Below are 55,537 nucleotides of genomic sequence, written 5' to 3'. Positions count from 1 at the left end.
ACTGCGATACTGGTTCGCCAGCGCGTTAAACTCGGCAAGCACACTTTGACGCGCGGCCGGATCGACGGGGTCTTTACTGACCGATTCCATGGCTTCAAATAAGCTATCCATGGTGACGGAGATATTGTTCGTGCTGTCGCCGAGCATGTCATCGATTTGGCTGACCTGCTGATAGCGGCTATTGAGGGTATAAAATTCGGTGGTCGCGCCACGCACCTGATTGGTCATAAAACCGTCGTAGGCGCGCTGTACATCGCCCACTTTTACGCCATAGCCGAAGAAGCCATAGCTTGTGGATTTCCCACCCGCCTCGCCGAGAATAATATTCTGGCGGCTGTAGCCTGTTGTTGTGGCATTTGACAAGTTATTACCCACCACATTTAACGCGTTCTGCGCGGCGTTAAGCCCGGACTGGGCCAGATTGATTAAATTCATTGGTATCGATCCTTACCAGAGGAGGAGGAGATAAGAAGCCCCCGATAAAAGTAGTGCTCTCTATATTTATCGGCCCTGCAAAATTTCGCTAAAGGCCGCAGCCTAAAATAATGAGGAAAAATCCGAGGAATATGCCTCTGTCGCTTCACTCACCTTATTTCTCACCTGCTGAATGATATTGATCAATTTTTTCGCATAGGCCGGATCCGTTGCATATCCCGCGGTCTGCAACGCTTTTGCCGCTATTTCCGGCGTTTCCGATTTCACAACATTTTTATAACGAGGATTACGACTAATTAACGACGTATAATCTTCCAGCGCTTCGGCATAAGAGGAATAAACTTTAAATTTATCCTTTATTTTTTGCGCCACGCCATTTTCATATTCGGTAGTGGTTATTTCGGTCGTTTCACCGTGCCACTCTGCGGTAGCTTTTACGCCAAATAAGTTATGGCTCGGTTTACCCTCCTCGGTGAGTATTTCCCGTTTCCCCCAGCCGGACTCCAGCGCCGCCTGGGCAATAATTAATTGATGGGGAATGCCGCTTAAACGCGCTACCGCCATTGCTGGCGCCATCATGCGGGAAATAAAACCGCCGCCGGGGATCGCGGGCACCTCGGGTAGCGCTGCCCGTTCATTGTTGGCCTGCGCCTGTTGCGGAACCTCGGTTTGCAGACGCAGCGGCACGCCAATAAAGCGTGCCGGGCTGATATTAAGGGGAACTTCACGAGTCGCGGTGGTCGTTTCCGCCACCGCATCGCTTTTGCCGCTCAGCTGTTTGACCATCAGATCGGCGAAGCCCATCTTGCCTTTGTCGGCAATATTCTGCGAAATCTGCTGGTCATACAGCGAGGTGAACATCTCTGACTGCTGAGTGTTAAACAGCCCATCCTTAAAGCTGGCCTGCCGCATGCTTTTCAGCATCATCTGCACGAACAGGCCCTCCATCTGTTTCGCGACAGCTTTGAGCGCCTGCGGCGAATCGTTGCGCGCCGCCAGCTTTAACTTATCGAGACTGTGGGCATCAAACGCCGCGTCTTGCGGCACGGATGGGCCAATCATCAGTTGATCTCCAGACGGGCATGCAGACAGCCTGCGCTTTTCATCGATTGCAGAATCGCCATCAAATCGTTCGGCGTTGCACCAAGGCCATTAAGGGCGCGGACGACATTGTTAAGATCGGTGCTGGTCTGCACACGTTGCAGGGAGCCGTTCTGTTCACGGACCGAGAGCTGCGTATTTTGCGTCACTACCGTCTGCCCGCCTGCCAGCGGCGCATTGGGCTGGTTAACCTGCTGGTTTTGCGCCACTTCCACCGTCAAATCCCCCTGCGCAACGGCGCAGGTATCGAGGGAGACATGGCCATTCATCACCACCGAACCGGTACGTGAGTTGATAATGATGCGCGCATCACCCGCGTCGACCCGCAGCGGCAGATCCTGCACCGCCGAGAGAAAGCGCACGCGCGCCGCGCTGTCGGCCGGGGCACGCAGGCTCACGGTACGGGCATCTTCCGCCACTGCTGCGCCGCCATAGCGACGGTTAATGGCATCGCTGATCTGCTGGGCAACGGTGAAGTCATCCTGGTTCAGCACCAGTTTCAGCGTGCTCTGCCCGGCAAAGTTAGAGGGCACCTCGCGCTCAACCGTTGCGCCGCCGCTGATGCGTGCGCCGTTCAACTGGTTGACCTGCACGCGGTTGCCGCCCGCCTGCGCGCCTGCGCCGGAAACCAGCAGGTTCCCCTGCGCCAGGGCGTAGATCTGGCTGTCCGCGCCTTTCAGCGGCGTCATCAGCAGCGTACCGCCGCGCAAACTTTTGGCGTTGCCCATGGAGGAGACCACGACGTCGATCTTCTCCCCTGCGCGGGCAAAGGGCGGCAGCTCCGCTGTCACCATTACTGCGGCAACGTTTTTCAGCTGCATATTGACCCCCGCAGGCACGGTAATACCGAGCTGCGAGAGCATATTGTTGAGGCTCTGGGTGGTAAATGGCGTCTGCATGGTCTGATCGCCGGTGCCATCCAGACCTACCACCAGGCCGTAGCCCATCAGGGAGTTGCCGCGAACGCCCTGAATCGAGGTGAGATCCCGGATCCGCTCAGCGCTGGCCTGGCCGGCAATGAGTGCCGACAGACAGCAGAAGAGCGCCAGGTAACGCGTAAAGGAAAACATTTTCATCATCAATCAAAAAGGAGAAAGGTTAAGGAACAGGCGTTGCAACCAGCCCATCTGCTGCGCTTCGTTGATATAGCCGTTACCGACATATTCAATGCGCGCATCTGCCACCTGGGTGGATACAACGGTGTTGCTGGCGCTGATGGTGCGCGGGTTCACGATGCCGGAGAAGCGGATGAACTCCGTTCCCTGATTAATGGCGATCTGTTTTTCCCCGACCACGGCCAGGTTGCCGTTTTCCAGCACCTGTTTCACCGTCACGGTGATGGTGCCGCTAAAGGTATTTTTCGCTGCCGCTCCGCCTTTACCGGCGAAGTCGTTGGTGCCGCTCAGTGAGGCATCGGCTTTGCCGCCGCCCACCAGCCCGGAGAGGAAGCCCGGTACGGTGCTCATGCCCACATCCGTCGAACCATCGCGCGAGGCGGTGGCGGAGGAGCTTTTGCTGGCGCTGACGTTCTCCTGTAGCGCAATGGTCAGCGTGTCACCGACATTGCGCGGACGGCGGTCCTCAAACATCGGTTGATAACCATAATTCATCGCCTGCCCTGACTGAAAAATTGCGCCGTTAACCGATGCGGCAGCAACCGGCGTAGGCGCGGCAGAGGTTTCCCCCCCTACCAGTGGTTTTTGTGGAATGTAGGCGCAGCCGGTTAACAGACTCATTAACAGGAGCGTTGAGGCCATACGGCCCAGCGTGGTTTCAGAGCAAGGGAGATTAGTCATCATATTCACTACAGGTAATGCAGCCGCGAGCGTGCCCGCGGCCAGGGTTCAAAGTTGTGACAATCGTTGCAGCATCTGGTCAGAGGCCGAGACCGCCTTACTGTTAATTTCATAGGCGCGCTGGGTCTGGATCATGTTGACCAGCTCTTCCGCCACGTTAACGTTGGAGGTTTCGACATAGCCCTGCTTCAGGGTGCCCGCGCCGTTGAGACCCGGCGTGGATTCATTCGGTGCACCCGACGATTGCGTTTCGCGATAGAGGTTTTCACCAATACTTTCAAGGCCGGAGTCGTTGATAAACGAACTCAGCGTCAGCTGTCCCACCTGCTGCGGCGCGGTCTGGCCAGGCACCGTGACGCTTACCGTACCGTCGTTGCCGATGGTCAGGCTCTGCGCATCCTGCGGGATGGTGATCGCCGGCTGAACCTGATAACCGCTGGAGGTCACCAGCTGGCCGTTCTGGTCAAACTGGAAAGAGCCATCGCGGGTATAGGCGGTGGTGCCGTCCGGCAGCAGCACCTGGAAGAAACCGCCGCCTTCAATGGCGACATCTTTGCTGTTGTTGGTCTGCGTCAGGCTGCCCTGGCTGTGAATACGCTCGGTCGCCACCGGACGCACACCGGTACCCAGCTGTAAACCGGACGGGATGGTGGTCTGCTCGGACGACTGCGCGCCCGGCTGGCGCAGGGTCTGATAGATCAGATCCTCAAACACCGCCCGCTGGCGTTTAAAGCCGTTGGTGCTGACGTTCGCCAGGTTGTTGGAAATCACATCCATATTGGTTTGCTGGGCTTCGAGGCCGGTTTTCGCAATCCATAAAGAGCGGATCATGCTGTATTTCTCCTTACCGCGGCCTAACTGGCGCTCAGTAACTGGTTGGCTTTCTGTTCGTTGTCATCGACGGTGGTGATGACTTTCATGTTCATGTCAAAGCCGCGTGAGGTGGCGATCATCTCCACCATCGATTTCACCGGGCTGACGTTGCTCCCCTCCAGCATGCCGGGCATCAGGCGCAGATCGGCATCGGCGGGCAGCACGGCGGCAGCGGCCGGATCGGCGACGTGAAACAGACCGTCGTCGCCATGTTTCAGCACGCCAGGCGTGGCATTGACCATCTTCAGGCGACCAACCTGCGCCAGCGCAGAAGGCTCATCGCCCGCGCCCAGCGCGGTAATGGTGCCGTCGGCGGCGAGCGTCAGTTCTGCCTGCGGCGGGACAGCAATCGGGCCGCCATCGCCAATCAGCGGCATGCCGTGCACGCGTAGCTGGCCGTCGGCGTCCACTTCGATGTTGCCATCTTTGGTGTAGCCTTCACTGCCGTCAGGCAGTTGCACCGCCAGCCAGCCGTTCTGCGGCATCGCCACGTCGAGGTTGCGCCCGGTGGCCTGCATCGCGCCCATGGTGTTGTCGCTCCATGGCGTTGACTCCGTCACCATGGTGCGGGTCTCCAGCGACGGGCCGTGCACCGGGATCGCGCGATACGCGGCGATCTGCGCCCGGAACCCGTTGGTCGATGCGTTCGCCAGGTTGTTTGAGGTCACCGCCTGGCGGTTAAGGGCCGCATTAGCGGCGCCCATTGCGGTATATATCGCGCGATCCATCAGCCATTAACCCAGGTTAACCAGCGTCTGCAGCAGCTCAGACTGGGTTTTGATGGTTTGCGAGTTGGACTGGTAGTTACGCTGGTAAACGATCATGTTCACCATCTCTTTACTCAGATCCACATTGGAGGCTTCCAGCATGTTGCCGCGCAGCGAACCGAGGTTGCCGGTGTCGGCAATACCGGTTACCGGCTGCCCGGATTCCGGCGTCTCGGTCCAGCAGTTGTTACCTGCCGACTCCAGACCGCCCGGGTTGGTGAAGTTGCTCAGTACCACCTGGCCCAGCAGCTGGCTTTCGCCGTTGCTGTAGGAGGCGATGATCTGGCCGTTATCACCGACGGTGTAGCCGTTCATCAATCCCGGCGGATAACCGGTGGTGCTCGGGCTGTCCATGGTATTTTCAGATGCCTGCTGGCTGAGGCCAGAGAGATCGAGATTGAAATTGAGCGCCGCGCCGCCCTGGTAAGCCGCGCCGTCGACGGTCAGTTCAGCCGGGTTGGTGGTCAGCTTGCCGGAGGTATCAAACGTCAGGTTCACGGAGCTGGTGGTGCCCGGTGATGTAGAGTCCACCGAGTAAGCCGTCCACTGGTTATCCGCGGTTTTCACGTAGTAGACGTTAATCGTGTGCTCGTTACCGAGGCTGTCGTAGGCGTTCACCTGCGTGGAGTAGGTATAGGAGTCGCCATCCGTCGGATCGAACGGGGTCACGGAGACAACGTCGTTACCGGAGTCGAGGTTACCGGAGATAGAACCCGCGTCAGAGGCGCGCGCCGGCATCTGCCCGGTCGGGATCTGGATCGCGCCTACCGGTGCGCCCTGCTGGATCGCCGGCGGCGTGCCGGTGGCCATATAACCGGTCAGGCGCATGCCCTGGTTGTTGACCACATAACCGCTTTCATCGGTCTGGAACTGACCATTGCGGCTGTAAAATACACGCCCCGCTTCAGTCACCATGCGGAAGAAGCCGTTGCCCTGGATACCCATATCCAGCGCACTGCTGCCCGCGCCGAGTACGCCATCGCTGAAGTTCTGGTTTACACCAGCAACCTGTACGCCCATCCCCACCTGGGAGCCGGCGAAGACATCGGCGAATGCCACGGAGCCGGATTTAAAACCGACTGTCTGCGAGTTGGCGATGTTGTTACCAACCACATCTAACGCCTGCGATGAGGCGTTTAATCCACTAAGACCTTGAGAGAAACTCATTTGCTAAACGTCCTGTGCGCGTAGCGCGCAACTCTGAATGAAAAATTATTCAATAAGGTAAACTTCGCTGAGCGACGCGGTGCCATCGACGCCCAGTTGCAGCACAGCGCCTGAACTGGTGAAGGAGACGCTCTGCACTTTCGCCGGCTTCAGCGCGGTAATCGCTGGCGCGCTGCCGTCGGCATTGGTGGCGGTAAACGACACCGTAAAGCTGGTGTCCGCCTGGGTACGCGGGTCGCTCGGCTGGAAATCTTCAAAATCATCCAGCGTGTACTCATGCACGCCCGCTTCCACATTCTTCAGCTTCGCGTTGTAGGCGTTACCGGCCGCATCGGTGAGCGTGACGGTGACTTCATCGGCGGCGCTGTCCAGCGACAGCCCCACTTTCTGGTTGCCATCGGTCGCGGTGGAGACCTTCGGATCGCCCTGAATCATGATGTCGCGGCCAACCCAGTCAGCGGAGTTCATCTGCTGCATGCTGGCCACCAGCGTGCCCATGCTGTTCATGGTGGTGTTGAGTTGTTCCACGCCCGCCGCCGTGTTGAACTGCGCCAGCTGAGCAGTCAGGTCGTTGTTATCCATCGGATCGGTCGGGTCCTGGTTCTGCATCTGCGCCACCAGCAGCGTCATAAAACTATCCAGCAGCTCATCCGCGGTGGAGCCGGTGCCGACACTCCCGGAACTGGAGCTCGTCGACGACGTGGAAGAAGTGGTGTTCGTCGTGGTTGACGTACTTTTTGTCGTCACGGCGCTTTGCGTCATGAGCGGTGAAACTGCCATCGTTTTCTCCTTACTGACCCAGCGTCAGCGTTTTCAGCATCAGACTCTTCGCCGAGTTCATCACTTCGACGTTGGCCTGGTAGCTGCGGGATGCCGAAATGGTGTTGACCATCTCACCCACTACATCGACGTTCGGCATATGCACATAGCCCTGCTCATCCGCCAGCGGATTAGCCGGTTCATACACCAGACGATCGGGCGCTTCGGATTCCGTCACGCCGCTGACTTTCACACCGCCAATCTCCTGACCGGCAGCGTTATCGACATTGAAAATAACCTGACGGGCGCGATAGGGTTTGCCATCCGGCCCGGCAACACTGTCGGCATTTGCCATATTACTGGCGCTGACGTTAAGTCGTTTTGACTGGGCGGTCATCGCCGACCCGGAAATATCGAAAATACTAAACAGCGACATGAAAATTATTAACCCTGGTTAATGACGCTCATTAAACCTTTAATTTGAGCGCCGAGGATGGTTAAGCTCGACTGATACTTAACATTGTTATCTGCAAAATTAACGCGCTCACGATCCATATCGACAGTATTACCATCCGCGCTTGGCTGATCCGGAATTCGGTAAAGTAACTGTTGATCGTTGGCTTTTGGCGCAACGCCGGGAATATGTTTCCCGGATGTTATAGCTAATGTTAATGGATGATTATTTCGCGTCTCCTGCGTCATCGCATTTTTCAACTCTTTTGAAAAATCAATGTCTCGCGCCTGGTAGCCCGGCGTGTCGGCATTCGCGATATTGGAGGCTAAAATATCCTGCCGCCGTGACATCAGGCTTAATGCCTGCTGCTGGAAACGCAATTCATTATCAAGTTTATCAAACATGAAATGACTCGCCTGCTTCGCTAATTGATTACGGAGCATAGTCTAAGAGACAACCTAATAAATCTATACCTTAAACATCTGACAGAAATAAGCGCATTTAAATACTTCATTACGCGCATCGATTTCTAAATAGTGTTTTTATACACACTCTGAAACAGCAAATCGGCAATATACAAACAGAACTGCGCGCATTTACGCGATAAACAAATTACCGTCCTGGATTACAATTAAAGTAATCGTAATATCCGCCTTCCTCTATTTATATATAAGGTTGTTCTAAATGCTGCACACGCTATTAAGGCCGCTCTGCCTGCTGCTGCTCTGCTGCGCCGTCACGCTTCCCGTCCGGGCAGCGAAAGCACCCGACGGCGGGCTTGCGTCGCGCATTGCCGGACTGCTGGCCGCTAATCATCACGCATCAGAGGAAAACGCGCCGCAGCTGCGCATTCGCATTCTTACCCCGGCCACAAAACTTGCCGCCCTGTGTGAAAAGCCTGATTTGCGTCTTTCCGGCCATCCGGTGCGTTTGACCGGTAACCGTAGCGTGATCGCTAAATGCGGCAGGAAACAGCACTTTATTCAGGTGAATGTGAGCGCCAGCGGGCGCTACTGGATCACCGCCCGCCTGCTTAAACCGGGGCAAACCATTGGCCCGCGTGATATTCAACCCCTTAGCGGCGAGCTGGATAAGCTGCCCGCCGGGCTGCTGTTAGATGCCAGTAAGATCGTGGGCCGCACGCCGACACGCACCCTGCACCCCGGTCAGCCACTGACGGAAAATCAGCTGCGTCAGCGCTGGCTGGTGGTGGCCAATCAGGAGGTGGAGGTTGTCGCTCCCGGTGATGGTTTTTTGATTCACGCCAAAGGCAAGGCGTTGAACAATGCGGCGCGAAATGAACGGGTACGGCTACAGACGCGCAGTGGCCGCATCGTGGCGGCAACCGCGGTTTCAGAAGGGACAGTAAGCATCAACATCGATAACTGATTTCAGTTTTATTTTGCCTGGGCCGATATCTTTATTACAGGCCACACATAAAAGATATCACCAGGACACTTATGAACATTGAACGCACCAGTCAAGCACGCGCAATCCAGGCGACCACCGCACAACAGCAGGGCGAGCCGCGCGCAAAGTATGACGATATGGGCACAGCGGCGGCATCTGACGATCGGGCAAACGGTACTCAGGTCAAGCTGAGCCAATTGATGCAGCACGTTAAAGCTGACAGTAGCCGTGATATCGATACCGCACGTGTTGCTGAAGTTAAGGCGAAGATGGAAGCGGGCGAGTTAACGCTGGACAGCGACAAGATTGCCAGCGCACTGGTCCGCGACATCTTTCAGTTCTCATAAACCTGACGAATAGTAGAGATGGAAAATTTATCCGTAATATTGAAAAAACTCACCGGCCTGCTGGAGGAGCTGGAGAGCACGCTGGTGGAAGAGAATGGGCAGCTAAGCCGGGCGCAGATCAACCCGATTTCGCTGCAAATTATCTCTGACAATAAAAGCCGCCTGCTTGCCGCCATCAACTTTTATGATGAGCAGCGCAAGCAGGAGGAGAACCAGCAGAGTATCGCGTCACCGTATAGCCATAAACCGCAGCTGGCGGCGCTGTGGAGGGGCATTACTTTAGTGGTGAAAAAATCGAGCGAGCTGAACCAGAAGAATTATCAACTGCTGGAGATGCATATGAAGAAGGTTAACGATGTTAAGCAGATCGTCAGCCGGGCGACCTCAACGACGCAACTCTATGGGCAGAGCGGCAATCACAGCAATGATGGTTCCGGCAATGTCTATCGCATCTCGGTATAGCGCATATCACCCTCACAACGGCTTTCAGGCGCTTGCCTCGCTACCTGCACCGGAAATAAACACCACGCGGTTTCATTTCCGGTGCTCTCAAGCCAGCATTTTCAACTGCACGCTTTTTACTCATTCTCTATTGCGAAAATTGCAACCCCTTTTTTACGTCACCCCGCGCCATTCAACGCTTCGCGCTGATTTACCAAGGCAGATGTTTCTAAATGTTTCTTAAAAATCACCCCCTGAAATGCCCCTCTGCGCAGGAAAAAACAAAAGCGCTGATTTTGATCCCTTTTTTCCGGTTAAAAAAACTGTACGGCTACGTGGTTGCAGTAGATTAATTGCCACACTTTCTCCATTGAAAAGGGTCGAAAAACTCCTTCTATAAATTTGACGAAACAAAACAAAAAAAGGCTGTTTACGCCCTGGCGTGAAATCGTGAAAATACATCCACGCACTGCATCATGACGTTTTACCGGTAATACGAAATGATGGCTCTGTGAAAATTCCCTCTCGAAAAGGCCCATTTTTCCAGTTGCCTTATGCCGGGAAGGTCGGTGACCAAACTCTATTACTGACTTTTATTACCAGTAGTGAGCTGTCATATGTGATGTATAACCACTCTTTTCGATAGCCACCTTCGGGTGGCTTTTTTTTGCTTATTTTTCATGTGATTAAATTTAAAGAAAGAAAAAAGGTTATTAACAATAGCGTTAACCCGGCATGGGCCCGGCTTAAAAAACGCTGCCAAACCGCTATTACCATAAATAAACGTAAGCGTAGCGCTTCGCTAAATTACCGCTTCGTTTTACCGCCCGGCTTATTTCCCCTGTGCATTATCCGTTAATGGATATGCTGCGAATTTACTCGCCATCGACCTCTTTATTAAGCGTTGTTCCCCCCTCCTCTTCCCGTTCATCGGTCCAGATACGGCTGTAGTCGGGCCAGGCCTGCGAATAACACGCAATATTTTTGATGCACACGGGGGTGGTCAGGCGATAACGCTGGGCACAGAGCGGCACCACAAAATAGTGGGTTTTGAGAAAGCGCATCAGCCGCCGGATGCGCGCGCCGTGACGCGCCGCCGGCCCGGCATTGATGCGATCGAGCAGTTGCACGCCGCGCAGCCACTGGGCATGCCCCCAGAACCAGGTCCACATCTCGCTATGGCGATAGCGCTCCTCCAGGCTAAAGGTTTCATGCTGGTCAAAGCGCAGAAAGCCGAGACAGAGATCCTCCTCTTCCCAGCGCTGGTTGGGCAGTAACCAGTGCGAAACGCTGATCGGGTTGGTGTTAACCGTACAGCCGCGGTAGCGCAGGCTTTTGATCAACTCGTCCACCAGCTTTTTCATCTCGGTAGATCGAAAGTAGGTGATATTGAGCGTGGCGGGCAGCAGCGCCTGGGCCACTGGCTCTGTTGGCGGCAGTAACCACTCCGGCAGCGGTGCCAGCGTCTCTTCCCGCTCCATCATCGCGCGGGCGAGCGACTGCGCAATCTGGCGGATCACCGCCTGCTGGGCGAGGCTCAGGCGACCGCGCCGTTGATTAAAGGTGACATAGTAAAACGCATCGCTACTTTCGCGGACGATCATCGGCTCGGGGGATAGATGTGAGCGAGGGGTATCGAGGCGTACCAGCGCTGGCGAGGGGGTGGCGGCCAGCGGCGTGTTGTAGACAATCTCGCTCGCCTGCGGCATTTCACCATGCCAGCCGGGCGCGCGGGTGAGGGTCATCTGCGCATCGGAATGTCTGCCAAGCTGAAAAGGCCCGAGGCCGACCACGCCATTTTCCGGGTGTGCCAGCGCATAGACCGGGCTTGCCAGCCGATAGAGCAGCATCGCGTCCGGTTGGCTGAGGTGCATGATCAACACATAATCCTGCACAATCACATCCGTTACGTGGGGTAAGCCAGGCCCGCCCGCGTAACGCTGAAGCGTGGTCTGCAACTGCACAGGATCTAACGCCTCGCCGTTGTGCCACACCAGCCCGCGACGCAGCATAAAGTGCCAGCTCAGCCCATCGTCACTGACCCGAATGGTGTGGGCGAGACAGGGAACCGGTTCGGCCTGCTCCGGCAGATGGCGCGTCAGCCCGGCATGCACCATTTGTAGAATATGCCGCCCGGCGCGATCGGTATGAATAGAGGGCACGGGTGCCTGTAGCGGGCGATAGAAAGAGATGTGATAGTGAAAGCCGTCGCGGGAGTAACAGGTTCCGTGATTTTCCGGCACGCTTTTCGCCTCTGCCGCAGGGGTATTACTGCCAAGCATATTTTCCAGCGCTGCCACGCTCATCTGGCACTGCAACACGCCGAGCGCGCCGCGCCCCGGTCTGGAGCGCCAGATGAGCCACCCCTCCTCCTGCATCTCTTGCAGCAGGGAGCGCGCATAGCGCGCCGTGCAGGCTAAGGTGTCGGCGATTTGCGCCAGGGATAACTCATGTCGGTGCGTACTGTATTTCGCCAGCAGCCGGTTATAACGGCGCAGCAGGCTACCCTTCTCAATAGCGGAGTAATAAACCATTGGTTATTCACCATGATAAACAGATGACGCAAGGGGATTCGATACGATGGAGAGTGCAGTAGTGAATATAGCATATTAGATAAATCTTATGATTCCGCCCGCCTTCGGCGGCGCGCTATGAGATTTTTCACTTTTTTTTCGCTGCCCGCGAAACCTTTTCCTCTGCGCCAGCGAACTGTAGATGAACGCACACTTAATGTTGACCTGGAGCGCATGATGACCCCGATGAAAAAACTCTTTTTGAGCCTCTCTGCCGCAGCCCTGCTGAATGTTGCCAGCGCCCAGGCGGCGCTGCCCACCGGTTCGCAGGCACCTGATTTCCAGTTACAGGGCGCGCTGGCGGGAAAACCGCTCACCTTCTCACTCAAGCAAGCGCTGCAAAAAGGGCCGGTGGTGCTCTACTTCTTCCCGGCGGCATTCAGTAAAGGGTGCACCATTGAAGCCCACGCCTTTGCCGAAGCGACGGACGATTTTAAAAAGCTCGGCGCGACGGTGATTGGCGTTACCGCCGGTAATACCGATCAGGTGGATGCCTTCTCGAAAGAGGAGTGCCGCGATAAATTTACCGTTGCCGCCGATCCGGGCGCAAAAGTGGCGGCGCAGTACGACACGCTGATGGAGATGAAGGGCAAAACCCTCTCCGATCGTACCTCTTACGTTATCGCGCCGGACGGCAAGATCCTGCTGAGCTACACTGACAGAAACCCGGAAACGCATATCCAGAAAACGATGGACGCGGTGAAACAGTATGCGAAATCCCATTCGTAACTAACCCTTTTTCCGGCAGAGAATCACTATGTTAACCGCCATGCTCGCCGCCTTTGCAGGCGGCATTATTCTCAACTTTATGCCCTGCGTGTTTCCGATTATCTCGCTGAAAGCGCTGGGCCTCCTGCGTCATACCGGGGATCTAGCGCAGACGCGCCGCGAAGGGCTGGGTTTTTTGCTCGGTACGGTGGCGACCATGCTGATCCTCGCCGGGATCCTGCTTGCGCTACGCGCTGGCGGCAGCGCCGTTGGCTGGGGCTTTCAGCTGCAATCACCGCTGGTTATCGCCGCGCTGGCGCTGATTGTGCTGGCGGCAGCGCTTAACCTGCTCGGCGTGTTTGAAGTGGGCCTCTCCGTGCAGCGGGCCGGAGAGATCCACGTCGAACGCGGGGCGTTTGTCCGCGCGGCGTTGACCGGCGCGCTCTCTATTATTGTTGCTACCCCCTGCGCCGCACCGTTTATGGCGGGGGCCATTGGCTATGCACTGGTGCAGCCCCCCACCGTCGCGCTGGCGATCTTCTTCGCCCTCGCGCTCGGTTTTGCCGCACCGTTTAGCCTGATTTCGCTCTTCCCCGCTCTCGGCAAATGGCTGCCGCGACCCGGCGCGTGGATGAACACCCTGAAACACGGGCTGGCCTTTCCGATGTTTGGTGCCTTCGGCTGGCTGGTGTGGGTGCTGGCGCAGCAGGCGGGCACCACGGCGCTGGCGGCGATCATTGCCGCCTCGGTGGTGGTGAGCTTCGCCGCCTGGCTCTATGGCATGGCGCAGCAGCGTCGCTTCGCCGGGCGCGGCCATAAAGGGTTGTTCGCCGCCACCGCACTGCTGATCATCGCCGCCCTTGCCCCGCTACCCTCGGTGGTGAACAACGGCGCGGCACTGGCCTCGTCGCAGGTAGCGGAGACCAGCTGGTCGCCACAAAAAGTGGCGGAGAATCGCGGCCACGGGAAAGCGATTTTCGTCAACTTTACCGCCTCCTGGTGCATCACCTGCCAGGTGAATGAGAAGACCTCGCTCTCAACCGAGGCGGTCAAAACGGCGCTGGCGAAGAGCGGCACCCTCTACATGGTGGCGGACTCGACGAAATTTAATGCCGATATTGATGACGCGCTCAACGAGCTGGGCCAGGGCAGCCTGCCGCTCTATGTCGTCTACCCGGCGGATGGCAGCGCGCCGACCATCCTGCCGCAGGTGTTAACACCCACAATTGTGGTCAATGCCCTGAACGCAGCGAGCGGCAAAAAAACCTAAGGCGGATGATGGAAAAAGCGGAGGCAGCGCGGGAAGAGTGGCCGCATCTGATGGCCAGGGCGCAGGCTGGCGACAGCCAGGCCTACACCCGGCTGCTTAAAGCGCTGGTGCCGGTTATCCGCACGCTTGTGCGTAAGCAGGTAGCCGACGACGAGCTGGTCGAGGATGTGATTCAGGATGTGCTGCTGACCCTGCACCGGGTTCGCCACACCTACGATCCCGCTGCGCCCTTTTTACCGTGGCTGATGGCAATCGCTCATGCCCGCACGGTGGATGCGCTGCGAAAACGCGGCCGCCATCAACAGCGGGAGGTGGCGGACGAGCTGCTGCCTGAGCCGGTCGCAGACGCTCACCCAACTCTGCATGAAAAGGAGCTGGCGGCGCTGCTCGCCCGGTTACCCGCACGCCAGCGCCAGGTGATTGAGCATTTTCACCTGCGCGAAATGAGCCTTGCTGAAACCGCGACGCGGCACAACCTGACGGTCTCCGCCGTCAAATCGCTGCTGCATCGCGCCCTGAATAATCTTCGTCGGTTAGGAGCCCTTCATGGCCGATCATGAGTGGTTAATTGAGAAACTTGGTCGTTCGGCAGAGCCGGTAAAACGGCCCTGGCGCAGCGGCTGGCGGGTGGCAAGCTGGCTTGCCGTGGCATTGCCATGCGGGGTGATAGTCAGCCTGCTGTTAAACAGAACACAGACCGACTGGTCGCACGCAGGCGCTGCGTGGGCGATGCTGCAACTGCTGCTCACCTTTGCCACCGGCACGCTGGCGATCCGCAACGCCTTTCTGCTCAGTATTGCCGGGCAGCGTCCGCTCGGCTGGGGCTGGTTTGCGCCGCTGGTTGGCGTCTGGCTGGCAACAACGTTTTTGAATCTCCATCTGCATCGCGTTCCGGCAAGCGGCATGGTTGAGGGGCCAAACTGCTACCTCTTTATGCTGGCGGTGAGCGTGCCGATGGCGGCAATCGTGGTCGGCTACCTGCGCCGCACCCGCACGCTCTTTCCCGCCCGCAGCCTTGGCGCGGCGGGTGCAGGGGTCGCCTGTATGGCGCTGACCCTGCTCTCGCTCTGCCACCCGACGCACATCAGCGCGGCGGATCTGCTGATGCATATCGCTGCGGTGAGCACCATTGTGCTGCTCACCGTAGTGCTCGGTTACCGCTGGGTTTCGCTGCCGTAGCGGTCACTTTTTCGGGAAGATCCACAGCTGATCGGCAGGCAGCACCACGCGGTAGTTTTGCGCCGTGCGCGACTGGGTGCCGTAGACGCGCACCACATAGTCATCAACCGGAGTGCGGAAGAGATACTCCCAGCGGTCACCAAGGTACATGCTGGTGAGCATCGGCAGATCCAGCGAGTTATCCTGCGGCGTCTCGGTTAGCCGCAGGCTCTCCACGCGGATTACCGCCGTCGCCTCCTGCCCTACGCTAACGCCCGGCCCGGCAACACCCCACAGCGCCCACTGCGCCCCTTCAATGCGCGCGCGGCCGTTGGAGACTTCCGTCACCTTGCCATGCAGGCGGTTGTTGCTGCCCATAAACTCGGCGGTAAAGAGTGTTGAAGGTTTGCTGTACATCTCCTGCGGCGTGCCCTGCTGCTCAATCACCCCATTGTTGAGCAGCAAAATGCGGTCGGAAATCGCCATCGCCTCATTCTGATCGTGAGTCACCATCAGCGCCGACAGCCCGAGTTTGACGATCAACTCGCGCAGGAAGACACGCGCCTCTTCGCGCAGCTTGGCATCGAGGTTAGAGAGCGGTTCATCGAGCAGGATCACCGGCGGGTTATAGACCAGCGCGCGGCCAATGGCGACGCGCTGCTGCTGGCCGCCCGACAGCTGGTGAGGGTGGCGCTGGCCGAGCGCGCCAAGCCCGAGCTGATCGAGCACACTCTGCACCCGCTGGCTAATCTCATGAGCGGCGATTTTGCGCAGCTTCAGCGGGTAGGCGACATTCTCAAACACGGTTTTGTGCGGCCACAGGGCGTAGGACTGGAACACTAGCCCGAGGTTACGCTCCTCCGCCGGCACTTCGCTGCGCGGTGTGCCATCGTAAACCACATTTTTGCCAATGGTGATGCGCCCCTGGGTGGGCTTCTCCAGCCCGGCGACGGCGCGCAGTAGCGTGGTTTTCCCGCTGCCGGAGGGGCCAAGCAGCGAGACCACTTCGCCACGTTTGAGATCCATCGACACGCCCTTTAACACCGGGTTGTCGCCGTAGGTCAGGTGTAAGTTCTCTACCGTTAGCTCAATCATGTAATTTCACTCCAAAACGCAGGGCCACACCAAGACCGATGACCACCAGCAAAATATTGATAAACGAGAGGGCCGCGACAATATCGATAGCGCCCGCCGCCCACAGCGACACCAGCATCGAGCCGATGGTTTCCGTGCCGGGCGAGAGCAGATACACCCCGGTGGAGTATTCGCGCTCAAAGATCAAAAACATCAGCAGCCAGGAGCCGATCAGGCCATAGCGCGACAGCGGCACCGTCACATGGCGGGTCACCTGACCCGGTGTTGCGCCAGTGCTGCGCGCCGCCTCTTCCAGCTCCGGGCCGACTTGCAGCAACGTCGAGGAGATAAGGCGCAGGCCATAAGCCATCCACACTACGGTGTAGGCCAGCCAGACGCTGAAGATGGTGTTGCGCAGCGAGCGCAGCCAGACAATCAGGTTGTCACGCAGCCACTCAGAGACCGGCAGCCCCGACAGCCAGCCGTTTTTCAGGGATTGATCGAGCCACATCGGTAAGAAGAGGAAGACCCACAAAAAAGCGAGACCGGCGAGCAGACCCGGCACCGCGCGCGGCACCAGCACGCTGTAGTCGAGGAAGCGGGTGACGTTATCCTGCTTGCGGTGCATCGCGATGCCGACAAACAGATAGCAGATCACCGCCAGCGCGCCGCCGAAGACGCCAATCGCCATCGAGTTGACGATCGCCCGCAGCAAGTTCGGCTGCTGCCAGATATTGCGGAAGGTCTCCAGCGAGACGTTATCCCACAGCGGCACGCCAACCCCCCAGTGGGAGATAAAGGCGCGCAGCACCACGCCCAGCAGCGGCACGCCGATAGTGACCGTCAGCCACGCCACTACCACCGCACCTGCCACCCAGCGCCATTTGCCCAGCGGCAGCGCGCGCGCCTGCGACGCTTTGCCTTTCATGGTGACAAAGCGGTTCGCGGTACGCATTAAGCGGCGTTGCAGCATCACCAGCGGAATGGTGATGCAGATCAGCACCACCGCCACGGCGGCCATCAGGTGATAAGAGGGCGTGCCGAGCTTGTTGGTCAACTTATAGAGATAGGTCGCCAGCACCATGTTGCCTTCAGGATCGCCGAGCACCAGCATCAGGCCGAACACCTCCAGCCCGAGAAAAAAGAGCAGTACGCAGGCATAAAGGATTGAGGGGCGCACCATCGGCAGGCTAACGGAGGTCATCACCTGTAAAGGCGAGGCTCCCACCGTGCGCGCGGCCTCCTCGACATCTGAACCAACGCTGCGCAGCGCCGACGAGATATAGAGATAGGCGTGCGGAACGTGCGTCAGCCCGGCGATCACCACAATGCTGAACATCGAGTAGATATTCCACGGCACAAACCCCAGCAGCTGTTGCGCCCACTGCGACAAGAAGCCCACCGGCCCGGCAGAGACGACATAGCCAAAGCCAAGCACCATCGGCGAGACGAAAATGGGCACCAGGATCAGCGGCTCAATAAAGCGCCGTCCCGGCAGATCGGTACGCACCATCAAGAAGGCGAGAATGCCGCCGAGCGGAATGGCAATAAACACCAGCCCAAAGGCGAGAATAAAGCCGGACTTTAAGGCGAGGTAAAAATCGGGGTCGGTGAAGATAAAGGCGAAGGATTCGAGGCTCAGCTCCTTACTGCGGGAGAAGAAAGGCGCTGAAAGAAAACTCTGTACGACGATAAATAATAACGGAACGTAGATCACCAGGGCGGTAATCAGGACCGTTACGCCGCGCGGTAACCCTTGCCATTTTCTGCGCACGATATTCATAGAAAATCCCTGTGGTCAGAAGATGAGAGTGAAAGGGTTGTGCGCGGACAGCGCCGCACACAACCGGCAACGCCTCTATTTCCCGGCGGCGGTGCGCCACTGTTTAATAAATTCGAGACGCTTTTTCGGCTCCAGATACTCAAGCAGCGACTCATCAACCGGGATCGGTTTCAGCGCATCGCCGAGCAGTTTGGTCATGCCGTCGATATCATTGTTGCCTTCGATATCGTTACGCAGGGAGGGGATATCCGCCTGGCTTGCGAGAATGCTCTGCCCTTTTTCCGACAGCACATAGTCAAACCACAACTTCGCCGCGTTGCTGTGCTCCGCTTCGGCACTGATAAAGGAGACGCGCGACAGCACCAGCACATAATCTTTCGGGTAGGAGACGCCTAAGGATTTATCCGCTTTCGCACGCGCTTCGGCATAGGAGCCGAGGATGTTGTAGCCGACCAGGTTTTCACCGGAGGAGACGCGCTCCATCATGGTGCCGGTGGAGGATTGCACCGTCAGGCCGCCTTTGGCGATATCCGCAAGATGGGTGAAATACTCTTTGTCGTGCTTGCTGTCTTCAACGGCGAGCATAAAGCCGAGCCCCGATTTTTCGATATCGTAGGTGGTCACTTTGCTCTTGAACTTATCGGTCTGGCTGGCAATCAGCTTCGCCAGTGCGGTGTGGGAATCCGGGACGTCGCCCTGTGGGATCAGGCGTTTGTTATAGATAAAGACCACTGGCTCGTAGGTGGTACCGTAGGCTTTGTTTTTCCAGACCGCCCATTTCGGCAGTTTGCTCTGTTCGGGGGAGGCGTACTCATCGGCGTACTCAGTCGCCAGCTTCAGCGCGGTGTCCATCGACGAACTCCAGACTACATCGCCGCTGCCGCCGCCGGAGGCCTGCTCGCTGAGATAACGGTTATACAGCTCGGTGCTGTTCATATCGTTATATTCAACTTTGATACCGGGATATTGCGCTTCAAACCCTTTGATCAGCGGGCCAGCGGCTTTGGTGTCGGTCGTTGAGTAGACCACCACTTTGCCCTCTTTGGTGCCGGCATCGACGATTTTCTGATAATCCGCCGGGTAGCCCGCAGGGACAGCTGCGAGAGCGGCAGAGGAAAACAGAGCCGCAACTACGCCCGCCAGTACGCTTTTTTTCATCTCCATGAACAAACCCCTATTTATCATTTTGTAAACACAAATTTAACATATAGCGCCTTAGCCACCCGATGCAACGCGGCAGGGCCTTTTTTGCGGGTTTTGTGACATTGAAGGGATTTAAGCCAATTACGCCGTTATTTTACCGAGAGTTAGCGGCATTTTATTCAGAACGGCGTTTTGCTCAGGATGAAAAATGGCGGGGAAAAGAGGTAAGAGTTGTTTACGCTTTTTAACAAATTAATCGCCAAGGATAAGGGGGCGATCGTTCGGGTAAAGCGCTATGCGCTGCGGATTTTGGGGATCATATTTCAGCGCTACGCCGTTTCCAGGCGCGTATCGCATAAAACCATCCATATCTAACGGCCTCTCAAGACTCGCCTGAACGTCAACGCCTTCCCGTGTTTTGAATGCGAAAGTGAGCTGATAAACCGGCATTTCGCCATCAATGAGATCGGTTTTGCGGCGATGGATGATATCCGCATTCACGCCAATACCTGTTTTGCGCACCGCAGACTCCATTCTGAACTGGCGAATGCCGGGCATTATCATCGTCCAGGCTAAGCGCAGCATGCCCACCGCAACCAAAAAGAAAAAAAGGTAGGCCAGGTAGATCCATTCAAACGACATATTCTTTTCTCAACTTTTATCTCGAGGGGCGTTAGCGTCTGTTAATCACCCAAAATGAGTGGTTTGTCATTATCGTCCATCGCAATGCGCTTTGGGTTCTTAGGATCATATTTCAGCGTCGCGCCGTTGCCAGGGGCATAACGCATAACGCCTTCGGCATCGAGTGAACGCCGCAAAGTCGACTCAACTTCGACACCTTCAAGGGTTTTGAATTTGAACGTCAGCCTGTAAACGGGAATGTTAGCGTCAAATAACCCTGTCCGGCTGCGCGCGATGATATCAGCATTAACGGCAATACCCGTTTTCCAGACTTTTGCTTCAACAAGCATCTGTCGTATGTACGAGCCAAAAGAGGCATAAATATCTTTAAGCACCCATACCAGAAACAGAAAGCTGAAAAGAAAGATCAGGTATATCCATTTAAATTCCATAAAAACCTTCCTTTTAGACAGAACCTATTAAAGTCGTGCAATTCTGGCAAAACGAATGGATGTTAAGCATAAACGTTCTCAGCCCTAATCCAATCAAATTCGTTTTCTCACTAATCGTGGTTTGATCACGCAATAAACCCACCAACAGTGTTGAACAGCTAAACCGGTTTAGTTAATGTTTAGCGGTACTCATTATCGGGAGAAAATCATGTCAGCTCGAGTCTGGTGTCTGGGTGACGCCGTGGTGGATCTATTGCCGCAGGGCGATGCCTGCCTGATGCAGTGCCCCGGCGGCGCGCCGGCCAACGTCGCGGTCGGCATTGCGCGCTTACAGGGGAATAGCGGTTTTATCGGTCGCGTTGGCGACGATCCCTTCGGCCACTTTATGCGCCAGACGCTGGCGAAAGAGCAGGTCGACACCGCTTTTATGCGTGCCGATGCGCAGCACCGCACCTCAACCGTGGTGGTGGCGCTCGATGAAGAGGGTGAGCGCTCATTTACTTTTATGGTACGCCCGAGCGCCGACCTGTTCCTGGCAGAAACGGATCTGCCGCCGTTTGCCCGCGGCGAATGGCTGCACTGCTGCTCGATTGCGCTGGCGGCTGAGCCTTCGCGCTCCACCACTTTCAGCGCCATGGAGCGGGTGCGCAGCGCGGGCGGGTTTGTCAGCTTCGACCCCAATATTCGCCACGATTTGTGGGCCGACAGCGCCCAGCTTCGCCACTGCATTGAGCGCGGGCTGGTGCTGGCAGATGTAGTGAAACTCTCGGAAGAGGAGTTGGCGTTTATCGCCGACGCGCCCGCTGAGGAGGTGAGCCTGCCTGAGCTGGCGGCGCGTTACGGCATCACCCTGCTGTTGGTCACCCAGGGCAAAGCCGGGGTGAAAGCCTGCCTGAACGGCAAGTGCTACCACTACCCGACGCTGCCGGTGATAAGCGTGGACACCACCGGTGCGGGCGACGCCTTTGTCGCCGGTCTGCTGTGGGGGCTGGCGCAGCACGGCCTGCCCGATAGCGAACCGCAGTTAGCCGCGCGGCTGGCGAGCGCGCAGATCTGTGGCGCGCTGGCAACCACCGCTAAAGGCGCAATGACCGCCCTGCCCTGGCGCCACCAGCTCGAGGAGCAACTCGCCTGACACCTGCGGGCTTACGTCTCGTTTTGCGAGCCGTCTCACATTCACTAAACCGGTTTAGCTAATTTCATTGCGTCCTGAAATTATGCGCGATTATGATTCGACACCTAAACCGGTTTAGCAAAAATAACTCTGTGATGATGGCTCTTCCTTAGGGATGCAAAATGATGAAAAAAAGCACGCTCGCCATAACCCTTGGTCTTATTCTCAGCGCGGGAGCGGCACAGGCCGCCGACCCGAGCATGAGCAGCATTGAAGCCCGTCTTGCCGCGCTGGAGCAGCGTTTACAGGCCGCCGAACAGCGCGCTAATGCCGCCGAAAGCCGCGCGCAGGCTGCGGAAAAACAGGCCCAGCAGTTAGCGGCCGCACAGCAAAAAACTGACACTACCACCACGCAGGTTGAGCAGCGCACCGCCAAACTGGAGCAGAAAGCCAGCGATGAAGGCGGCTTTGAGTTTCACGGCTATGCCCGCTCCGGCCTGCTGATGAGCGATTCGGCGAGCAAAACTCAGGGCGGCCCGACCGTCACGCCAGCCGGTGAGACCGGCGGTCATGTAGGTCGTCTGGGTAACGAACCGGATACCTATGTCGAGATGAACCTCGAACATAAACAGACCCTTACCAATGGCGCGACCACCCGCTTTAAAGTGATGCTCGCCGACGGCCAGCGCACCTATAACGACTGGACCGCCTCCAGCAGCGATCTCAACCTGCGCCAGGCCTTTACGGAGATCGGCCATCTGCCGAGCTTTAGCGGCGCGTTCAAAGACTCCACCGTCTGGGCGGGGAAACGCTTCGACCGCGATAACTTTGATATCCACTGGATCGACTCCGATGTGGTATTCCTCGCCGGGACCGGTGCCGGGGTATACGACATGAAGTGGAGCGACAAGGCGCGCAGCAACCTCTCCCTCTATGGCCGCACCTTTGGCGATATCGAAAACAGCGAGAACACCGCGCAGAACTACATCCTCTCCCTGAACAACTACTACGGCCCGGTGCAGCTGATGGTCAGCGGCATGCGCGCGAAGGATAATGACGACCGCCTCGATCTGGAAGGCAATAAAGTGAAGAGCGACGCGGCGGACAACGGTGTTCACGCCCTGCTCGGCCTGCATAACGACAGCTTCTACGGCCTGCGTGAAGGTTCAGCAAAAACTGCGCTGCTCTACGGTCACGGCCTCGGTGCGGAGGTGAAAGCCATCGGCTCCGACGGCGCGCTGCTGTCGCAGGCCGATACCTGGCGTCTGGCGAGCTACGGCATCACGCCGCTCGGCGGCGGCTGGCACATTGCCCCGGCGGTGCTGGCGCAGAGCAGTAAAGATCGTTACGTCAAAGGCGACAGCTACCAGTGGGCGACCGCCAACGTGCGCCTGATTCAGGGGCTGACGGAAAACTTTGAAATGCAGTATGAAGGGACGTATCAGTACATGGATCTGCGCCCGGAAGGGTACAACAGCCGCAATAACGTGAGCGGCAGCTTCTACAAACTGACCGTTGCGCCAACGCTGAAAGCGGGCGATGTCGGCGAGTTCCTGAAACGCCCGGAAATCCGCCTGTTTGCCACCTGGATGGACTGGGATCACCGGCTGGATAACTACGCCGGTGACGACGCCTTCGGCAGCGCTGGCTTCAAGGCCGGCGGCGAGTGGAACTTCGGCGTACAGATGGAAACCTGGTTCTGATAGCGCGGCCCCTGCGGGGGCCGTTTGCGTAGCTTGAAAGCCTAAAAACAAGACAGAGGTTGTTATGGATTTTGCACAAATTTCCCGCTCGCTGCTCCCCTTGCTCGGCGGCAAAGAGAATATCGCCAGCGCCGCGCACTGTGCGACGCGCCTGCGCCTGGTGCTGGTGGACGACGCGAAAGCAGACACCGCCGCGATTGGCAAAATCGACGGTGTGAAAGGCTGTTTTCGTAACGCCGGGCAGTTACAAGTCATCTTCGGCACCGGGGTGGTGAACAAAGTCTACGCCGCGTTTATTACCGAGGCGGGGATCAGCGAGTCGAGCAAATCGCAAGCGGCGGATATCGCTGCGCGCAAGCTGAACCCGTTCCAGCGCATCGCCCGTTTGCTGTCGAACATCTTCGTGCCGATCATTCCGGCAATTGTTGCGTCGGGTCTGCTGATGGGCCTGCTGGGGATGGTGAAAACCTACGGCTGGGTCAACCCGGATAACGCGCTCTATATCATGCTCGACATGTTCAGCTCGGCGGCGTTTATCATTCTGCCGATCCTGATTGGCTTTACCGCCGCGCGCGAGTTTGGCGGCAACCCCTATCTTGGCGCAACGCTTGGCGGCATCCTCACCCACCCGGCGCTGACCAACGCCTGGGGCGTGGCGGCGGGTTTCCACACCATGAACTTCTTCGGCATCGAAGTGGCGATGATTGGCTACCAGGGAACGGTCTTCCCGGTGCTGCTGGCGGTGTGGTTTATGAGCATACTGGAAAAACAGCTGCGCCGGGTGATCCCGGACGCGCTGGATCTGATCCTCACCCCGTTCCTGACGGTGATTATCTCCGGCTTTATCGCCATGCTGATTATCGGCCCGGCGGGTCGCGCGCTGGGCGACGGCATCTCGTTTGTGCTCAGCACGCTGATTGCCCACGCGGGCTGGCTGGCGGGGCTGCTGTTTGGCGGGCTCTACTCGGTGATTGTGATTACCGGCGTGCACCACAGCTTCCACGCTATTGAGGCCGGGCTGCTCGGTAACCCGTCAATTGGCGTTAACTTCCTGCTGCCGATCTGGGCGATGGCTAACTTTGCGCAGGGCGGTGCCTGCCTGGCGGTGTGGTTTAAAACCAAAGACGCCAAAATCAAAGCGATTACCCTGCCCTCGGCCTTCTCGGCGATGCTCGGCATTACCGAAGCGGCGATTTTCGGTATCAACCTGCGCTTTATGAAGCCGTTTATCGCCGGGTTGATTGGCGGTGCGGTCGGCGGCGCGTGGGTGGTGTCGATGCATGTCTATATGACGGCGGTGGGCCTCACCGGGCTGCCGGGTCTGGCGATCGTGCAGGCCAGCTCGCTGCTTAACTATATTATCGGTATGGCTATCGCCTTTAGCGTCGCCTTCATTCTCTCCTTCTTGCTGAAATACAAAACGGACGCGGAATAATGGCATCTGACTCTCTGCTGCCCGCCATTTTACAGGCGGTGATGAAAGGCCAGCCGAAAGCGCTGAGCGACCCCTTCTACCCGAGCTGGCACCTGGCGCCGGTCACCGGGCTGCTCAACGATCCCAATGGATTTATCCAGATGGGCGGGCGTTACCACCTGTTTTATCAGTGGAACGCGCTGGGCTGCCAGCACAACCATAAATGCTGGGGGCACTGGAGCTCAGCGGATTTACTCCACTGGCAGCATGAGCCGATTGCGCTGATGCCCGACGAAGAGTATGACCGCAGCGGCTGCTACTCCGGTAGCGCCGTGGATAACGATGGCGTGCTGACGCTCTGCTACACCGGTAACGTCAAGTTTGACGACGGCACGCGCACCGCCTGGCAGTGTCTGGCGGTGCAGAACCGCGACGGCGGCTTCGACAAGCTTGGCCCGGCGATCCCGCTGCCAAACGGCTACACCGGACACGTGCGCGACCCGAAAGTGTGGCGACACGGCGACTTCTGGTACATGGTGCTTGGCGCGCAGGATCTCACCTTGCAGGGCAAAGTGCTGCTGCTGCGTTCGGAAAACCTGTGGAACTGGCAGAACCTCGGTGAGATCGCCGGTAGCGGCCTTAACGGGCTGGGCGATGCGGGCTATATGTGGGAGTGCCCGGATCTCTTTGCGCTGGGCGACAGCACCTATCTTATCTGCTGCCCGCAGGGAATTACGCGCGACGAGAAACGCTGGCTCAACACCCACCCGAGCGCCTATCTCAGCGGCGAGCTGGATTACAACAACGCGCAGTTCCGCCACGGCGAGTTTCACGAGCTTGACGCCGGGTTTGAGTTCTACGCGCCGCAAACCACGCAGAGCGAAGATGGCCGCCGTTTACTGGTTGGCTGGATGGGCGTGCCGGACGGGGAAGAGATGCGCCAGCCCACCGTCGCCAACGGCTGGATCCACCAGATGACCTGCCTGCGCCAATTAACCTCGCGCAACGGTAAGCTTTATCAACAGCCGGTTGTTGAGCTTCAGGCGTTACGCGGCGAAGAGCAGATCTTCAACGGTCAGGCCGACGCGCTATCGGCGCTGGATGCCGCGTCGCTGGAGCTGATTGTCGAGAGCGCAGGCGATCTCACGCTGAATTTCGCCGACACGCTGATCCTTGAGTGGAGCCAGAGTGAACTACGCCTCGCGCGCAGAAGCCTTGAGAGCGGCGAGTGGCACTACCGCTACTGGCAAGGCGCGGCGCACAAGTTGCAGATCCTCTGCGACCGCTCAAGTGTCGAGATCTTTATCAATGATGGTGAAGGGGTGATGAGCAGCCGCTACTTCCCGCAGCAGCCTGCGCGCTTAACGCTTACGGGTGACGCAGAAGTACGGGCGCGCTACTGGTCGTTACGAGCTTGCATGGTAGAATAAGCGCTTGTTTCCTTAAGCGATGCAAAACCGTGAGAAAACCTAAACGCGTTACCATCAGTGATATTGCCGCGCTGGCGGGGGTGTCAAAAGCCACCGCCAGCCTGGTGCTTAACGGCCGCGGCAAAGAGCTGCGCGTCGCCCAGGAGACGCGCGAGCGCGTGCAGGCGATTGCCCAGCAGCACCACTATCAGCCCAGTATTTACGCGCGCTTGCTGCGCGAAAACCGCAGCCATACGCTGGGGCTGGTGGTGCCAGAGATCATCAACTATGGTTTCGCCGTCTTCTCTCACGAACTGGAAAACCTCTGTCGCGAAGCGGGCCTGCAACTGCTTATCTCCTGCACCGATGAAAACGCCAGCCAGGAGACCGTGGTGGTCAATAACCTGGTGTCGCGCCAGGTCGATGGACTGATTGTCGCCTCCAGCATGTTGAACGATGCCGACTACGTAAAACTGAGCGAGCAGCTGCCGGTGGTGTTGTTTGACCGCCATATCAGCGACACCCAGCTGCCGCTGGTGATCACCGATTCACTGACGCCCACCGCCGAGCTGGTCGAGCGTCTGGCGCGCGCCAACCCGGACGAGATCTATTTTCTTGGCGGCCAGCCGCGCTTATCCCCGACCAAAGATCGTCTTGCAGGCTTTATGCAGGGGCTTGAACGCGCAGGCGTCACCCCGCGCCCGGAGTGGATCATTCACGGCAACTATCACCCGAGCAGCGGGTATGAGATGTTCGCCGCCCTCTGCGCGCGCCTCGGTCGCCCGCCGAAAGCGCTGTTTACCGCCGCCTGCGGGCTGCTGGAAGGGGTGCTGCGCTATATGAGCCAGCATCACCTGCTGGAGAGCGATATCCATATCGCCAGCTTCGACGATCACTATCTCTATGATTCGCTCTCGCTGCCCATCGATACCGTCGAGCAGAATATCCCGCGCCTGGCGCAGGACTGCTTCGAAATCATCACGCAGCTGGTGGACGGTAACGAGCCGACCACGCCACAGCGCATTCTCCCCGCCACGCTGCGCTGGCGTCATCCTTAACGCATCCCTCTGGCGCGATATGACCGCGCCACTCAGATAAGAATTTGCTTAGCGTATAAGCGCAACGGGAGCACGTTGCGCTTGCTTCTTTCCCATTTGTATTTTAGATTCTCCTAAATTTAGAAAAAGCTAAAATAAAAATGCCACCATCGAATATTACCCAGTTACAGAACCAGGCTGAGCAGGCCGCTGCGCTGCTGAAAGCGATGAGCCACCCGCGCCGGTTGCTGATTTTGTGCATGCTCTGCGATGCACCCGGCACCCATGCGGGCGAACTCTCGGCGTTGACCGGCCTTAGCCCGTCGGCCACCTCGCAGCACCTGACGCGCATGAAAGATGAGGGGCTGATTGAGAGCGTGCGTCAGGCGCAGCGCATCACCTACTTCATCAAAGATCCCGCCGTGAACCATATCGTCAACACACTTAAGGGTATCTACTGCCCGGAGGTCTGAATATGTCCTACACATCCATTTCCCCGCACGATGCGCGGATACAACAGCAGCAGGGCGTGCCGTTGATTGATATTCGCCAGCCGGATGAGTTTCGTCGTGAACATCTGCCCGATGCCCTCTCCCTGCCGCTGGACGATCTGCTGGGCGGTAAACGCCTGAGCGCTGAAGCCCCCGCGCAAACGGTGATTTTCCACTGCCAGTCCGGGATGCGTACCCAGAAAAACGTTGAGGCGTTGATCCAGGCTGCCGCGCCTGCGCAGGTGCTGTTGCTTGATGGTGGGCTGGCGAACTGGAAGCGCGCAGGCTTGCCGACGGTGCAGGATAAAGCGCAGCCGCGCCCGCTGATGCAGCAGGTGCAGATCGTTGCGGGCAGCCTGGTGCTGCTTGGCGTGGCGCTCGGCTATCTGCTCAATCCGGCCTTCTTTCTGCTCTCAGGCTTTGTCGGTGCAGGCTTATTGTTTGCCGGATTAAGCGGCTGGTGCGGCATGGCGTTGCTGCTGGCGAAGATGCCGTGGAACCGATCATGATGTGCGACATTTCTCCTCCGGGTCAAATGAGTGATATATTTCCCGGCCTACACCCAAGGAGACGCCATGGCGGAATTTGATTCACTCGCGCAGGAAGAGCTGGCGCAGGCAGAGGCTTTGCAGCAACAGGCACGGGATCGTGACCTGCTCAACCAGGTACTCGACATCTATGGTCAAAAGTATGTGGCGGAGCAGTTAAAGAAAGCGGGCAAATCGGAGTGGAGCCGTGAAGCGCTCAACCGCTGGGTTAACGGCAAAGGCGCGGCGAAAACCCTCACCGCCACCGAAGAGAAGCTGCTGCGCGAGCTGTTGCCCTCCCCGCCCGCGCACCATCCCCATTACCGTTTTCGCTTTATCGATCTCTTTGCCGGTATCGGCGGTATCCGCAGTGGGTTTGAAGCGATTGGCGGGCAGTGCGTCTTTACCAGCGAGTGGAACAAAAACGCGGTGCGCACCTATAAAGCCAACTGGTACAACGACAGCGCCACGCACACCTTTAATCAGGATATCCGCGAAGTGACGCTGAGCGGCAATCCCGCCATCTCTGAAGCGCAGGCTTACGCCCACATTGCGCAGCATATTCCCGAGCATGACGTCTTATTAGCCGGTTTCCCCTGCCAGCCCTTTAGCCTTGCGGGCGTCAGTAAAAAGAATGCCCTCGGGCGGGCGCACGGCTTTGAGTGCGAAGCGCAGGGAACGCTCTTTTTCGACGTCGCGCGGATTATCAAAGCCCGCCGCCCGGCGATTTTCGTGCTGGAGAACGTGAAAAACCTCAAGAGCCACGACAAAGGCAAAACCTTCAGCGTAATCATGAATACGCTTGATGAGCTGGGTTACGACGTCGCCGACGCGGAAGCCTCGGGCAAGAACGATCCGAAGATTATCGACGGCAAACACTTTCTGCCGCAGCACCGCGAGCGCATTGTGCTGGTCGGTTTTCGCCGCGACCTCGATCTCGCCGACGGCTTTACGCTGCGCGATATTGACCGCCTCTATCCGCAGCAGCGCCCGACCTTTGGCGAACTGCTGGAGCCGACCGTCGACAGCAAATATGTGCTCTCGCCCAAGCTGTGGGATTACCTCTATCGCTATGCGAAGAAGCACGCCGCCAAAGGCAACGGTTTCGGCTTCGGGCTGGTCGACCCAACGAATGCTGGCAGCGTGGCACGCACCCTGTCGGCGCGCTATCACAAAGATGGTTCGGAAATTCTTATCGATCGCGGCTGGGATAAAGCGCTGGGCGAGGCAGACTTTACCCATGCTGAGAACCAGGCTCGCCGCCCGCGTCGCCTGACGCCGCGCGAGTGCGCCCGCCTGATGGGTTTTGAGAAAGTGGGCGAAAAGCCGTTTCGCATCCCGGTTTCCGACACGCAGGCGTACCGCCAGTTCGGCAACTCGGTGGTGGTGCCGGTCTTTGCCGCGGTGGCAAAACTGCTGGCACCGCGCATCGATCTGGCGGTGAAACGACGCAAAGAGAAGAGCAATCTGTGACGCAGAATACACTTCACTCGGCCTGAGTGAAGTGTTTGATAAGCGATCGTAAAGTTAAGCCTGGCCAGGTCGATAATTCTTGAGCAATCCCGACTCTCTTACGGACTATGGCCATGCTCAAAAACATACGTGTTATCACCGGCATTATTATCGCCCTTTCGGTATTTTGCCTTCTTCAACTGGTCACCGGGGGTCTTTTTTACTCGGCGGTCAATAACGACCGGGTCAATTTCCAGAACACCGGCGTGCTGAATGCGCAGCAAGAAAACCTTGGCGACAGCGTGAATACGCTGATCAAAACCCGCGTTACCGTCACCCGCGTGGCGATCCGCTTCCTGAAAAACCAGCGCGATCCGGCTTCCCTCGCCAGTATCGAAAAGCTGCTCAACACCGCAACCGATTCCCTGCAGAAATCTGAAACCTATTTCAATAACTATAAAAGCACACCGCGCGTCGCCGGGCAGGATAGCGTCCTGGCGGACGACGTCGCGCAAAAGATCACTAAGATGCACGATGTGTTGCAGCAGTCGATCGCCTTCCTGCGCGCCAACAATTATGAAGCCTATGGCAACCTGGATGCGCAGCAGGCGCAGGATGATATGGATGCCAGCTACGCCAAATGGCGTACCGAAAACAACACCTTCTTGCAGGCAGCCGCGCAGCAGAACCAGCACAGCTTTACCAGCATGCAGTGGACGCTGGGGGTCATTCTGCTGGTGGTGATTGCGGTGATGGTGATGATCTGGCTCGGCCTGCAGCATCTGCTGCTGCGCCCGCTGCACAGCGTGATGAACCATATTCGCGCCATTGCTGGTGGTGATTTGACACAGTCCATTGCGGCGCAAGGGCGTAATGAGATGAGCCAACTGGCGGCCGGTCTGCATGAGATGCAATCTTCGCTGGTGAAAACCGTCAGCGCGGTGCGCAACAGTTCAGATTCGATCTATACCGGCGCCAGCGAAATCTCGACCGGCAATAACGATCTCTCTTCACGTACCGAGCAGCAGGCGGCGTCGCTGGAAGAGACCGCTGCCAGCATGGAGCAGCTGACCGCAACGGTGAAACAGAACACCGATAACGCCCGCCAGGCGTCGCAGCTGGCAAAAACCGCGTCTGACACCGCGGCACGCGGCGGCCAGGTGGTGAGCAATGTGGTGCGCACGATGAGCGAGATCTCCGACAGTTCCCAGCAGATCGCCCATATTACCAGCGTGATTGACGGCATTGCCTTCCAGACCAACATCCTGGCGCTGAACGCCGCCGTGGAAGCAGCGCGCGCGGGCGAACAGGGCCGTGGCTTTGCTGTGGTCGCAGGCGAAGTGCGCACGCTGGCAAGCCGCAGCGCGCAGGCGGCAAAAGAGATCAAAACGCTGATTGAAAACTCCGTAAACCGCGTCAACTCCGGCACCACGCTGGTGGCGGAAGCGGGCGATACGATGAAAGAGATCGTCAATGCCGTTACCCGCGTGACGGATATTATGGGCGAGATTGCTTCAGCATCCGATGAGCAGAGCAAAGGTATTGAGCAGGTGAGCCTGGCCGTGTCGCAGATGGATAGCGTCACCCAGCAGAACGCCTCGCTGGTGCAGGAGTCCGCCGCTGCGTCCGCGGCACTTGAAGAGCAGGCCGAGCAGTTGCGTCAGGCCGTTGCCGTGTTTCGCGTCAACGGGCACAGCGCACTGCTTAACGCCAGACCGGGTAAACCGAGCGCCGCGCCGCTGCGCCCGGTGGCTACCGCCAGCAGCGGCAGCGGTGACGGCAACTGGGAAACCTTCTGACAGCCACCCGCGCGATGAAGCTGTCGCGCGGGTTACGCTGCCACCCACTGCGTGATCTCGTGGTGTAAGTGTTCGATATACCGCGTCAGTTTTGGAAGCGGCCGGCTGTCCTGGCGATAGACCAGGCTCACCGGCCGCGGCCTGGGCGTGAAGGGCTGCATGATGCGCACCAGCGTGCCGTTTGCCAGCTCCTCGCGCACCAGGATTTCAGGCTGCAACAGCAGCCCCGCTCCGGCAATCGCCGCCATCCTTAACCCCTGCCCGTCATTACAGCGCAGCACCGGATCGCGCTGCCAGCTCATCTCTCCCGCTTCGCCCGGCAGTTTCCACTCATTGCGCCGGTTCCACACTCCGTTCGACAGACAGCGATGATCGCGCAGCGCCTCGGGTGAGGATGGCTCGCCATAACGCGCCAGATAAGCAGGCGCGGCGCAGATCACCATCCGGTAGAGGCAGAGCGGTTTTACCACAACATCCTCACTGTTCACCTCGCCGATACGGATCGCCAGATCGAACCCCTCCTCCAGCAGATCAACGCTGCGATTACTCAAATCGAGATCGACCCGCACCTGCGGCCACGCCGTGAGAAAGGTGGCGGTGATGGGTGCGATAACGCAGCCGCCAAAAGTGGTTGAGGCGCTGACGCGCAGCGTACCGGCAGGTGCCGCGCGTAGCCGCTCGACGGAGGTTTCGGCAATATGCACCTGCTCCAGCACCCGCCGCGCCTCCTCATAGAAGACGCGACCGGCATCCGTCAGGCTCTGGCGTCGGGTGTTGCGCGCCAGCAGGCGTGTCGCCAGGCTGTTTTCGAGTTGAGCGATGTATTTTCCGACCATTACCGCCGAGATCTCCAGCCTGGCGGCGGCCTGAGTAAAGGACCCCGCCTCTACCACGGCGATAAACACCGCCATACTGCGCAGCTTATCCATAGTGCAAACCACTAGTTAGGAATGAATAAACATTAAGAGCATTTATCTTATCAATGATTAGCGAAAAAATGACCACTCCGCACACTGAAGGAGAGCTGAAATGAAGATTATCGTAATCGGTGCTACCGGCACCCTTGGCCGCGCAGTGGTGGCCGAGCTGGGTCAAGATAACGAGGTGATAAGCGTCGGGTTAACGCATGGCGATCTACAGGTCGATTTAACGCGTGATGAGAGTGTCGAGGCGCTGTTTGCGCAGACCGGACGCGTTGACGCGATTATCGCCACCACCGGCTCACTCTTTTTCGGCCCGCTAACGGCGATGCGCGCAGAGGATTTTGCTTCCGGCCTTAACGACAAACTGCTGGGGCAGGTGCGGCTGTCGCTTATAGGTCAGCACTATCTCAATGATGGCGGCTCGATCACGTTGACCAGCGGCATTATCGGCAGTGAACCCATTGCGCAGGGGGTGAATGCTACCGCGGTCAATGCGGCACTGGAGGGGTTTGTGCGTGCCGCGGCGTGCGAGTTACCGCGCGGCTTACGCATTAACGTCGTCAGCCCGACGGTGCTCCGCGAATCCGTTGAAAAATATGGCGCCTTCTTCCCGGGGTTTGAAAGTGTGCCTGCCGCGCGCGCTGCACTGGCCTATCGACGCAGTGTTCACGGCGTGCAGACAGGCCGCACCTTTACCGTCGGATATTAAGCGCGCTGGCTTTCGTCGCCTGCTGGTTGCTCCGCCGCTTTCAGCAGGGTGGTGAACTGCGACCACTGCTGCTGTAACGCGCCGATGTGGTTTTTCTCAAGCGTGGTGACAAATGGCAGCGAACCGCTGTTTTCCACCCGCTGATTCATCTGCGCAAACCAGCTGCTACTGTCGTCAGTGTTGGCGGTGATTGCCAGCATCGCCTTGCGGTCCATCTGTGAGGAGTGTGTCCCGGCATCAAGCTGTTCGATCGCCTGCTGGCTCTGTTTCGCCTGAGCGGTGTCGCCACGGCTTTGCGCCAGTTCCGCCGATTGGGTCAGCGCCGCGCGGTTGGTCTGATCCGCCTGCTCGCCTTTTTTAGCCACAAACCCGGCGACGAAATCGCGCGCCTGCTGCTGGTAATCCGCAGAGACGAACTTATCCACCACATAATTGAGTTTCGCCTGGGTCATCGCCACGTCCATCCCGAGGGTGGTCTCATCACCGCTGCCTTGCGGCGAGGTCAACGCCTGGTGCAGCGCCGTGGCCATATCATCGGCATTGATGGTGGAGTGCTGGAAAAAGTCGATAAAGCTTACCGCGTCGTTGGCCGTGGCCGGGTCGCCATAGAAGGCGCTGGCCAGGCTCGGCCCGCGTGCATAAGAGGCCATATCGCTATTGCGAAGGGTAGCCATCTCGCGGGCGACCTTTTCGCTCTGCTCTTTGGTAGGTTTTGGCTGGCTCTCTGCGCCGCGCGCCAGCGCTTCTGCAGAGATGGAGACAGAAATTGAACTCTCGGTGACAATCTCTTTGCCACCAAACGTTATCGTTTTTGACGCACGCACCTCATACTGCGACTGCGCTGCCGCAGAGGCACTGACTTCCTGAATGCTCATTTCGCTTCCTTAAAGTGATTGCTAACGTGATATTTATCGACGTCATCAACAATCTCTTTAAGGTTTTGGCGAAAAAATGTGCACTTGATCGGCGTGGGGCGGAGAACCGCCCCGGAAGGATCAGTCGCGGGATTGCACCCAGAAGGCGTGGATCAGGCCCGGGATGTAACCCAGCAGCGTGAGCAGAATGTTAAGAAGAAACGCCAGGCCTAAGCCTTTCCCGAGCAGCACGCCCAGCGGCGGAAGAAGAATCGTAATGACAATACGCCAAAAGCCCATAAAGCCTCCTGTGCAAAGTAAATTCCAGGTGATTGATAATTTACACAATCTGTTTAAGCGTAGCCGCTACATCCCACAGTGCCAATCAGCCATCAAGAGGTTTACCCTCTTTTACGCTGTACCACTCTCACTGTTCAGTCTATGTTTACTCTTACAACCTCGTTACAAAGGAGAGACATATGTTTGCTGTAGGCGATATCGTTCAACCACGCATTGGCGGCCCGAAACTCAAAGTGCTCGAAGTGCATGATGACCAGATTATTGCGGTGCCCACTCACGACGAACAGGCGGAAAAGCTGACGCTTAAAGCCGATGACGTCGAGCTGTACAAAGAAGAGGGCGACTTTGGTGTCTGCTGAGTGATTGCGGTGGGCTCGCCCGCCGCGTAACGGCATACATACCCACTTCTGACGCGTAAAACCCCAACCCCTCCAGACCGCATCTTATGCTGCTAAAAACGCCTTACTAGCATAAAACATACTGCCTCAACGTTTTTCACTCTTCGCCAAAGCATAGCGCGCTACGCTGACCGCTACGCCCTGCCGTGCAATCGTGTAATGTCTTGAAAATTAATCCTTTATAACTCCACCCCAACAATAATAGGGCAATGCCGAAGATTGCAGCAGATGCAGAGCACTTTATCCAGGCGGCGGTCAAAAATAAAAATTAATCGCTAGTTGAGAGTTTCAAATCAGACAGATACGCTATGCGCGTAAATAAGTCCGTTTTAAAACGCTACACCTCTTCATTGCGCCATCATTTTTCAAGGAGCTTCATCATGTTCTCTTCGCAGTCTCGCCTGCGCCACGCCGCTGCGGACACTTTCGCGATGGTGGTCTACTGTTCAGTAGTGAACATGGTGATTGAAATATTCCTCTCCGGAATGAGCTTTGAGCAGTCCCTTTCCTCTCGTCTGGTGGCGATCCCGGTTAACATCATTATTGCCTGGCCTTACGGCTTCTATCGCGATCTCTTTATGCGCTATGCACGCGGCATAAGCCCCGCAGGCTGGATGAAAAATCTGGCGGATGTGCTGGCGTATGTCACTTTTCAGTCGCCGGTATATGTAACGATTTTGTGGTCGGTAGGGGCAGACTGGCAGCAGATTATGGCGGCGGTCAGTTCAAATATCGTGATATCGATGTTGATGGGTGCGGTGTACGGCTACTTCCTCGATTACTGCCGCCGTCTCTTCCGGGTGAGTCATTACCACCAGGCGAAAGCCTGATGGCAGCTCTGGGTTAGTGCTGTTCGCCGAACAGGCCGTTCAGGAAGCGCTCGAGCGCCATACGCGAACTGAAACCATGCGGAATGCCGTAATGGTCCTGTTCATGACCGCCCAGATAGAGCGGGAAATTGTGGTAGTGATCGCACAACTTAATGTCCGATGCGGGATCGGCCAGCGATGAACTGCGCTCTTTCAGGGTGGGATGGATAATCAGCGCCGTGCGGCCCATACGAGCTTCGCGGTTAACATATACATAGTTTTCGCCACGGCGATAACCGTACGCTTTGTTGGTCGCCACATCCATCGTAAAGCCGACATTCTCCAGCACGCGCGCCACTTCATCGGGTCGTAAATACATAGATTTTCCTCATCATCTCTCAACTGCTTCGCAACCTTACAGTACTGAGCATGGTCAGTGACTCAGAAAATTCCACAAACTGCGCGTAAATGGGCGTTTGCCGTTTGGCCTGTAAAATTATGGTCTACGCTTAAAAGCACACCAAAAAAAGGGAGGCTACTATGTTAAACAGACCCACACGCCGTGAAGTAGATGAAGGTGTTGATGATATCAATAACGATGTCAACCAGTTAGCTGATAGCCTGGAAGATTTGCTTAAATCCTGGGGCAGCGACGCGAAAGAGGAAGGCGAATCTGCGCGCCGTAAAGCGCAGGCGCTGCTGAAAGAGACTCGCGCCCGCATGCATGGTCGCAACCGTGTGCAACAAGCTGCACGTGACGCCGTCGGCTGTGCCGATAGCTTTGTGAAAGACCGTCCGTGGTGCAGCGTTGGTGCTGCTGCTGCCGTTGGTATTTTTGTCGGCGCGCTGCTCAGCTTCCGTCGTTAATTTATACAAATAATCTGAAACCTCTGCCCATCCTGCCGGATGGCAGGGGTTTTTCTTTGTCCTTTTTCCGCCCCGCTTTACAATACGCGGCGACATTTCGCCCTTACCCATTCAGCCACTCTCCTGGGCACGGCCTGTGTCTTTTTCCCATATATTGTATGGTTGATAAAATTTATAACTACATCTAGTATCTCTTCTTGTACTCCATACACTAACTGACGCGACTTATCGCGCCGCTCTACTACTTTTAACGGAAATACGAATCATGCGCATTACTATTTACACTCGAGATGATTGTGTTCAGTGCCACGCCACCAAACGGGCGATGGAGAGCCGCGGCTTTGAGTTTGAGATGGTGAACATCGATCATGTGCCGGATGCCGCAGACCAGCTGCGCGCGATGGGTTTTCGCCAGCTGCCGGTGGTGGTTGCAGGCGAGACAAAGTGGTCCGGCTTCCGCCCGGATATGATTAATCGTCTCAGCGCAGCCGCATGAGCACGCTCGTCTACTTCTCCAGCAGCTCGGAAAACACCCATCGCTTTATTGCGCGTCTGGGGCTGCCGGCGGTGCGCATTCCGCTTAACGAGCGTGAGCGTATTCAGGTAGACGAACCCTATATTTTGGTGGTTCCCAGCTATGGCGGCGGCGGTACGGCCGGTGCTGTGCCGCGCCAGGTGATCCGCTTTTTGAACGATCCGCATAATCGGGCGTTGATTCGCGGCGTGATCGCCGCCGGCAATCGCAGCTTTGGCGATGCGTTTTGCCGCGCGGGCGACGTGATCGCGCAAAAATGCGCGGTGCCCTATCTCTATCGGTTTGAATTGATGGGTACTGCGCAGGACATCATCAACGTGCGAACAGGAGTAAGCGAATTTTGGCAACGACAACCGCAGCGCGCGTGATGCAGAGCACGCCCGATTTCCATGCCCTGAATGCCATGCTCAATCTTTACGATCGCAATGGCCGCATTCAGTTTGAAAAAGACCACCAGGCGGTGGACGCCTTTATGGCGCACCATGTTCGCCCCAACAGCGTTCACTTTGCGAGCCAGGATGAGCGCCTTAACTGGCTGGTGGCGGAAAATTATTACGATGAGAGCGTGCTCGCGCGCTATGAGCGGGCGTTTGTCATCGATCTGCTGGCGAAAGCGAAGGCGCGCGGTTTCCGCTTCCAGACCTTCTTAGGCGCCTGGAAGTTCTACACCAGCTACACGCTGAAAACCTTCGATGGCAAACGCTATCTGGAAGATTTTGAAGATCGCGCCTGCATGGTGGCCTTAACGCTGGCGCAGGGCGATACCGCGCTGGCGCAGGAGTTGGTGGAGGAGATCCTCTCTGCCCGCTTCCAGCCCGCGACGCCGACCTTCCTCAACTGTGGCAAAAAGCAGCGTGGCGAACTGGTCTCCTGTTTCCTGCTGCGTATTGAAGACAATATGGAGTCGATTGGTCGCGCGGTGAACTCCGCCCTGCAACTCTCCAAGCGCGGCGGCGGCGTGGCCTTTTTGCTCTCGAATCTGCGCGAAGCAGGTGCGCCGATCAAGCGCATTGAAAACCAGTCTTCCGGTGTGATCCCGGTGATGAAGATGCTGGAAGATGCCTTCTCCTATGCCAATCAGCTTGGCGCACGCCAGGGCGCAGGTGCAGTCTATCTCCATGCCCATCACCCCGATATTCTGCGTTTTCTTGATACCAAGCGCGAAAACGCCGATGAGAAGATCCGCATCAAAACTTTGTCGCTGGGCGTGGTGATCCCGGATATCACCTTCCAGCTGGCGAAAGAGAACGCGCAGATGGCGCTCTTCTCCCCCTACGATGTGGAACGCCTGTATGGTAAGCCGTTTGGCGATATGGCGATCAACGAAAACTACCACCAGCTGGTTGCCGACGAGCGGGTGCGCAAAAGCTGGATCAACGCGCGCGACTTCTTCCAGACACTGGCAGAGATCCAGTTTGAGTCCGGTTATCCCTACATCATGTTTGAAGATACGGTTAACCGCGCCAACCCGATTGCCGGGCGCATCAATATGAGCAACCTCTGCTCGGAGATTTTGCAGGTTAACAGCGCCTCGACCTTTGATGACAACCTCGATTACGCCGACACCGGGCACGATATCTCCTGTAATCTTGGCTCGCTGAATATCGCCCACACCATGGATTCGCCCGATTTCGGCCGTACCGTTGAGACGGCGATCCGCGGTTTAACCGCCGTCTCCGATATGAGCCATATCCGCTCGGTGCCGTCGGTGGAAGCGGGCAATGCCGCCTCCCATGCGATTGGGCTGGGGCAGATGAACCTGCACGGCTATCTGGCGCGCGAAGGCATTGCCTACGGCAGCCCGGAAGGGCTCGATTTCACCAATTTCTACTTCTACACCATCACCTGGCATGCGCTGCATACCTCGATGATGATCGCCCGCGAGCGCGGCCAGACCTTTGCCGGTTTCCCCGCTTCTCGCTACGCCAGCGGTGAGTATTTTGATCGCTATCTTGAAGGCGACTGGCAGCCGAAAACCGATAAAGTGCGCACGCTGTTTGCCCGCGCCAATATCACCATCCCGACGCGCGCGATGTGGCAACAACTACGCGAAGAGGTGATGCGTTACGGCATCTATAACCAGAATTTGCAGGCGGTGCCGCCGACCGGGTCGATCTCCTACATCAACCATGCGACATCGAGTATTCACCCAATTGTGTCGAAGATTGAGATCCGCAAAGAGGGCAAAACCGGGCGCGTTTACTACCCTGCCCCGTTTATGACCAATGAGAACCTGGCCCTGTATGAAGATGCCTACGAGATTGGGCCAGAGAAGATCATTGATACCTACGCCGAAGCGACGCGCCATGTCGATCAGGGGCTGTCACTGACGCTCTTTTTCAAAGATACCGCCACCACGCGCGACATCAACCGGGCGCAAATTTACGCGTGGAAAAAGGGCATTAAGACGCTCTACTACATCCGCCTGCGCCAGCTTGCGCTGGAAGGCACCGAAATCCAGGGCTGCGTCTCCTGTGCGCTATGAGGAAAGCATGATGAACCCACTCTCCCGCGTCAGCGCGGTGAACTGGAACAAAATCCAGGATGATAAAGATCTCGAAGTGTGGAACCGGCTGACCAGTAACTTCTGGCTGCCGGAAAAAGTACCGCTGTCGAACGATATTCCGGCCTGGCAGAGCTTAAGCCCGGCCGAGCAGCAGCTGACGATCCGCGTCTTTACCGGGCTGACGCTGCTCGACACCATTCAGAACACCGTTGGCGCACCGGCGCTGATGCCGGATGCCGCCACGCCGCACGAAGAGGCGGTGCTCTCCAACATCAGCTTTATGGAGGCGGTGCATGCCCGCTCCTACAGCTCTATCTTCTCGACGCTCTGCCAGACGCGGGATGTTGATGTTGCTTACGCCTGGAGCGAAGAGAACAGCGCGCTACAGCGCAAAGCGCAGATCGTGCTGGGCCACTATCGCGCTGACGATCCGCTGAAGAAGAAGATCGCCAGCGTCTTTCTGGAGTCGTTTCTCTTCTACTCCGGCTTCTGGCTGCCGATGTACTGGTCAAGCCGCGGCAAGCTGACCAACACCGCCGACCTGATTCGTCTCATCATTCGCGATGAAGCGGTGCACGGTTACTACATCGGTTATAAGTATCAGAAAGGGTTAGAGAAAGTGAGCGAGGCCGAGCGCGAGTCGCTGAAAGCTTTCGCCCTCGATCTGCTGATGGAGCTATACGATAACGAGCTTGCTTACACCGACGATCTCTATGCCGACAGCGGCTGGGCCGAAGAGGTGAAAGCGTTTCTCTGCTACAACGCGAACAAGGCGCTGATGAACCTCGGGTATGAGGCGCTCTTCCCGCCGGAGATGGCGGATGTCAACCCGGCGATATTGTCGGCGCTGTCACCCAACGCCGACGAAAATCACGACTTTTTCTCCGGCTCCGGCTCGTCGTATGTGATGGGTAAAGCCGTCGAAACGGAAGACGAAGACTGGAACTTTTAAATATTCTCTCCTCTCGCGCTGCGGGAGGAGAATATCCCCCCGTTTTTTAATTCACCACTATTTATTCCGCCGCGTTTAAGCTGATTCTTAGTAAAAATAACTATGACGGTCTGCGCTGTCATGGTTTGTTCATATTCCGCAAAATCATCTCCATTCAGGCTCATTTTTCTGTCCAATGCAAAAAAATGATTACCCGCGCCAGCCCTTATATCATGGGAAATAATGCCATTTGAGTGCATGGAAATTCTGTAAAGCGCGGCACAGAAGGGTTGTCTCAGATGAAGAGTGTGGTAGGGTATGACCAGTCAAATATATTCATTGGGTAGCGTATCGAAATAATAAATAACAGGAACTCTATTATTGCATGGCAATTAAATTAGAAGTTAAGAATCTCTATAAAGTATTTGGCGAGCATCCGCAGAGAGCTTTCAAATATATAGAAAAAGGACTTTCGAAAGAAGAAATACTGGAAAAAACGGGTCTGTCGCTTGGCGTGAAAGACGCCAGTCTGGCCATTGAAGAAGGCGAGATATTCGTCATCATGGGATTATCCGGCTCGGGTAAATCCACTATGGTACGCCTTCTCAATCGCCTGATTGAACCCACCCGCGGGCAGGTGCTGATAGATGGCGTCGATATTGCCAAAATATCCGATGCCGAGCTACGCGAGGTGCGCAGAAAGAAGATTGCAATGGTCTTCCAGTCATTCGCCCTAATGCCCCATATGACGGTGCTGGATAATACCGCATTTGGTATGGAGTTAGCCGGCATGCCCGCGCAGGAGCGCCAGGAAAAAGCGCTCGATGCACTGCGCCAGGTGGGGCTGGAAAATTACGCCCACGGCTACCCGGATGAACTCTCCGGCGGTATGCGCCAGCGCGTCGGATTAGCCCGCGCATTAGCCATCAATCCCGATATCTTATTAATGGATGAGGCCTTCTCCGCGCTCGATCCCTTAATTCGTACCGAGATGCAGGATGAGCTGGTCAAGCTGCAGGCGAAACATCAGCGCACCGTTGTCTTTATTTCCCACGATCTCGACGAAGCGATGCGCATTGGCGACCGGATTGCGATTATGCAAAATGGCGAAGTGGTGCAGGTCGGCACGCCGGATGAGATTTTGAATAATCCGGCCAATGATTATGTGCGCACCTTCTTCCGCGGCGTTGATATTAGCCAGGTGTTCAGCGCGAAGGATATTGCGCGCCGTACGCCCGTGGGTCTGATCCGTAAAACGCCTGGTTTCGGCCCGCGCTCGGCGCTGAAAATGTTGCAGGATGAAGACCGCGAATATGGCTATGTCATTGAGCGCGGCAATAAGTTTGTCGGCATTGTCTCCATCGACTCCCTGAAAGCGGCGCTGGCCACCGCGCAAGGAATCGATGCGGCGTTGATTGACTCCCCGCTTGCGGTGGAGGCAGACACGCCGCTCAGCGAACTGCTCTCCCATGTCGGACAGGCGCCCTGCGCGGTGCCGGTGGTGGGTGAAGAGCAACAGTACGTGGGCATCATTTCGAAACGAATGCTGCTGCAGGCTTTAGATCGCGAGGGGGCAAACAATGGCTGATCAAAACAATCCGTGGCAGAGCGCACCGGCAACGGACAACGCCGCACAGTCGGCTGATGCGTGGGGCGGCGGCGCAGCAGCACCTGCCGATAGCGGCAGCGCTGACTGGCTTTACAGCGCCCCGGCACCCGCGCCGGAACACTTCAACATTATGGATCCATTCCATAAAACGCTGATCCCGCTCGACAGCTGGGTAACGCAGGCGATCGACTGGGTGGTGCTCCACTTCCGCCCGCTCTTCCAGGGCATTCGCGTGCCGGTGGATTACATTCTTAGCGGCTTTCAGCAACTGCTGCTCGGCATGCCGTCGCCGGTGGCGATTATTCTCTTCTCGCTGATCGCCTGGCAGATGAGCAGCGCCGGGATGGGCGTTGCAACGCTGGTATCACTGATTGCCATCGGCGCGATTGGTGCCTGGTCGCAGGCGATGATTACCCTGGCTCTGGTGCTCACCGCGCTGCTGTTCTGCGTGGTGATCGGCTTGCCGATGGGGATCTGGCTGGCGCGCAGCCCGCGGGCAGCGAAGATCGTTCGCCCGCTGCTGGATGCGATGCAGACCACTCCGGCGTTTGTCTACCTGGTGCCGATTGTGATGCTGTTCGGCATTGGTAACGTGCCGGGCGTAGTGGTGACGATTATCTTCGCCCTGCCGCCGGTGGTGCGCCTGACGATCCTCGGCATTAACCAGGTGCCGGCCGATCTGATTGAAGCCTCGCGATCCTTTGGTGCCAGCCCGCGCCAGATGCTGTTCAAAGTTCAGCTGCCGCTGGCGATGCCAACCATTATGGCGGGCATCAACCAGACCCTGATGCTGGCGCTGTCGATGGTGGTGATCGCCTCGATGATCGCCGTCGGCGGGCTGGGGCAGATGGTGCTGCGCGGTATTGGTCGCCTTGATATGGGCCTTGCCAGCGTCGGCGGCGTCGGGATTGTGATCCTCGCAATCATTCTTGACCGCCTGACTCAGGCCGTGGGCCGTGACTCGCGCAGCCGCGGTAACCGCCGCTGGTATCAGACCGGCCCGCTCGGCCTGCTGACCCGCCCCTTCGCCAAATAATTTTGCTGCCCGGCGCACCGGCCGGGCAACAACATCACACCTGAAAAATAAGGAATAACGATGCGACATAGCGTACTTTTTGCCACAGCGTTTACCACCCTTCTCTCCACCAGCGCTTTTGCCGCCGATCTGCCGGGCAAAGGCATTACCGTTAAACCGTTTCAGAGCACCATCGCCGAAGAGGCGTTCCAGACGCTGCTGGTCAGCCGCGGCCTTGAAAAGCTAGGCTATACGGTCGAAAAACCGGATGAAGTGGATTACAACGTCGGCTACACCTCGATGGCAGCAGGCGATGTCACCTTTACCGCCGTCAACTGGCAGCCGCTGCATGACGATATGTATGCCGCCGCCGGGGGCGATAAGAAGTTCTACCGCGAAGGCACCTATGTAACCGGCGCGGCGCAGGGCTACCTGATCGATAAGAAAACCGCCGATAAGTACCACATCACCAATATCGAGCAGTTAAAAGATCCGAAAATCGCCAAACTGTTCGACGGCAACGGTGACGGCAAAGCCGATATGATGGGCTGCTCGCCGGGCTGGGGATGTGAAACGGTGATTAACCACCAGCACAAAGCCTATGGCCTGGAGAACACCGTCACGGTTAACCACGGTAACTACTCGGCGATGATGGCGGACACTATCACCCGCTTTAAAGAGGGGAAACCGATCCTCTACTACACCTGGACCCCTTACTGGGTGAGCGATGTGCTGAAGCCGGGTAAAGATGTGGTCTGGCTGCAGGTGCCGTTCTCCTCCCTGCCGGGCGAACAGAAAAATATCGATACCAAACTGCCGAACGGCATGAACTACGGCTTCCCGGTGAACACCATGCACATTGTTGCCAATAAAGCCTGGGCGGAGAAAAACCCGGCGGCGGCGAAGCTGTTTGCCGTTATGAAACTGCCGCTGGCGGATATCAACGCCCAGAATGCGATGATGCACGCCGGTAAAGCCTCCGAAGCGGATGTGCAGGGCCACGTTGATGGCTGGATCAAAGCCCATCAGCAGCAGTTTGATGGCTGGGTGAAAGAGGCGCTCGCCGCGCAGAAGTAACGCACTGACTCTTTGACCTTCTCACGCGCCATCGGGTTCTCACCCGGTGGCGCGTTCGTTTATCCAGCCCGGGTGCACAGATAACAACACACGCCGCCGGGCAATTGTCTATGATGGATTTCTGACAAAGAACCTCATTGATAGTTGATACCTATGACAAAAACTCACCACGGACTTAGCCCGGCGCTGATTGCGCTGATGTCGATGGCAACCGGACTCGCCGTTGCCAGCAATTACTACCCGCAGCCGCTGCTGGATACCATCGCTAACGCCTTTTCGATCACCGCAAGCCAGGCCGGATTTATCGTCACCGCCGCGCAGCTTGGCTATGCCGCCGGGCTGCTGCTGTTGGTGCCGCTTGGCGATATGTTTGAGCGGCGCACATTAATTGTGGTGATGACGCTACTCTCAGCGGGCGGGATGCTGATTACCGCCAGTAGCCCATCGCTCGGTTTGATGATTCTGGGTACCGCACTTACCGGCCTCTTCTCGGTAGTGGCGCAGCTTCTGGTGCCGCTGGCCGCGACGCTTGCGACACCTGAGAGCCGTGGGCGAGTGGTCGGCACGATTATGAGCGGCCTGCTGCTGGGGATCCTGCTTGCGCGCACCGTCGCCGGGCTGCTGGCAAGCCTCGGCGGCTGGCGCACCGTTTACTGGGTTGCCAGCGTATTAATGGTGCTGATGGCGCTGGCGCTCTGGCGCGGCCTGCCGAAACTCAAGTCGGAAACGCACCTTAACTACCCGCAGCTGCTCGGCTCCGTCTTCACCCTCTTCGCCAGCAATAAACTGCTGCGCACCCGCGCGCTGCTTGGCTGCCTGAGCTTTGCTAACTTCAGCGTCTTGTGGACGTCAATGGCCTTTCTGCTCGCCGCGCCGCCGTTTCACTTCTCTGATGCGATGATCGGCCTGTTTGGCCTGGTGGGCGCCGCCGGTGCATTAGGTGCACGTCAGGCGGGCGGGCTTGCGGATCGCGGCAAAGGCCATCTCACCACCACAGTTGGTCTGGTGCTGCTTCTGCTCTCCTGGGTGGCAACCTGGTTTGGTCACAGTTCCGTCTTCGCGCTGATTATCGGCATTATCGTGCTCGATCTCACGGTGCAGGCGGTGCATATCACTAACCAGACGATTATCTATCGCGTTAACCCGGAAGCGCGTAACCGCCTGACCGCTGGCTACATGACCAGTTACTTTATCGGCGGTGCCGCAGGGTCGCTGATTTCGGCCACGGCATGGCAGCATGCGGGTTGGGCTGGTGTCTGCGCTGCGGGCGCTATCCTCGCCTTGCTTAACGTGCTGGTGTGGTGGCGAGGATATCGCCATACGGAGGCGCAGAGCTAAGCAACCGCTCACGTTTAGGCAATTCGGTGCCAAACCGGGGTGTTAACACGTCCGTCACTCTGCTAAGGTTATAGGACTTGTTTATCCCGGTTATATTAACGTGGGTGATATATAACAAACTTTATGGATATGGATCGTTCATTGAATTACACCGCCGGGCCTGAAAAGGTGGCATCGCACACGGAAGGCATCACACACCGCCTGTCCCCTATTGTTAGCCACCCCGCCGTGGCATTTTCCTTCGTTTTATACGCCCGCTTCGCCGGTCGCCACCTCTGGCATCGTCACCGCCCTGTCTTCTTCACGCTAGTGAGCGCACTGCTGTCCGGTGTCGCCTGGAAATTTCTGCCACATGCATAGATAGAGCAAATTTATTAGCACAAATAATACATTTACTTTATTTGTCACCGTCGTTACTATATCGACTGCAATTAATGAGGTTATACCCAAATGGATAGTTCGTTTACGCCCATTGAACAAATGCTTAAGTTTCGCGCCAGCCGCTATGAAGATTTCCCGTTTCAGGAGATTTTATTGACCCGCCTCTGTATGCACATGCAGGGCAAGCTGCTGGAAAACCGCAATAAGATGCTGAAAGCGCAGGGCATTAACGAGACATTGTTTATGGCGCTGATTACCCTGGAGTCGCAGGAAAATCACAGCATTCAGCCGTCGGAACTGAGCAGCGCGCTGGGATCATCCCGCACCAACGCTACTCGTATCGCCGATGAGCTGGAGAAGCGCGGCTGGATCGAACGCCGCGAAAGCGATAACGATCGCCGCTGTCTGCATCTGCAACTGACCGACAAAGGACACGAGTTCCTGCGTCAGGTTCTGCCACCGCAGCACAACTGCCTGCATCAACTCTGGTCAACCCTGACCAACGCTGAGAAAGATCAGCTCGAGCAGATCACCCGTAAGCTTCTGTCGCGTCTCGACCAGATGGATGAAGAGGACGTGGTCCTCGAGGCGCTGCGCTAACGCGATAAGCAGCTTTAGTTTCCAGGATGAGCAATGTGAAGGGCCAGCTAAGCTGGCCTTTCTGACGAAAGGTCGGTACACGCCGACATAACTAAAAATAAGATCGTGGAGAGAATCATGAGCGCAAATGCGGAGAGCCAGACCCCGCAGCAACCGGTCAAAAAGCGCGGCAAACGTAAGGGATTGCTGCTGTTACTGACCTTGCTCTTTGTTGTTATTGCCGTGGCATACGGAATTTATTGGTTTTTAGTCCTGCGTCATTTTGAAGAGACGGACGACGCCTATGTGGCGGGGAACCAGGTACAGATCATGTCGCAGGTCTCCGGCAGCGTGACGAAAGTCTGGGCCGACAACACCGATTTTGTGCAGAAAGGCGATGTGCTGGTCACACTTGATGAGACCGATGCCCGCCAGGCGTTTGAAAAAGCGCAGACCCAGCTGGCAACCAGCGTGCGCCAGACCCGCCAGTCCATTATCAACAGCAAACAACTCCAGGCGAGCGTTGAGCTGAAAAAGACCGCCCTTGCCCAGGCGCAGAGCGATCTTAATCGCCGCGTGCCGCTCGGCAGCGCGAATCTAATTGGTCGCGAAGAGTTGCAGCACGCCCGTGATGCGGTCGCCAGCGCGCAGGCCGCACTGGATGTCGCCGTTCAGCAATATAACGCCAACCAGGCGATCGTGCTGGATACGCCGCTCGAAGAGCAGCCCGCGGTGAAGCAGGCAGCAACAGAAGTCCGTAATAGCTGGCTGGCTTTGCAGCGCACCAAAATTGTCAGCCCGCTCACCGGTTATGTCTCCCGCCGCGCGGTGCAGCCTGGCGCGCAGATTTCTGTCACCACTCCGTTGATGGCGGTGGTTCCGGCGACCAACCTCTGGGTGGATGCCAACTTTAAAGAGACGCAGCTTGCGCATATGCGCATTGGCCAGACCGCGACCATTATCAGCGATTTTTATGGTGATGAGGTTGAGTACAAAGGCAAAGTGGTCGGTCTCGATATGGGTACCGGCAGCGCCTTCTCACTGCTGCCCGCGCAGAACGCGACCGGGAACTGGATCAAAGTGGTTCAGCGACTGCCGGTGCGTGTTGAGCTTGATGCCCAACAGCTGGCAGATCACCCGCTGCGTATTGGCCTTTCAACGACGGTGAAAGTCGATACCTCCGCGCGCGATGGTGCCGTGCTGGCGAAGCAGGCACGCACCACGCCAGCGTATGAGAGTAACGCGCGGGAGATCAATCTTGAGCCGGTCAACACGCTTATCAATAACATCGTGAAAGCCAACGCCGGGTAATCTTATATGAGTGCCATGCAACAGAAACCGCTGGAGGGCGCGCAGCTGGTCATTATGACCATTGCACTTTCACTCGCGACCTTCATGCAGGTGCTGGATTCCACCATCGCCAACGTGGCTATCCCGACGATCGCCGGTAACCTTGGCTCCTCGCTGAGCCAGGGAACCTGGGTGATCACCTCCTTCGGGGTGGCGAACGCCATCTCAATCCCCATTACCGGCTGGCTGGCAAAACGCTTCGGCGAAGTGCGGCTCTTTCTCTGGTCGACGGTGGCGTTTGCCATCGCCTCCTGGGCGTGCGGCGTCTCCAACAGCCTGGGGATGCTGATCTTCTTCCGCGTTATCCAGGGGATTGTTGCCGGGCCGCTGATCCCGCTTTCGCAGAGCCTGTTGCTGAGTAACTACCCACCGGCGAAGCGCTCTATCGCGCTGGCGCTCTGGTCAATGACGGTGATTGTCGCGCCGATTTGCGGGCCGATCCTCGGCGGCTATATCAGCGATAACTACCACTGGGGCTGGATCTTCTTTATCAACGTGCCGATTGGCGCGCTGGTGGTGCTGCTTACCCTGCAAAGCCTGCGCGGACGTGAGACGCGCACCGAGCAGCGGCGTATTGATGGCGTAGGCCTCGCATTGCTGGTGGTGGGTATCGGTAGTCTGCAGGTGATGCTCGACCAGGGGAAAGAGCTGGACTGGTTCAACTCGACCGAGATTATTGTGCTGACGATTGTCGCAGTGATCTCCCTGAGTTTCCTCGTGGTGTGGGAGCTCACCGACGATAACCCGATTGTCGATCTCTCGCTGTTTAAGTCGCGGAACTTCACCATCGGCTGCTTGTGTATCAGCCTTGCCTATATGCTCTACTTCGGCGCAATTGTTTTGCTGCCGCAGCTGTTGCAGGAGGTGTATGGCTATACCGCAACCTGGGCCGGGCTGGCGTCTGCGCCGGTTGGCGTGATCCCGGTACTGCTGTCGCCGATTATTGGCCGCTTTGCGCATAAGCTGGATATGCGCAAGCTGGTGACTTTCAGCTTTATTATGTATGCGGTGTGCTTCTACTGGCGCGCTTATACATTTGAGCCGGGAATGGATTTTGGCGCGTCAGCGTGGCCGCAGTTTATTCAGGGCTTCGCCGTGGCCTGCTTCTTTATGCCACTGACGACCATTACTCTCTCCGGCTTGCCGCCGGAGCGGCTGGCCGCGGCCTCCAGTTTGTCGAACTTTACGCGAACGTTGGCAGGCTCGATCGGCACATCCATCACCACGACGCTGTGGACTAACCGTGAGTCAATGCACCATGCGCAGCTGACGGAGTCGGTTAACCCCTACAACCCGAACGCGCAAGAGATGTATAACCAGCTGCAGGGAATGGGGATGTCGCAGCAGCAGTCATCAGGCTGGATTGCCCAGCAGATCACCAATCAGGGGCTGATCATTTCGGCGAACGAAATTTTCTGGGTCTCGGCGGGGGTCTTCCTGATCCTGCTTGGCCTGGTCTGGTTTGCCAAACCCCCGTTTGGTGCAGGCAGCAGCGGCGGCGCGCATTAACGCCAAATAAAAACGCCTCCGCAGGGAGGCGTTTTTTTATTTCACGATACCGAGGATCTCAAGCGTCATGATTGACGCGACACCCGGTGGCACCATGCCCGGGATCCCCTGCTCGCCATATGCCAGCTCGGCGGGGGTATAGATTCGAATCCGCCCTCCGACCACCACTTTTTCAATCCCTGCGCGCATCAGCGGCGGCAGCTCGCTAATTCGCCCGCTGTGTACCGCACCGCGCGACAGCACCTTGCCGGAACTCAGCTTCTCATCAACCCGAAAGCGGATCACATCGCCAGACAGCAGCGCAACGCCCTGCCCTTTCTTCTCCACCAGATAGATGATGCCATTGGCAGTGCGCTCAGCGCCTTTCAGCTTTGCCGCCTCGGCCAGCAGCTTTTGTGCCTGTTTCCGGTTCTGCGCCAGCTCGTTTTTCTGCGCATCGCCCATCTTTTTATTCAGGCTTTGCAGCACCTTTTCGATATCGTCACTCTTCATCTGCAGGCTGCCGGCGAACTTATCCTGAAAGCCCTGCAAAAACGCCTCTGGCAGATATTTTTGCCCGGAGTGGGTCAGCGTGACGCTCTCCTGCTGCGCTTTCGCCGCAAACCAGGCACCCCAGGCGTAGTTCATTCTGGCGGCGGGCGATCTGTTCTCTGTCAGCAGATAGTGGCTCTGCGCTTTTGGCGGCGCTAACGCCGCTGCACTCTTCTGATCAGCCTGCGCGTTCTCCTCTGTGCGCTGCTTGAGCTGCGCCTCCAGCGTGGTGATACGCGCGGCCTGATCGCTGACCTGCTTCGTGGCGAGATCAAGCTTGCTGCTTATCTCCTCTTTGGCCTGGGTGAGTTGCTTCACCTGCTCCGCGTTTTGCGACGGGGCGGCGGTGTGCTGCTGGCCCTGCTTTTCCAGCGACTCCAGCTGCTGCTGATGGGTTTTCACCTGCTGCTGCAGATCGCTATTCGCCGTGCGAAACGCCTGTAGGGCTTGTGTGTCATCGGCGTGCTTCTGGCTCGTCTGCGCCAGTTGCTGCTGGCTGGCCTTGAGCTGCTGTTCGAGCTGGCTCTTCTCATCTCGCAGATGTTTTAGCGCGTCGCTCTCATTGGCGAGCTTCTGCTTCGTTTCGGCAAGTTGCTGAATATGCGTCTGCAACTGCTGTTTTAACGAGGCACTCTCTTTTGCCACTGCGTCCTGCTTAGCGGGCAGAACAACCGCTGTGGCGCGCTGCTTTTTCTTCAGCGCGGCGATCTGGCGTTGCGCTAACGTAAGCTTACGCTTTAGTTGCGCCACTTCCGCATGCTTCGCCTCACTCTCTTTCGCCTTACTCTGCACCTCAACCGGTGGTGCAGGCGTCGCGTTCGGCTGTGCCGAAAGCCGATCGTTAATAAACGGAGAGTGAGGAGTAACGGCGATAATCTTCTCTTTATTTAACTGCTCAAGTAATGCAGCCGGATCGGCACGAACCCCGGAGGATGAAATAGCTGATAGCAATACAGCTGATGAATATAATAATTTTCTCATAACTGTTTCAGTGCATTTGCGCGCCGGGACATGTTCACGAATACCGCGCTGCGTACGCGCGAGCAAACAACTTCAATTTTGTTATCAATTTCCGTCTTCATTATTTCCGCCGAGTTGTTATCAATAATCGGCTGATTTTTTTTGTAGACTTCATAGCTTTGATTAAGGGTGGTGAATTGCTGCTTATAAGTTTCAAATGCCGTTTTGTCGAGACCCTGCAGAGCGGTAAGCAGTTCGTAGCACTGCTGTGTCTCCTGCTTCTGCGGCGCGTCCTGCACCAGCGCGGGTGCTTTTGATTTAACGCAGCCGGTTAATGTAAGTGAGAGACAAAAAGAGAGACATACGTAAGAGATGGGTGAGCGCCGCATAATATCCTCGTTATTCAGGCATTCTTTTCACTGAAATAGATGCAGAAAATAAATACAGAAGGTAACACGTTCGCCTAATAGCGACGTGCGGTGCAAACTATCATGGCAAGATTGAAATAACAATAAGAAGGCGTGGCGGCAGCAAGGATATTATTTATATATTAAGCGCGAGTAATAATTAAAAGAATTAAATAGAAATAATGTATAAAAACTTTCTTATAAATATGAGGGCATATAATAGTGCCGCTTCCTGTTAACCAGAAAGCGGCATAGCAAACTAGATATGCAGTTCCTGCAACTTCTCTTTCGGCAGAGCCAGGTCATCATTGCTGTTGACGCGCACATCGCGATCGAGAATGTGACGCGCGATCTCCTGCGCCTCTTCCAGCGAGTGCATCTGGTATGTACCGCACTGATAAACGTTCAGCTCAGGGATCTGATTCTGCTCTTTCACTTTCAGCACGTCAGCCATTGCCGCTTTCCAGGCATCAGCGACACGCTGCTCATCCGGCGTACCGATCAGGCTCATGTAGAAGCCGGTGCGGCAACCCATCGGCGAAATATCGATAATTTCTACGCCATCACCGTTGAGGTGGTTGCGCATAAAGCCAGCGAAGAGGTGCTCCAGCGTGTGGATCCCTTTCTCCGGCATAACTTCTTGATTAGGAATGCAAAAACGCAGGTCGAATACGGTGATGGCGTCGCCGTGCGGCGTGTTCATTGTTTTAGCAACACGGACTGCAGGCGCTTCCATACGGGTATGATCGACAGTGAAGCTATCCAGTAACGGCATTTAGTCACCTCCGACAGTGATTTTTTTTAAAATAAACTGAACTCTTTGTTGGCGTGCGAGTCTGAATATATGAAAGACGCGCATTTGTTATCATCATCCCTGTTCTTCGAGAGATGAAATTTTGGCCACAGCGATGTGGCCTTTTTCTTTTCTGCTATGCGTGACGCGCGAGCAGCGCTTCAAACGATTCGTTATCCCCGGCTTCAATCTCCGCCTGGCGCGCCAGTGAAGCGTGGCATTCCGCAATAAAATCCTCTTCATGCAGAATTTCCAGCGGCTCTTCACGCAGCTGCGAACGGTACTGCTCGCTCAGCGCTTTACCTGTTCCGCCCATGCCTTCATCAATCATTGAGCGCAGAATACGCGCCGAGAAGGTTAGCTCAGGATCGTCAAAGCTGGCGACCAGCTGATCGCATACCGCTTCATACTCGTTGCCACCGTACACGCCATCCAGCGTTTGCGCTACCCGTTTCAGATCGTTAAACAGATCGCGTCCGACATCGGCGAGCGGGTATTGCGCGGTTTCACAGCCTATACCGAGCGTCAGGCCCGGCTTACGGCCTTCGAGGATCACGCGGTTCCAGTTAGTGCGCGTACAGAGCAGTTCATCGCTGCTCATCTCCGGCGCATCGGCCAGCACACACCAGACCATAAAGAGATCGAGGAAACGCACCTGCTGCTCATCAACGCCAATCGCGGTGAACGGGTTGATATCCAGCGAGCGCACTTCGATATATTCAATGCCGCCGCGCAGCAGCGCATCCGACGGCGTTTCGCCGCTGCGGGTCACGCGTTTCGGGCGAATCGGCGCGTAGAGCTCATTTTCGATCTGCAGAATGTTGGTGTTGATTTGCAGATACTTGCCCTCTTTCTGCAAACCGATCTTCGCGTACTCTTCCGAGGGCGTTTTGATCGCGCGTTTCAGCGCGACCACGTAATCGTGAAGATTATTGAAGGTAATATTGAGGCTGTTCTGCGACTTATTGGTATAGCCCAAATCGCTTAAGCGCAGCGACGTGGCATAAGGCAGATAGAGCATGCCGTTGTGCATCTTCTCGAAGGGCAACGACGTCTCTTTACCCTGCAGGAAGGAGGAGCAAATAGCCGGTGAGGCACCGAAAAGATAAGGGATGACCCAGCCGAAGCGATAGTAGTTGCGGATCAGGCGGAAATAGCCCTCCGAGACCGCTTCTTTATCGGTGCTGCCGCTTTTCGCCTGCCAGAACGCCATCGGCAGCGAGAAGTTATAGTGCACGCCGGAGATGGTTTGCATCAGCGCGCCATAGCGGTTTTTCAGCCCTTCGCGGTAGAGGGTTTTCAGGCGGCCGATATTTGAGGTGCCGTACTGCGCCAGCTCAATCTCCTGCCCCTCTTTGATGTAGCAGGGCATGCTCAGCGGCCAGAGACGCTCATCGCCAATCTGGCGGGCGGTATAGCGATGGATGTCGCGCATAATAGTGAGCATGCGGTCAATATCACCCTCAACCGGGGTGATAAACTCCAGCAGCGCTTCGGCAAAATCCGTCGTAATCCATTTATGAGTTAATGCAGAGCCAAGCGCTGCCGCGTGACCGGTTGTCGCCAAAGACCCATCCGCGTTAACGCGCAGGGTTTCGCGCTCAAGGCCACGTTGGATGCCTTTGAGCGCCTGAGGATGTTTTTCCAGCCAGGACAACGCCTGTGATACGTCCGGGATCAAATTGACCTCCCGCCTGTAATAATCGTTTTATTAAGCATAATTGTAATGGTTGACGATGAAAGGTCACTCACGCAATCCAATTAGTGCCACCACGTCATACCCTGAAGCGTTACGAGGGCGAGAGCCACATAGCGCAACGCTTTGCCAAGGCATAAAAAAAAGAGCACTGGCCCCCACGAAAGGCGTAGCCATCCCGCAAGTATGCACAGCAGATCGCCTATAACAGGCATCCAGCTCAATAACAGCGCCGCAGCGCCGTAACGTTTGAGCCAGCCGGTCGCCCTCTCCTGCCAGCGCGATGATTTACGCTGCGGGAAGAAGCGCCCAAGAATAACGTTAGTCAGCCCTCCAAGGCTATTACCCATTGTTGCTATTACAACAAGCCACCAGGGCTGGCTGACTTTCGCCAACAGCATAGCGACCAGCACCACCTCCGAGTTGCCCGGTAAAATCGTGGCACTGAGAAAACTGCTGGCGAACAGTGAAAGAAGCGGTAGCGCATCGCTCACAATATGCGGACATCCACAGCGTCCATACCGGCTGCACGCGCCGCCTGCAGGCCGAAGTCGGCATCTTCAAATACCACGCACTGCGACGGCTGCACGCCCATACGTTCGGCGCAGAGTAAAAAGGTATCCGGTGCGGGTTTATGGTGCTGAACGTGATCGGCGGCAATTACCGCATCAAAATAGTGTCGCAGACCGAGATGCGCCAGCAGCGCTTCAGCAACGGCGCTTTCACTTCCGGTGCCAACCGACATCGGGCGACGCCCGTGCCACGCTTTTACCACGTCGATAAGCGGTAACGGGCGCACGCAATCGAGCAGCATCGCTTTTACGGCTGCGGTTTTCTCTTGGGCAAGTAAGTGGGGATCAAGATCGGCCTGGTTTTCTTTGATAACGGCTTCGGCGATACGCCAGGTTGGCGAGCCGTTCAGCGCGACCATTGCCTGTTCGTCAAAATGCATGCCGTAACGCGCCAGCACCTCGTACCAGGCTTTGCGGTGGGTTGGTTCAGTATCCAGGATGGTGCCATCCATATCAAAAATCAAACCAGCGTAACGTGCGTACATCATGTTCTCACAAACCGGATAACTAACATTTACTTTAACGTAAACAAGGCTTTTTGTCGCATCCAGCGCGAGATTAGCTTCAGGGAATATGATTTTGGGCAGAATTTCGTCGAAAGTGTGGGAGTTTTGAGGATGATGCTTTAAGCAGAAAGAATAAGAGAGGAGTTTATTGATGAGTTCGTAAAAGATGGTGCATCCGGGAGGATGACTCGGCTTCGCCTCGCCCTTCGGGTCGTTGCTGAAGCAACGCTATCCTCCCTGGTGCTCGCGGTTAGGCCCGCTACCCCTGAGAAAACAGACTCGCTGTTATCTCGCAGAGAATGGTGCATCCGGGAGGATTCGAACCTCCGACCGCTCGGTTCGTAGCCGAGTACTCTATCCAGCTGAGCTACGGATGCATTGGGAAAACTTTATTTACAACGCAGATTCAGTGCCATGTTTATCACAATCACACTGAGCAAGATGGTGCATCCGGGAGGATGACTCGGCTTCGCCTCGCCCTTCGGGTCGTTGCTGAAGCAACGCTATCCTCTCTGGTGCTTGCGGTTAGACCCGCCACCCCTGAGAAAACAGACTTACAGATATTGCGCAGAATATGGTGCATCCGGGAGGATTCGAACCTCCGACCGCTCGGTTCGTAGCCGAGTACTCTATCCAGCTGAGCTACGGATGCATCGGGAAAACTTTATTTACAACGCAGATTCAGTGTCGTGTTTATCACAATCACACTGAGCAAGATGGTGCATCCGGGAGGATTCGAACCTCCGACCGCTCGGTTCGTAGCCGAGTACTCTATCCAGCTGAGCTACGGATGCATCGGGAAAACTTGCTTTACAACGCTGATTCAGTGTCGCATTACCTCGCCACACTGAGCAAGATGGTGCATCCGGGAGGATTCGAACCTCCGACCGCTCGGTTCGTAGCCGAGTACTCTATCCAGCTGAGCTACGGATGCAAAATGGCGGTGAGGCGGGGATTCGAACCCCGGATGCAGCTTTTGACCGCATACTCCCTTAGCAGGGGAGCGCCTTCAGCCTCTCGGCCACCTCACCACACGCCTCTTACGAGTGCTTCGAAGAGTTCGTTAAGAGCTCATCGTCGCTGCGTGGCGCACATATTACTTTC

General features: G+C 56.8%; 58 protein-coding genes and 5 tRNA genes (1 of these 63 only partly in view). 31 read left to right on the top strand and 32 right to left on the bottom strand.

Going from position 1 to position 55,537, the window contains the following annotated elements:
* The 10 genes from flgK to flgB all read right to left on the bottom strand — a co-directional run.
* Positions 1-435, bottom strand: the 5' portion of a protein-coding gene (gene flgK / locus ABIC80_RS18045) for a flagellar hook-associated protein FlgK (RefSeq protein ID WP_429178071.1). Its footprint begins 1,206 nt before the window's first position; the window shows 435 of its 1,641 coding nt (coding positions 1-435); it begins with the start codon at positions 433-435; its stop codon lies beyond the left edge, outside the window.
* 102 nt (positions 436-537) lie between these two features.
* The gene (gene flgJ / locus ABIC80_RS18040) at positions 538-1,497 is read right to left on the bottom strand and encodes a flagellar assembly peptidoglycan hydrolase FlgJ (RefSeq protein ID WP_094421737.1); all 960 of its coding nucleotides are present in this window, start codon (positions 1,495-1,497) and stop codon (positions 538-540) included.
* Entirely contained in the window at positions 1,497-2,615 is a 1,119-nt protein-coding gene (locus ABIC80_RS18035) for a flagellar basal body P-ring protein FlgI (protein WP_288882865.1), read from the bottom strand. The genes flgJ and ABIC80_RS18035 overlap by 1 nt, the downstream gene beginning before the upstream one ends.
* 3 nt (positions 2,616-2,618) lie before the next feature.
* Entirely contained in the window at positions 2,619-3,293 is a 675-nt protein-coding gene (locus ABIC80_RS18030) for a flagellar basal body L-ring protein FlgH (protein ID WP_373456979.1), read from the bottom strand.
* A gap of 87 nt (positions 3,294-3,380) precedes the next feature.
* On the bottom strand, positions 3,381-4,163 hold the full coding sequence (gene flgG / locus ABIC80_RS18025) for a flagellar basal-body rod protein FlgG (protein WP_042712490.1): 783 nt from the start codon (positions 4,161-4,163) through the stop codon (positions 3,381-3,383).
* A gap of 23 nt (positions 4,164-4,186) precedes the next feature.
* The gene (locus ABIC80_RS18020) at positions 4,187-4,933 is read right to left on the bottom strand and encodes a flagellar basal body rod protein FlgF (protein WP_076769090.1); all 747 of its coding nucleotides are present in this window, start codon (positions 4,931-4,933) and stop codon (positions 4,187-4,189) included.
* Positions 4,934-4,939: 6 nt separating this feature from the next.
* Positions 4,940-6,139: a flagellar hook protein FlgE gene (gene flgE / locus ABIC80_RS18015; RefSeq protein ID WP_429178069.1), complete on the bottom strand. Its 1,200-nt coding sequence runs from the start codon at positions 6,137-6,139 to the stop codon at positions 4,940-4,942.
* 45 nt (positions 6,140-6,184) lie between these two features.
* Positions 6,185-6,919 (bottom strand): flagellar hook assembly protein FlgD, encoded by a 735-nt coding sequence (locus tag ABIC80_RS18010; protein ID WP_200580987.1) that lies wholly within the window; start codon positions 6,917-6,919, stop codon positions 6,185-6,187.
* Positions 6,920-6,929: 10 nt separating this feature from the next.
* Entirely contained in the window at positions 6,930-7,334 is a 405-nt protein-coding gene (gene flgC, locus ABIC80_RS18005; RefSeq protein ID WP_042712495.1) for a flagellar basal body rod protein FlgC, read from the bottom strand.
* A gap of 8 nt (positions 7,335-7,342) precedes the next feature.
* Positions 7,343-7,756: a flagellar basal body rod protein FlgB gene (flgB, locus tag ABIC80_RS18000; protein WP_042712496.1), complete on the bottom strand. Its 414-nt coding sequence runs from the start codon at positions 7,754-7,756 to the stop codon at positions 7,343-7,345.
* 280 nt (positions 7,757-8,036) lie between these two features.
* Here flgB and flgA point away from each other — a divergent pair, with 280 nt between their 5' ends.
* The 3 genes from flgA to ABIC80_RS17985 all read left to right on the top strand — a co-directional run bounded on the left by flgA (position 8,037) and on the right by ABIC80_RS17985 (position 9,571).
* Complete coding sequence (flgA, locus tag ABIC80_RS17995; protein ID WP_429178067.1) at positions 8,037-8,741, top strand: flagellar basal body P-ring formation chaperone FlgA; 705 nt, start codon at positions 8,037-8,039, stop codon at positions 8,739-8,741.
* Positions 8,742-8,812: 71 nt separating this feature from the next.
* A complete protein-coding gene (flgM, locus tag ABIC80_RS17990; protein ID WP_094421743.1) occupies positions 8,813-9,109 on the top strand; it encodes a flagellar biosynthesis anti-sigma factor FlgM in 297 nt (98 codons plus the stop codon).
* Positions 9,110-9,127: 18 nt separating this feature from the next.
* A complete protein-coding gene (locus ABIC80_RS17985) occupies positions 9,128-9,571 on the top strand; it encodes a flagella synthesis protein FlgN (protein ID WP_429178065.1) in 444 nt (147 codons plus the stop codon).
* An 854-nt stretch (positions 9,572-10,425) separates the two neighbouring features.
* On the opposite strand, the gene ABIC80_RS17980 is transcribed toward ABIC80_RS17985, so the two are convergent.
* The gene (locus ABIC80_RS17980; RefSeq protein WP_429178063.1) at positions 10,426-12,084 is read right to left on the bottom strand and encodes an SgrR family transcriptional regulator; all 1,659 of its coding nucleotides are present in this window, start codon (positions 12,082-12,084) and stop codon (positions 10,426-10,428) included.
* Between the two features lie 216 nt (positions 12,085-12,300).
* Between ABIC80_RS17980 and ABIC80_RS17975 the strand changes: the two genes are divergently transcribed.
* Genes ABIC80_RS17975 through ABIC80_RS17960 form a run of 4 tightly spaced genes read left to right on the top strand, consistent with a single transcriptional unit; the run spans position 12,301 to position 15,280 of the window.
* Positions 12,301-12,852 carry a peroxiredoxin gene (locus ABIC80_RS17975; RefSeq protein ID WP_042712503.1) on the top strand — a complete coding sequence of 184 codons (552 nt, stop codon included), beginning with the start codon at positions 12,301-12,303 and terminating at the stop codon, positions 12,850-12,852.
* Between the two features lie 28 nt (positions 12,853-12,880).
* The gene (locus ABIC80_RS17970) at positions 12,881-14,101 is read left to right on the top strand and encodes a protein-disulfide reductase DsbD family protein (protein ID WP_429178061.1); all 1,221 of its coding nucleotides are present in this window, start codon (positions 12,881-12,883) and stop codon (positions 14,099-14,101) included.
* Positions 14,102-14,109: 8 nt separating this feature from the next.
* Complete coding sequence (locus ABIC80_RS17965) at positions 14,110-14,661, top strand: sigma-70 family RNA polymerase sigma factor (RefSeq protein WP_429178155.1); 552 nt, start codon at positions 14,110-14,112, stop codon at positions 14,659-14,661.
* Positions 14,648-15,280 carry a DUF1109 domain-containing protein gene (locus tag ABIC80_RS17960; protein WP_411201936.1) on the top strand — a complete coding sequence of 211 codons (633 nt, stop codon included), beginning with the start codon at positions 14,648-14,650 and terminating at the stop codon, positions 15,278-15,280. Before ABIC80_RS17965 ends, ABIC80_RS17960 begins: the two co-directional genes overlap by 14 nt.
* A gap of 3 nt (positions 15,281-15,283) precedes the next feature.
* On the opposite strand, the gene ABIC80_RS17955 is transcribed toward ABIC80_RS17960, so the two are convergent.
* From ABIC80_RS17955 to ABIC80_RS17935, 5 genes are all read right to left on the bottom strand, one after another.
* Entirely contained in the window at positions 15,284-16,354 is a 1,071-nt protein-coding gene (locus tag ABIC80_RS17955; protein ID WP_042712509.1) for an ABC transporter ATP-binding protein, read from the bottom strand.
* On the bottom strand, positions 16,347-18,116 hold the full coding sequence (locus ABIC80_RS17950) for an ABC transporter permease (RefSeq protein ID WP_054803948.1): 1,770 nt from the start codon (positions 18,114-18,116) through the stop codon (positions 16,347-16,349). Before ABIC80_RS17950 ends, ABIC80_RS17955 begins: the two co-directional genes overlap by 8 nt.
* Before the next feature lie 75 nt (positions 18,117-18,191).
* Entirely contained in the window at positions 18,192-19,280 is a 1,089-nt protein-coding gene (locus tag ABIC80_RS17945) for an ABC transporter substrate-binding protein (protein WP_429178059.1), read from the bottom strand.
* A 231-nt stretch (positions 19,281-19,511) separates the two neighbouring features.
* On the bottom strand, positions 19,512-19,901 hold the full coding sequence (locus ABIC80_RS17940) for a DUF3592 domain-containing protein (RefSeq protein WP_200134572.1): 390 nt from the start codon (positions 19,899-19,901) through the stop codon (positions 19,512-19,514).
* Positions 19,902-19,942: 41 nt separating this feature from the next.
* On the bottom strand, positions 19,943-20,332 hold the full coding sequence (locus ABIC80_RS17935; RefSeq protein WP_200134571.1) for a DUF3592 domain-containing protein: 390 nt from the start codon (positions 20,330-20,332) through the stop codon (positions 19,943-19,945).
* 208 nt (positions 20,333-20,540) lie between these two features.
* On the opposite strand from ABIC80_RS17935, the gene ABIC80_RS17930 reads away from it, so the two are divergent.
* The 9 genes from ABIC80_RS17930 to tcp all read left to right on the top strand — a co-directional run bounded on the left by ABIC80_RS17930 (position 20,541) and on the right by tcp (position 31,278).
* Positions 20,541-21,467 carry an aminoimidazole riboside kinase gene (locus ABIC80_RS17930; protein ID WP_429178057.1) on the top strand — a complete coding sequence of 309 codons (927 nt, stop codon included), beginning with the start codon at positions 20,541-20,543 and terminating at the stop codon, positions 21,465-21,467.
* Positions 21,468-21,631: 164 nt separating this feature from the next.
* The gene (locus ABIC80_RS17925; protein WP_429178153.1) at positions 21,632-23,149 is read left to right on the top strand and encodes a carbohydrate porin; all 1,518 of its coding nucleotides are present in this window, start codon (positions 21,632-21,634) and stop codon (positions 23,147-23,149) included.
* A gap of 64 nt (positions 23,150-23,213) precedes the next feature.
* A complete protein-coding gene (locus tag ABIC80_RS17920) occupies positions 23,214-24,584 on the top strand; it encodes a sucrose-specific PTS transporter subunit IIBC (protein ID WP_429178055.1) in 1,371 nt (456 codons plus the stop codon).
* Positions 24,584-25,993 (top strand): sucrose-6-phosphate hydrolase, encoded by a 1,410-nt coding sequence (locus tag ABIC80_RS17915; protein ID WP_429178053.1) that lies wholly within the window; start codon positions 24,584-24,586, stop codon positions 25,991-25,993. The genes ABIC80_RS17920 and ABIC80_RS17915 overlap by 1 nt, the downstream gene beginning before the upstream one ends.
* A 29-nt stretch (positions 25,994-26,022) precedes the next feature.
* Positions 26,023-27,030: a substrate-binding domain-containing protein gene (locus ABIC80_RS17910; RefSeq protein WP_023480517.1), complete on the top strand. Its 1,008-nt coding sequence runs from the start codon at positions 26,023-26,025 to the stop codon at positions 27,028-27,030.
* A gap of 140 nt (positions 27,031-27,170) precedes the next feature.
* Complete coding sequence (locus ABIC80_RS17905; protein WP_124967471.1) at positions 27,171-27,482, top strand: ArsR/SmtB family transcription factor; 312 nt, start codon at positions 27,171-27,173, stop codon at positions 27,480-27,482.
* A 2-nt stretch (positions 27,483-27,484) separates the two neighbouring features.
* Positions 27,485-28,009 (top strand): rhodanese family protein, encoded by a 525-nt coding sequence (locus ABIC80_RS17900; protein WP_429178051.1) that lies wholly within the window; start codon positions 27,485-27,487, stop codon positions 28,007-28,009.
* 66 nt (positions 28,010-28,075) lie between these two features.
* Positions 28,076-29,500 carry a DNA cytosine methyltransferase gene (locus tag ABIC80_RS17895; RefSeq protein ID WP_429178049.1) on the top strand — a complete coding sequence of 475 codons (1,425 nt, stop codon included), beginning with the start codon at positions 28,076-28,078 and terminating at the stop codon, positions 29,498-29,500.
* A 113-nt stretch (positions 29,501-29,613) separates the two neighbouring features.
* Positions 29,614-31,278, top strand: coding sequence for a methyl-accepting chemotaxis citrate transducer (gene tcp, locus ABIC80_RS17890; protein ID WP_429178047.1), 1,665 nt, complete (start codon positions 29,614-29,616; stop codon positions 31,276-31,278).
* A 32-nt stretch (positions 31,279-31,310) separates the two neighbouring features.
* Here tcp and ABIC80_RS17885 read toward each other — a convergent pair whose 3' ends face one another.
* Positions 31,311-32,207, bottom strand: coding sequence for a LysR family transcriptional regulator (locus ABIC80_RS17885; RefSeq protein ID WP_429178045.1), 897 nt, complete (start codon positions 32,205-32,207; stop codon positions 31,311-31,313).
* 100 nt (positions 32,208-32,307) lie between these two features.
* On the opposite strand from ABIC80_RS17885, the gene ABIC80_RS17880 reads away from it, so the two are divergent.
* Complete coding sequence (locus ABIC80_RS17880) at positions 32,308-32,910, top strand: short chain dehydrogenase (RefSeq protein WP_429178043.1); 603 nt, start codon at positions 32,308-32,310, stop codon at positions 32,908-32,910.
* Here ABIC80_RS17880 and ABIC80_RS17875 read toward each other — a convergent pair.
* Positions 32,907-33,785 carry a hypothetical protein gene (locus ABIC80_RS17875; RefSeq protein ID WP_429178041.1) on the bottom strand — a complete coding sequence of 293 codons (879 nt, stop codon included), beginning with the start codon at positions 33,783-33,785 and terminating at the stop codon, positions 32,907-32,909. The two genes, ABIC80_RS17880 and ABIC80_RS17875, sit on opposite strands and share 4 nt — an antisense overlap.
* 120 nt (positions 33,786-33,905) lie before the next feature.
* Complete coding sequence (locus ABIC80_RS17870) at positions 33,906-34,064, bottom strand: YqaE/Pmp3 family membrane protein (RefSeq protein WP_023480545.1); 159 nt, start codon at positions 34,062-34,064, stop codon at positions 33,906-33,908.
* A 179-nt stretch (positions 34,065-34,243) separates the two neighbouring features.
* On the opposite strand from ABIC80_RS17870, the gene ABIC80_RS17865 reads away from it, so the two are divergent.
* Together ABIC80_RS17865 and alaE are read left to right on the top strand one after the other, a co-directional pair.
* Positions 34,244-34,423 (top strand): hypothetical protein, encoded by a 180-nt coding sequence (locus ABIC80_RS17865; RefSeq protein WP_042712545.1) that lies wholly within the window; start codon positions 34,244-34,246, stop codon positions 34,421-34,423.
* 419 nt (positions 34,424-34,842) lie between these two features.
* Entirely contained in the window at positions 34,843-35,292 is a 450-nt protein-coding gene (alaE, locus tag ABIC80_RS17860; RefSeq protein WP_094421776.1) for an L-alanine exporter AlaE, read from the top strand.
* A gap of 13 nt (positions 35,293-35,305) precedes the next feature.
* Here the strand turns inward: alaE and ABIC80_RS17855 are convergent, their stop codons facing one another.
* On the bottom strand, positions 35,306-35,650 hold the full coding sequence (locus tag ABIC80_RS17855) for a DUF2002 family protein (RefSeq protein WP_042712548.1): 345 nt from the start codon (positions 35,648-35,650) through the stop codon (positions 35,306-35,308).
* Between the two features lie 161 nt (positions 35,651-35,811).
* Between ABIC80_RS17855 and ABIC80_RS17850 the strand changes: the two genes are divergently transcribed.
* From ABIC80_RS17850 to nrdF, 5 genes are all read left to right on the top strand, one after another.
* Positions 35,812-36,138, top strand: a complete 327-nt coding sequence (locus ABIC80_RS17850) for a DUF883 domain-containing protein (RefSeq protein WP_128482281.1) — start codon at positions 35,812-35,814, stop codon at positions 36,136-36,138.
* A gap of 265 nt (positions 36,139-36,403) precedes the next feature.
* Complete coding sequence (nrdH, locus tag ABIC80_RS17845) at positions 36,404-36,634, top strand: glutaredoxin-like protein NrdH (RefSeq protein ID WP_042712550.1); 231 nt, start codon at positions 36,404-36,406, stop codon at positions 36,632-36,634.
* Positions 36,631-37,041, top strand: coding sequence for a class Ib ribonucleoside-diphosphate reductase assembly flavoprotein NrdI (nrdI, locus tag ABIC80_RS17840; RefSeq protein WP_054803938.1), 411 nt, complete (start codon positions 36,631-36,633; stop codon positions 37,039-37,041). Before nrdH ends, nrdI begins: the two co-directional genes overlap by 4 nt.
* Positions 37,014-39,158 carry a class 1b ribonucleoside-diphosphate reductase subunit alpha gene (gene nrdE, locus ABIC80_RS17835; RefSeq protein ID WP_429178039.1) on the top strand — a complete coding sequence of 715 codons (2,145 nt, stop codon included), beginning with the start codon at positions 37,014-37,016 and terminating at the stop codon, positions 39,156-39,158. The genes nrdI and nrdE overlap by 28 nt, the downstream gene beginning before the upstream one ends.
* A 10-nt stretch (positions 39,159-39,168) precedes the next feature.
* Positions 39,169-40,131: a class 1b ribonucleoside-diphosphate reductase subunit beta gene (gene nrdF, locus ABIC80_RS17830; protein ID WP_312278463.1), complete on the top strand. Its 963-nt coding sequence runs from the start codon at positions 39,169-39,171 to the stop codon at positions 40,129-40,131.
* Here the strand turns inward: nrdF and ABIC80_RS17825 are convergent.
* Complete coding sequence (locus ABIC80_RS17825) at positions 40,128-40,370, bottom strand: hypothetical protein (RefSeq protein ID WP_429178037.1); 243 nt, start codon at positions 40,368-40,370, stop codon at positions 40,128-40,130. The genes nrdF and ABIC80_RS17825 overlap by 4 nt on opposite strands.
* A 125-nt stretch (positions 40,371-40,495) precedes the next feature.
* Between ABIC80_RS17825 and proV the strand changes: the two genes are divergently transcribed.
* From proV to emrB, 7 genes are all read left to right on the top strand, one after another.
* Entirely contained in the window at positions 40,496-41,698 is a 1,203-nt protein-coding gene (gene proV / locus ABIC80_RS17820; RefSeq protein ID WP_094421784.1) for a glycine betaine/L-proline ABC transporter ATP-binding protein ProV, read from the top strand.
* A complete protein-coding gene (gene proW / locus ABIC80_RS17815) occupies positions 41,691-42,755 on the top strand; it encodes a glycine betaine/L-proline ABC transporter permease ProW (RefSeq protein WP_429178036.1) in 1,065 nt (354 codons plus the stop codon). The genes proV and proW overlap by 8 nt, the downstream gene beginning before the upstream one ends.
* A 60-nt stretch (positions 42,756-42,815) precedes the next feature.
* The gene (proX, locus tag ABIC80_RS17810) at positions 42,816-43,811 is read left to right on the top strand and encodes a glycine betaine/L-proline ABC transporter substrate-binding protein ProX (protein ID WP_042712559.1); all 996 of its coding nucleotides are present in this window, start codon (positions 42,816-42,818) and stop codon (positions 43,809-43,811) included.
* 153 nt (positions 43,812-43,964) lie between these two features.
* Complete coding sequence (locus ABIC80_RS17805) at positions 43,965-45,149, top strand: MFS transporter (protein ID WP_429178034.1); 1,185 nt, start codon at positions 43,965-43,967, stop codon at positions 45,147-45,149.
* Between the two features lie 450 nt (positions 45,150-45,599).
* Entirely contained in the window at positions 45,600-46,130 is a 531-nt protein-coding gene (mprA, locus tag ABIC80_RS17800) for a transcriptional repressor MprA (protein ID WP_023480518.1), read from the top strand.
* Between the two features lie 117 nt (positions 46,131-46,247).
* Positions 46,248-47,420 (top strand): multidrug efflux MFS transporter periplasmic adaptor subunit EmrA, encoded by a 1,173-nt coding sequence (emrA, locus tag ABIC80_RS17795; RefSeq protein WP_124967457.1) that lies wholly within the window; start codon positions 46,248-46,250, stop codon positions 47,418-47,420.
* 15 nt (positions 47,421-47,435) lie between these two features.
* Complete coding sequence (gene emrB, locus ABIC80_RS17790) at positions 47,436-48,968, top strand: multidrug efflux MFS transporter permease subunit EmrB (RefSeq protein WP_429178151.1); 1,533 nt, start codon at positions 47,436-47,438, stop codon at positions 48,966-48,968.
* 36 nt (positions 48,969-49,004) lie between these two features.
* Here emrB and ABIC80_RS17785 read toward each other — a convergent pair whose 3' ends face one another.
* From ABIC80_RS17785 to ABIC80_RS17735, 11 genes are all read right to left on the bottom strand, one after another.
* Entirely contained in the window at positions 49,005-50,480 is a 1,476-nt protein-coding gene (locus ABIC80_RS17785) for an FKBP-type peptidyl-prolyl cis-trans isomerase N-terminal domain-containing protein (protein ID WP_429178032.1), read from the bottom strand.
* Complete coding sequence (locus ABIC80_RS17780; protein ID WP_232045228.1) at positions 50,477-50,848, bottom strand: hypothetical protein; 372 nt, start codon at positions 50,846-50,848, stop codon at positions 50,477-50,479. The genes ABIC80_RS17785 and ABIC80_RS17780 overlap by 4 nt, the downstream gene beginning before the upstream one ends.
* Positions 50,849-51,125: 277 nt before the next feature.
* Positions 51,126-51,641 carry an S-ribosylhomocysteine lyase gene (luxS, locus tag ABIC80_RS17775; protein WP_023480587.1) on the bottom strand — a complete coding sequence of 172 codons (516 nt, stop codon included), beginning with the start codon at positions 51,639-51,641 and terminating at the stop codon, positions 51,126-51,128.
* A gap of 154 nt (positions 51,642-51,795) precedes the next feature.
* Complete coding sequence (gene gshA / locus ABIC80_RS17770; protein ID WP_128482274.1) at positions 51,796-53,340, bottom strand: glutamate--cysteine ligase; 1,545 nt, start codon at positions 53,338-53,340, stop codon at positions 51,796-51,798.
* Between the two features lie 80 nt (positions 53,341-53,420).
* On the bottom strand, positions 53,421-53,849 hold the full coding sequence (locus ABIC80_RS17765; RefSeq protein WP_263754083.1) for a YqaA family protein: 429 nt from the start codon (positions 53,847-53,849) through the stop codon (positions 53,421-53,423).
* Positions 53,846-54,412, bottom strand: a complete 567-nt coding sequence (yqaB, locus tag ABIC80_RS17760; protein ID WP_429178149.1) for a fructose-1-phosphate/6-phosphogluconate phosphatase — start codon at positions 54,410-54,412, stop codon at positions 53,846-53,848. Before yqaB ends, ABIC80_RS17765 begins: the two co-directional genes overlap by 4 nt.
* Positions 54,413-54,733: 321 nt before the next feature.
* A tRNA-Arg gene (locus ABIC80_RS17755) sits at positions 54,734-54,810 on the bottom strand.
* A 198-nt stretch (positions 54,811-55,008) separates the two neighbouring features.
* Positions 55,009-55,085: transfer RNA gene (locus ABIC80_RS17750), tRNA-Arg, on the bottom strand.
* A 65-nt stretch (positions 55,086-55,150) separates the two neighbouring features.
* A tRNA-Arg gene (locus tag ABIC80_RS17745) sits at positions 55,151-55,227 on the bottom strand.
* Positions 55,228-55,290: 63 nt separating this feature from the next.
* Positions 55,291-55,367: transfer RNA gene (locus ABIC80_RS17740), tRNA-Arg, on the bottom strand.
* A gap of 4 nt (positions 55,368-55,371) precedes the next feature.
* Positions 55,372-55,464 (bottom strand) — tRNA-Ser (locus ABIC80_RS17735).
* Positions 55,465-55,537: the final 73 nt, after the last annotated feature.

This window comes from Kosakonia sp. 1610 (assembly GCF_050435845.1).
Lineage (GTDB): Bacteria > Pseudomonadota > Gammaproteobacteria > Enterobacterales > Enterobacteriaceae > Kosakonia > Kosakonia cowanii.
The sequence above is the reverse complement of the archived record's forward strand: the minus strand, read 5'-3'. Positions and strand labels throughout refer to the sequence as shown.

Bases quoted from the DNA above. Each gene is read 5' to 3' on its own strand.
- flgJ (WP_094421737.1), bottom strand. From the start codon at position 1,497: ATGATTGGCCCATCCGTGCCGCAAGACGCGGCGTTTGATGCCCACAGT.
- ABIC80_RS18035 (WP_288882865.1), bottom strand. From the start codon at position 2,615: ATGATGAAAATGTTTTCCTTTACGCGTTACCTGGCGCTCTTCTGCTGT.
- ABIC80_RS18030 (WP_373456979.1), bottom strand. From the start codon at position 3,293: ATGGCCTCAACGCTCCTGTTAATGAGTCTGTTAACCGGCTGCGCCTAC.
- flgG (WP_042712490.1), bottom strand. From the start codon at position 4,163: ATGATCCGCTCTTTATGGATTGCGAAAACCGGCCTCGAAGCCCAGCAA.
- ABIC80_RS18020 (WP_076769090.1), bottom strand. From the start codon at position 4,933: ATGGATCGCGCGATATATACCGCAATGGGCGCCGCTAATGCGGCCCTT.
- flgE (WP_429178069.1), bottom strand. From the start codon at position 6,139: ATGAGTTTCTCTCAAGGTCTTAGTGGATTAAACGCCTCATCGCAGGCG.
- ABIC80_RS18010 (WP_200580987.1), bottom strand. From the start codon at position 6,919: ATGGCAGTTTCACCGCTCATGACGCAAAGCGCCGTGACGACAAAAAGT.
- flgC (WP_042712495.1), bottom strand. From the start codon at position 7,334: ATGTCGCTGTTTAGTATTTTCGATATTTCCGGGTCGGCGATGACCGCC.
- flgB (WP_042712496.1), bottom strand. From the start codon at position 7,756: ATGTTTGATAAACTTGATAATGAATTGCGTTTCCAGCAGCAGGCATTA.
- flgA (WP_429178067.1), top strand. From the start codon at position 8,037: ATGCTGCACACGCTATTAAGGCCGCTCTGCCTGCTGCTGCTCTGCTGC.
- flgM (WP_094421743.1), top strand. From the start codon at position 8,813: ATGAACATTGAACGCACCAGTCAAGCACGCGCAATCCAGGCGACCACC.
- ABIC80_RS17985 (WP_429178065.1), top strand. From the start codon at position 9,128: ATGGAAAATTTATCCGTAATATTGAAAAAACTCACCGGCCTGCTGGAG.
- ABIC80_RS17980 (WP_429178063.1), bottom strand. From the start codon at position 12,084: ATGGTTTATTACTCCGCTATTGAGAAGGGTAGCCTGCTGCGCCGTTAT.
- ABIC80_RS17975 (WP_042712503.1), top strand. From the start codon at position 12,301: ATGACCCCGATGAAAAAACTCTTTTTGAGCCTCTCTGCCGCAGCCCTG.
- ABIC80_RS17970 (WP_429178061.1), top strand. From the start codon at position 12,881: ATGTTAACCGCCATGCTCGCCGCCTTTGCAGGCGGCATTATTCTCAAC.
- ABIC80_RS17965 (WP_429178155.1), top strand. From the start codon at position 14,110: ATGGAAAAAGCGGAGGCAGCGCGGGAAGAGTGGCCGCATCTGATGGCC.
- ABIC80_RS17960 (WP_411201936.1), top strand. From the start codon at position 14,648: ATGGCCGATCATGAGTGGTTAATTGAGAAACTTGGTCGTTCGGCAGAG.
- ABIC80_RS17955 (WP_042712509.1), bottom strand. From the start codon at position 16,354: ATGATTGAGCTAACGGTAGAGAACTTACACCTGACCTACGGCGACAAC.
- ABIC80_RS17950 (WP_054803948.1), bottom strand. From the start codon at position 18,116: ATGAATATCGTGCGCAGAAAATGGCAAGGGTTACCGCGCGGCGTAACG.
- ABIC80_RS17945 (WP_429178059.1), bottom strand. From the start codon at position 19,280: ATGGAGATGAAAAAAAGCGTACTGGCGGGCGTAGTTGCGGCTCTGTTT.
- ABIC80_RS17940 (WP_200134572.1), bottom strand. From the start codon at position 19,901: ATGTCGTTTGAATGGATCTACCTGGCCTACCTTTTTTTCTTTTTGGTT.
- ABIC80_RS17935 (WP_200134571.1), bottom strand. From the start codon at position 20,332: ATGGAATTTAAATGGATATACCTGATCTTTCTTTTCAGCTTTCTGTTT.
- ABIC80_RS17930 (WP_429178057.1), top strand. From the start codon at position 20,541: ATGTCAGCTCGAGTCTGGTGTCTGGGTGACGCCGTGGTGGATCTATTG.
- ABIC80_RS17925 (WP_429178153.1), top strand. From the start codon at position 21,632: ATGAAAAAAAGCACGCTCGCCATAACCCTTGGTCTTATTCTCAGCGCG.
- ABIC80_RS17920 (WP_429178055.1), top strand. From the start codon at position 23,214: ATGGATTTTGCACAAATTTCCCGCTCGCTGCTCCCCTTGCTCGGCGGC.
- ABIC80_RS17915 (WP_429178053.1), top strand. From the start codon at position 24,584: ATGGCATCTGACTCTCTGCTGCCCGCCATTTTACAGGCGGTGATGAAA.
- ABIC80_RS17905 (WP_124967471.1), top strand. From the start codon at position 27,171: ATGCCACCATCGAATATTACCCAGTTACAGAACCAGGCTGAGCAGGCC.
- ABIC80_RS17900 (WP_429178051.1), top strand. From the start codon at position 27,485: ATGTCCTACACATCCATTTCCCCGCACGATGCGCGGATACAACAGCAG.
- ABIC80_RS17895 (WP_429178049.1), top strand. From the start codon at position 28,076: ATGGCGGAATTTGATTCACTCGCGCAGGAAGAGCTGGCGCAGGCAGAG.
- tcp (WP_429178047.1), top strand. From the start codon at position 29,614: ATGCTCAAAAACATACGTGTTATCACCGGCATTATTATCGCCCTTTCG.
- ABIC80_RS17885 (WP_429178045.1), bottom strand. From the start codon at position 32,207: ATGGATAAGCTGCGCAGTATGGCGGTGTTTATCGCCGTGGTAGAGGCG.
- ABIC80_RS17880 (WP_429178043.1), top strand. From the start codon at position 32,308: ATGAAGATTATCGTAATCGGTGCTACCGGCACCCTTGGCCGCGCAGTG.
- ABIC80_RS17875 (WP_429178041.1), bottom strand. From the start codon at position 33,785: ATGAGCATTCAGGAAGTCAGTGCCTCTGCGGCAGCGCAGTCGCAGTAT.
- ABIC80_RS17870 (WP_023480545.1), bottom strand. From the start codon at position 34,064: ATGGGCTTTTGGCGTATTGTCATTACGATTCTTCTTCCGCCGCTGGGC.
- ABIC80_RS17865 (WP_042712545.1), top strand. From the start codon at position 34,244: ATGTTTGCTGTAGGCGATATCGTTCAACCACGCATTGGCGGCCCGAAA.
- alaE (WP_094421776.1), top strand. From the start codon at position 34,843: ATGTTCTCTTCGCAGTCTCGCCTGCGCCACGCCGCTGCGGACACTTTC.
- ABIC80_RS17855 (WP_042712548.1), bottom strand. From the start codon at position 35,650: ATGTATTTACGACCCGATGAAGTGGCGCGCGTGCTGGAGAATGTCGGC.
- ABIC80_RS17850 (WP_128482281.1), top strand. From the start codon at position 35,812: ATGTTAAACAGACCCACACGCCGTGAAGTAGATGAAGGTGTTGATGAT.
- nrdH (WP_042712550.1), top strand. From the start codon at position 36,404: ATGCGCATTACTATTTACACTCGAGATGATTGTGTTCAGTGCCACGCC.
- nrdI (WP_054803938.1), top strand. From the start codon at position 36,631: ATGAGCACGCTCGTCTACTTCTCCAGCAGCTCGGAAAACACCCATCGC.
- nrdF (WP_312278463.1), top strand. From the start codon at position 39,169: ATGAACCCACTCTCCCGCGTCAGCGCGGTGAACTGGAACAAAATCCAG.
- ABIC80_RS17825 (WP_429178037.1), bottom strand. From the start codon at position 40,370: ATGCACTCAAATGGCATTATTTCCCATGATATAAGGGCTGGCGCGGGT.
- proV (WP_094421784.1), top strand. From the start codon at position 40,496: ATGGCAATTAAATTAGAAGTTAAGAATCTCTATAAAGTATTTGGCGAG.
- proW (WP_429178036.1), top strand. From the start codon at position 41,691: ATGGCTGATCAAAACAATCCGTGGCAGAGCGCACCGGCAACGGACAAC.
- proX (WP_042712559.1), top strand. From the start codon at position 42,816: ATGCGACATAGCGTACTTTTTGCCACAGCGTTTACCACCCTTCTCTCC.
- ABIC80_RS17805 (WP_429178034.1), top strand. From the start codon at position 43,965: ATGACAAAAACTCACCACGGACTTAGCCCGGCGCTGATTGCGCTGATG.
- mprA (WP_023480518.1), top strand. From the start codon at position 45,600: ATGGATAGTTCGTTTACGCCCATTGAACAAATGCTTAAGTTTCGCGCC.
- emrA (WP_124967457.1), top strand. From the start codon at position 46,248: ATGAGCGCAAATGCGGAGAGCCAGACCCCGCAGCAACCGGTCAAAAAG.
- emrB (WP_429178151.1), top strand. From the start codon at position 47,436: ATGCAACAGAAACCGCTGGAGGGCGCGCAGCTGGTCATTATGACCATT.
- ABIC80_RS17785 (WP_429178032.1), bottom strand. From the start codon at position 50,480: ATGAGAAAATTATTATATTCATCAGCTGTATTGCTATCAGCTATTTCA.
- ABIC80_RS17780 (WP_232045228.1), bottom strand. From the start codon at position 50,848: ATGCGGCGCTCACCCATCTCTTACGTATGTCTCTCTTTTTGTCTCTCA.
- luxS (WP_023480587.1), bottom strand. From the start codon at position 51,641: ATGCCGTTACTGGATAGCTTCACTGTCGATCATACCCGTATGGAAGCG.
- yqaB (WP_429178149.1), bottom strand. From the start codon at position 54,412: ATGTACGCACGTTACGCTGGTTTGATTTTTGATATGGATGGCACCATC.